Below are 57,671 nucleotides of genomic sequence, written 5' to 3'. Positions count from 1 at the left end.
CTTTTCAATTTCATCAAGTAATATGACGCTGTAGGGTTTGCGGCGAACAGCCTCTGTCAACACCCCCCCTTCGCCATAACCGACATAACCCGGTGGCGAGCCCTTCAAGGAAGAAACCGTGTGAGCTTCCTGGTATTCACTCATATTGATGGTGATAAGGTTTTGCTCCCCACCATAAAGTTGCTCGGCTATAGCTAATGCCGTTTCAGTTTTACCTACGCCCGACGGGCCAACTAACATAAAGACACCAATTGGCTTTTTCGGATCGGCCAGTCCCGCACGAGCAGTCTGAATACTTTCACTCACCTGATTAAGCGCAAATTCTTGGCCAATAACTCGTTCTGTCAGCCTTTGGGGTAATTCAAGCACCGCGCGAATGTCGTCTTTCATCATCTGGCCGACAGGAATACCCGTCCAGTCAGCCACAATACTGGCGATAACATCAGCGTTGACTTCAGCCATGACCATTGGCTTTTCCTGGCGGATATCCAACAAACTGGCCTCTAATAAAGAAAGTTTGCTCTGTAACTCAGAGATAGCATCACGATCAGGTGCATCCTGTGCAATCAAAATCTCCAGCTCCTGCCTGACGGCAATAATCGAAGAAACAATCTCTTTTTCCTGCTGCCAGCGTTTATCAAGTAGCGCAGCTTTTTCTGTTTGTAGCGCTATATGTTCCTGCAGTGATTTAGAACGATCATTTTCGCCTTTACCAAAATGCAGCGCTTTCTCAACCAAGGACAGCTCCGTTTGCGCAGTTTCTGCCTGAAACTTAAGGATCTGTAATTCACCAGGAGGAGCATGCTGGGCAACCGCGACTCTGGCGCAAGCCGTATCCAGCAGGCTTATCGCTTTATCAGGTAACTGGCGGGCAGGTATATAGCGGTGCGATAAGCGAACGGCAGCCTGTATAGCTTCATCCGTAATCCAGACACCGTGATGCTTCTCAAGCATGGGTATCAGGCCACGAAGCATTGAAATTGACATTTTTTCATCAGGTTCATTGATTTGTAATACCTGAAAGCGGCGAGTCAGCGCAGGATCTTTTTCAATATGACGCTTAAATTCTCCCCACGTTGTTGCTCCAATGGTACGCAGCTGCCCCCTTGCCAGGGCAGGCTTGAGCAAGTTAGCTGCATCTCCGGTTCCCGCCGCTCCCCCTGCCCCCACCAATGTGTGAACCTCATCAATAAATAAGATGACGGGTTGTGGTGATGCCACCGCTTCTTCAAGCACCGATTTCAGCCTTGCTTCAAACTCACCTTTCATACTGGCACCAGCAGAAAGCGCGACGACGTCAAGTGTTAAAAGACGCACTTTTGAAAGCACTGGGGGAACTTTCCCTGCGACAATCGATTGAGCCAGTCCTTCAACCACAGCGGTTTTCCCTACGCCCGCCTCACCTGTTAGCAGGGGGTTGTTCTGGCGACGACGCAGCAGTATATCGATCATCGTGTTAATTTCGTGATCACGACCCAGAACAGGATCGATCTTACCCTCACGAGCCAACGCGGTAAGATCCGTTGTGTATTGCGCCAGGCCCGCACCCGTCTTTTGTGCTCCTAACGCATTGCTGGCTTCACCTGGTATCGCCCCCTCTCCTGGCGTGCTGCCATCATTTGCAACTTCACTGACTTCGACAGAAGCCTGAGTGATATAACTAAAATCATTCGTTAAATGCTCAAGTGAAATGCGTTCAAAAGCAGAAGAAATATCAAATAAAGCGCGACGCAACTCCATTGTTGTCAACATCGCAATCAGCAAATGTCCGCTGCGAATACGGCCTTCATAGCATTCAAGACTGGCATATATCCAGGCTCGTTCAATCGCCAGTTCAATGTGGTAGGAGAAATCAGAAATACTACTTGCGCCAGAAGGTAGACGCGTTAATGCCTGCGCGAATCCTCGTTCAAGAAGTTCAATATCGACGTCGAAATGACGCATGATAATGCGAAAATCACTTTCATCCTGTTGCCAGAGTTGATTGAGCCAATGAACCAGCTCTACGTAAGGATTACCACGCAACTTACAAATTGTTGTTGCACTTTCAATACTTCTGAACAATGTTACGTCCAGTTTTCCAAATAAATTTTGCCGGGTAATAGTCATAACTAATAGTCCAATTCCTTTGGGCTTTTGTGTAGATAGTCCGTTTTACTTTTTACTTTTTACTTATCAATTTACCGTCTACTATTATGCCGCGAAGACTACACAAACACAAATCACAGAATCGTCTTTTATTAATTTTTAGGATTAATGACCGGGTTAAATTCTTAATTTAATTATAAATGGAAATAAATTCATTATTATTAATGAGTTAGTTACATAAATAGAACGACAGTCCCCGAAAAACAGAAGTAATACAATAATCTTCCGATTGAGTCGTCGAAATGAATATGATATAAAGTCGAGGCATAGAAAAGAGAAGTGCAATAATCAACTAAGGGCTTGTGTGAAAATTGTATTTTTCTTATCTCTTAAGTATTAATTTCTGTGAGATAGTTCTACACCTACGTATATCAGGATGCTTTCAAGGATTGAACGTTCTGGTAAGGTCATTACCTTCCGATCTATTCCTGCCTTCCAAGTCTCCTGACGTTTACGAATAATGGGTATTACCCTGTTGTTATCAGGCCCACAGCAATAGCTTAAAAAATCCCAAAATAACCGAAAGCAGATTAGTAATATATTAAATTAATAGGGTATTCCTTTGGATTATAAATTTTTAGATTACTATAATCGTGAACTCATTTTTATGAAGGAAATGTCACACGAGTTTGCGATTAAACATCCTAAAATCGCTGCCCGCCTGGGTATGCAAGGCATTGAAGTTGCAGATCCCTATGTTGAGCGTTTAATCGAAGCTTTTTGTTTTTTATCCGCAAGAACACAGATTAAACTGGATGCTGAGTTTCCCAATTTCACTCAGCGCCTCCTGGATATTGTCTATCCAAACTATAATTCGCCAACACCGTCAATGGGTGTTGTCCAGTTAACGCCGAATCTGAAAGAAGGCGACCTGACACGCGGTTATCGGGTTCCTAAAAATAGCGCATTTTATACAAAAATCTTGCCCGGAGAGAATTCACGCTGTGAATTTCGCAATAGTCAGGAAGTTACACTTTGGCCCATTAAAATAACGGAAGCTCGCCTGACCTCAATTCCTCCTGACCTGCCGAACCTGGAGAGATACCGTATATCGAATTCGAAACTTAAGGGGGCATTACGTATCAAATTGCAGCTTCAGAACGATCAAACGTTTTCACAGTTGCAAGGGCTGCAAGAATTACCGCTCTACATTGACGGTGACGAGGTCGTCGTTTCTCATATCTTTGAACTGGTTCATACCAGTAATGTGGCAATGATCATCCGCTCCGGCGGGACAAAAGAGCAGGATGTCATCGTTAACCAAAAACCACTTGCTTTCGAAGGGCTAAAACCCGATCAAACATTACTTCCGATGGCATGGAACATGTTTCACGGTCACAACCTGATTCATGAATATTTCGCCTGCCGCCAACGTTTTTATTTCTTTACCTTGACCCAATTGGAACAGGGATTCAGAAACAATCATTCCAATGAGGCAGAGTTGATCATTTTGCTGGATCGCCTGCCACAGCATCTGATCGGTCACGTCGACCCTTCGAGATTTCTCCTCTTTTGCACTCCGGTCATTAATCTCTTTTCTAAAGTCGTAGACAGAATTGAAATTAACAGGGCATTGAATTCTTTTCATGTCGTTCCAGATCGTAGCAGGCCAATGGATTTCGAAATATTTTCGGTTAATAAGGTACTGGGGCAGCAGGCAGAAAGAAGTGATGAGATTGTCTTCAACCCACTGTATCAGACGCGACATTGTGATTATGGCAATTTTGGTCGGTACTTTTCTATTCAGCGAGAAGCAAGAACAAAAGAAGTCACCAAGAGAAAATATGACACGCGAACGCCTTATCTGGGTACTGAGGTCTTTGTCTCCCTTGTTGATCAGCAGGAAGCGCCCTATTCCGATCACATCCGGTACTTGACGGTTGAGGCAATGGTAACCAACAGAGACCTTCCGCGTTTGATTTCCAGAAACAGTAGCTATGACCTTTCGATGAGCGACGCAGTCCCCATTTCAGGAGCCACTTTTATATGTAAGCCCAGCGCACCACGCGCACCTTTTGCCATTGGCGAGTCGGCCTGGCGCCTTATCCGCCAACTGAGTTTCAACTATTTGCCACTCTCCGATATGGAACACAGTTTGGGCGGAGAATCCCTGCGAAACATGCTGCGTTTGTTTCTTAACAGCTCTGATAATGAATCAATCAGCCAGGTCAACAGCCTGATTGGCTGCAAGAGTGAACCTGTAACGCGCAGGCTGCCAGGTGATGGATTACTGGTTTATGGCCGCGGCGTGCGGTGTACTTTAACGGTAGATGAAGAGGGCTTCTCAGGTATGAGTCCCTACTTATTTGGGCTGATTATGGAAAATTATTTATCCCGTCACGCGGCAATCAATGTATTTACTGAGACTCAACTTCACTCGATGCAAAGGGGGCTGGTCGCCAGCTGGCAAGGGCGTCCGGGTAAAAGAGGGGCATTGTGATGCCTCATAAACCGGTCACCATAACAAAAACGCCCCCTACACTGGACGCCTGGTTTAATAAAGAACGTCCGTGGGATGCTGGATTTATCAGCCTGATGCGGGCTATTGCTGCAAAAAATCACGGCTCGCCACTGCCAGGTTTAGCAACCTTGCCTTCACAGGAAAAATATCGTCTTGGGCAGGCGGCAACGATGATCTTTTCCCCCCGTGAAATAGCGCGTGTTGATACCGATGAGGATAAAACCAGGCTACAGCTATTTGGTCTGGGAATTTGGGGACCTCAAGGGGCTATGCCACTGCATCTCTCGGAACAGATTTATTCACGCACAGAACTGCATGATCGAACGATGGTGGATTTTATCGATATTTTCCACCACCGTGCGCTCTCACTGTTTTACCGTGCATGGTATGTGGCACAGGATACTGCATCGCTCGATCGTACTGATGATGAACGATTTTCCTTCTACGTCGCCAGCCTGGCGGGTATGGACCCGCAGGAGTTAGATAGCAATATTCTGCCAGCACATGCTCGTCTTGCTTCTTCTGCGCATTTGGTGCGTGAAGCGCGAAATCCGGATGGGCTTCTTGGTGCGCTACAATATTATTTTGAAGTGCCCGCCGAGATGGAAGAATATGCCAGCCAGTGGATTTTACTTTCCCCACAAGATCGCTCCATTCTTGGAGAGAATAATTATGGTGCTCTGTTGCTGGGAGACGGCGCAATTCTCGGTGACACAGTAAAAGATCGGCAGCATAAATTTAAACTTGTTCTTGGCCCCTTAACGCTTCAACAGTACATGCGCTTTAGCCCATGGGGACAGGATCTCCCCGTCCTGCGCGAATGGGTGAGAAACTTTATCGGTTATGAATACGCCTGGGATACACAACTGATGCTGGCCGCCAGCGAAGTGCCTCGTGCCACATTGGGAGGCGCACATCAACTCGGGTATGCCACCTGGCTTGAAAGGGCTGAAACCGATGTTCCTGTTTACGGGATGAGTTTTGAACCTGAGCTACATCAATAAAATTGATCCAGACAATGATTTAACAAACTGGCAGGGATGACTTTTTAACAGCCAGCTTTTATTAAAAGGATGGAACCGTGGCTGAAGTAAACATAAAGCAGTTAAGTAATTATTATCAGCACCTGTGTGAAAAAATGGGTGACGAGAATCCCTGTGGTGAGAATCTGGACTACGATGCCAGCTTCATTATGTTGCAATCAAAGTTACAGCCACGCCTGGGTGTCGAGTATGGCAACTTTGTCGAGGCCGCTGAACCGATTAACTGGGCAGAAATTGAGCGCGAATGTTTGTCCATGCTGCAAAAAAGCAAAGATATTCGCCTGTTTATCGCGTTGATTCGCTGTCGTCTTCGCCAAACCGGCCTGGCTGCAATTCATGAAGGACTTGAAGCATTACGTTATTTGCTGGTGACGTTTCCAGAGGATCTTCATCCACAACTTCTCGATGAAGGCGAATTCGATCCACTTCTCAGGGCCAATGCATTTTCTGAATTAGAAGATGTTAACGGTTTGTTGAGCGATATCCGTAACCAGACATTGCCTAAAGCAGCCGGTTTACAGATCGCTGTCAAAGATTTTGAAAAAGCACATGCTTCCCCACGCGAAGAGGGGGCATTGCCTGAATCAGTTATTTCAGCACTGCTGCTTGAATGGGATGAGCAGGAAAATAAGACAATTTATTCGCTGAGTGCCGCGGGATTATGTCTTAAAGAAATTAAAGCGTTGCTGGTTGATTCATTGGGCCATGATGCCCCCGAGTTTTCCCACATCGGGCCATTGCTGGATTTATTTAGTAACGTGTCTTCACAGCCGCTGGCACAGGCTGAACCTGTGCCAGCCGAAAAAGCACCCTCAGAATCTGTCTTTTTAGCGGCTGAATCAATAGATGACACAACTCCCCCTTTGGAAAAGCCAGTCACTCCGCCGTCCCGTGCCGCAGCCTCTAAAGGAATCGAAACCCGTTCCGATGCACTATCAAAACTCCGTGAAATAAGGACATGGTTCACAAAAATGGAACCAAGCAGTCCAGTCATTCCATTATTAGCATTTGCAGAATCAACCGTAGGTAAAAGTTTTTCAGAATTACTGAAAATATTACCTGCAGAGATGATAGAAAAAATGAATCCAGATAAGGAGTAATAAATATGCTACGGAAGGTTATATTTTTATTATCAAGTGCGCTGCTCGCTTCAAATGCGGCGGCACAATGCACCCTCGCCAGGGGAGCCTTTACAACGCTCACGCTACCTGCCGAGACGATTACAATTAGTGCAGATGCCGTTGCCGATACTACAAACCCTATTGCTAACGGTGTCTTTACAACATCAACGTTGTCAAATATCGGATACGATGAGTGTCCGGCTGGCACGCCCATAGGGCGAAGTTTAGTGGGTTTAAGCGAAACCGTGGCAACCAGACTATACAAAACGAATGTTGAGGGTATTGGTGTAAAAGTACATTATCGTTCTGCTACTGCCAAAGGATTTGCCTATTATCCAAATGAATCCACCGTTGCTTTTGAAAATAATGAACCAATAGGAACCTGGGACTGGTCGACAGGGAGTTATTACCGCCTGCAATTTTTCAAAACATCGGATACGTTATCACTATCCGATTCCTCCGACAATGTTGTACTTAATGCTGGCCCGCTTGCCTATGAGTGGATAATGAGTGAGGCAACCCGTCCGGTAACACTAAATATTAATCAAATTAAGATTATCAGCACGCCAGCCTGCACGCTCGATTCAAGTAAAACCATTGATTTTTCGACGGTAACACACGCAATGCTTAAGAGCGGTGGTGTTGAAAAACCGCTTGATTTTGGACTTACCTGCAAAACAGATTACGGTACCTATTCAGCACAGGCCTCTATTTCATCATCGACAAGCTCCACTGACAGTAAATATATTCGGGTCACAGATGCAAGCGGTAACAGTGACAATCAGTTGGGTATTGAAATATATAACAGTAGCGGCAGCCTGATGATCTTAAATGGCACTACACTTGAAAAATCCGACACGGTTGCCAGCGGAGTTGCTGCGCAGTTTAACTGGATAGCAAAACTCGTCAATACTGGCTCAGGTAAAACAAGACCACAGCATGGCAAGTTTACCGCAAGCGCAGAGATTTTATTGCAGCTAAATTAATCTCTCATTATCTAAGGATGATATGCGTCATATGGATTTGAAGCAGAGTATTTTCGTAAGCATCGCAAGCTATCGCGATGCTGAACTTATCCCGACGCTGCATGACATGATAGCGATGTCTTCAGGATTATATACTATCAATATAGTTATTTGCTGGCAGGATAATAATGATATCAATCATTTCCTGGACAACGGGATGACTCTGGTCGAGGAAAATAAACATGAAAACCATAACTTGTACATTTTAGATTATCTGAACACGCAAATATCAGTATTAAGTATTCACTACTTTCTAAGTGAAGGGGCGTGCTGGGCCAGAAAAAATTGCGAGCAGCTTTATCAAGGAGAAGACTATTTTCTACAAATTGACTCCCACTGCCGCTTTATTAAGGACTGGGATGAAAAAATGGTTACCCTACACACACAGCTAAAAGAAAAATGTGAAAGCCCTGTACTGTCAACGTATCCTCCGGGCTACCAGCCAGGTAAGGAAAGTGCAAAAGAGACTTTTACCAGTCGACTGGTTTATCGTAATTTTTCCAGCGAAGGTATATTACAACTCTCTTCTGTTGGTTTTGAATCCAGTACACCGATTAGGGGAAGTTATCTGGCTGGAGGTTTTATTTTTTCCGAGGGTTCTTTTGTTATTGATGTCCCGAACGATCCTCAAATATTTTTCGAGGGTGAAGAAATATCGATGGCTGCTCGTGCATTCACACATGGCTATGATATATGGCATCCGCATGAAATTTTGCTCTGGCATTTTTATGGCAGAGACGACCATCCTAAGATCTGGTCCGATCACAGTGATGATGCTAAAAAAGTCGGTTCAGTTGATAAAGTATGGTGGGACAGGGACCGTAAGTCAAAAGAAAAGATCAAGATATTACTAAAAAATGATGAAGCTGAATCTGACAGTAATGCCCTCTATTCTCTTGGTGAAAAACGCTCATTAGGAGAGTACGAAAAAATCGCGGGAGTAGACTTCAGGCGTTGTTGTGTGAGGCCAGAAGTCGTGAGTAAAGAGCGCTGCTCTTATTTTGACGATGATAAAGAAGACTGGCGAAAAGATCTCATCAACGCGAATAAAAAACTGATCACTGTACCCAAGGACAAAATCAGCGATGTTTTTGAAAAAATTTCAAAACTGCATATTGGTGTTTACTGTAATAGCAATAACCTTCTCGAAAGAAAAGTTTTACAAAAAGAAGAAATAAAAAAAGCATTGAATGAAAAAAACAAGGAAGAGATAAAAATTAAATTAAATTTTATTACATCACCTGAATTGAAACCCAGCGTCGTCAGAATCAGCCCGTATCTTTCCGATCAGGGATGGGGAGAAATCATGGAGATAGCGTGGTGAAAAGCGATATATATTTCAACCGCGTGGTATTTATAGACACACTGCTATCTTTTAATGGCGTTATCCCCTCTCTTTCAGAGTTCCAGCTCAAATTGATTAGCCTGATTGATCAATTCAGCAAAGAGCTGATTTCAGAGGGACAATGTGAGCAATTGAGTGATGAATTATGTCATATTATATGCAGGTATCTTGATGAGCACATTTCCCTGAAACTTAAGGTCAATGATATTTCATGGGAAAGAAATTCATTAGTTTATCACTTCTATGGTTATGATAACAAGGTTATCTCATTAGATGAGAGAATCGAAAATATTCTATCAAAGAGTAAAGGGGAAATTTTCAATTATGCTTGCCGTTTGCTTCTGCTGGTCAAAAACTCTCTGGGAGAAAATGAGAAAATTACTTCACTCCTTTTAAACTATTCACCAGAAATTAAAACTATTCCAGAAAGAGAAGAGGATACACCAGATAAGGATGTTATTCAGATTCCTCCTTTACCTGTAAGACGTTGGAGCGATCCCTTTATTTGGCAAACTGGTATGATATTTTTTCTCTTAATATCTTTATGGGTTTTCTGCGTAAAATATCTGGATGGCCTTTACTAATGTCCACGACCACCATTGTGAATAATGATTCATATTTTACCTGCTCACCTGATGCAAAAAAAAGACCTGTCATCATTTTAATCACAGGCCCTTATGCCCGGAAATGGTTTCTTCATCTTCAATGTGGAATTGAGCATGATCAAGATGAAAAAATGCGTTGGGTTCTGGCTCCGGATGCTGATGATATCAAAAATCAGCTGAAGCGACTTGGACTTCCTCGTTCGGAAATCGCTGTCCTGGCATTTTTCCCCTTTCTTCCAGATGGTCAGGCAAGTAGTGAATTAACGCTCAAGCTTATTGCTGACTGGCAGGCAGCTTTCAATGCATGCCCGTTATCTGAATCGCTTCAGTGTATATTTGGTATATATGCACAATTAAGCCAGCAGAGATTCGTTAACGATCCCGAACGGGCGATATGGCTTGGAACATTTGATATTAATGCAACAAAGAAAATTGAAATCGACCAGGAAATTACCCGACTAAACGCGATGCCTGAACAACATAGCCAGTGGTATGGATATTACGCGCTTCAGCGCTTCGCTATGGTCGATGCCATGCAGCTGTGGATGCGCAATACCAATGTGATGAGATCCTTACAATCACTTTTCAACAAGACGCCGCTAAAGCTGACAGGAGTAATGATTTCTGACTACAGTGAGGGCTTTACCCAGCATGGTGCATGGGCAAACTGGATAGCAAACAGATTTAAAATCTATCCAGGTCTTGCTTCAAAAATGAGTCTTCCACAGCGCCCCGATGTCCTGTGTCAACGTGAAATAACAACCTTTTACGCCACAGTTGAAAAACCGCGATACAGAAGAAAATGGCCAAAGATCTTTATCGTGGTTACTGCGCTTCTGAGTGCATTTTTTTTAACAACAACAACCATTTGGCAAGCAAGACATCTGATTGAGGTGAGAAATAATCTTGAAAAGTTTGTACAGATCGAAAGTTCTCAGATACAGGATAAGCAAAACGCGTTCAATACATTATTGAGGTATCACGATGAGCGGTATGGCTGTGTTGCCGAAAAAATTCTGCGGTTATTGAGACTTTCACAATGTGATAAAATAATGGCAGACCTTGAGAAATTTATTGGTGATTATCAGAGTTCGCTCTTTTCCTTAGCAGGATCGGTGAACTTGTTTTCTTCCGGTAGTACGGAATTCGACAAAGACAGTGACCAGTACTTAAGAAAATTAGTCACTATAATTATTAATAATCCTGAAGTCGATTTTATGATCGTTGGACATTCAGATAATACCGGTACGCATAAGATTAATATGCATCTCTCGGAAAAAAGAGCACTTGTAGTCAGAGACTGGCTGCTCAAAAACACCACTATGCCGATAAGCAAATTTAAAATAAAAGGCGTCGGCGACACTGATCCCATAGCAAATAATGAAACTGAAGAAGGTCGTAGAAAAAACAGGCGAGTGGATCTGATTCCAATCCCATTAAATCAACATATCAATAATGAGTAAGATATTTCTATGAATAAAAACAAATTGAATTACATTCTTTATGAAGGCACACTTTTAACAGAGATGCCCGCATTTGACCAGACAGTTAACGTATTAAGATTCTTCGATCAAGAAGATAATGAATACACTATTCTTATTAATCGTGCCTTCCTCGCCGAGGATCAAACGCTTGAGGAATTTTGTGAAGCACAAATGACTTTTATGACTAATACGATGCCGGCATTCACAGTGGAAGGAAAGCAATTGACCAGTGAAATTGGCCCGGCAAAACTGCCTGTTGTGCAGATAGCAAACAGTTTCTATTTGGACGGCAAGATGATGAAGCAGGTGCAAACCATGGTAGCACTGCCTTATCATCCAGAAATAAATAGTACGCGAAGAAAAGTTATTATCTTTACACTCAACGCTGAAAAGAATTTCACCGAATACCAACGAAAACATTACGTACAGTTAATTAACAGCTTTGACCCGGAAATTTCACCCATGAATATTTCATCATAACCTTCATAAAAAAAGCATGTCAGTTTTTCTGGTACTGAATTGATGAACTGACATGCCACTGGCCTTATAAACATAATATGCCACGTTCTTTGTAATTACAACGTGCGATAAAAGAAGCATATTTGTAAAATTCAATTCGATTAAGCATACCCAATTTTCTAATAGAGTTACGACAGTGGTTACTTATGGTTTTTTCTGAACGATTCAATACGCGGGATATATACCCGATATTATAACCTTTACCCACTAAAAGTAGTATTTTGCATTCTGTTAAAGACAGTTGTTTAAATTTTTTTAAACCTATCATTTCATAGTATTCAGGGCAGGATAAAGAAGAGTAACCCATGCTGGCTATAATCAGTATCTTCTTTAGTTTTGCTATAATTTCTGGTACAGCATTCTGCCGACAAATAAAAGGAATGTGGATGGCTGTCAGGCATTCAGTATTCGTATCGTTTTTCCAGTATCTTTTATTTCTTCTAAGATTAATACTAATCATTGCGTCCCGTACAATAATATTCTCCATATCATTTTTATTCTCTACAACATCATCTGCAATGATACATGGCGAGACGTTATCCATTTCATCATTAAGCTCTTTTATTAAAAACATGAGCCCTGAAGCATAATAGCAGTTCTCACTTTTTATCGATATTTTTAAAACTTTTCGATCTACTGAATTAGATGCATGAAATATAGCCATAAAATAGTCCTTTTACCTGGCAACTTCAAACCGGGCATTATGAAAATGTCCTTTTTCATAATGATCATCATCAAAGATATATATCTATCAGTGAATAATCGTCATTTTTAGTCGTAGGTTAGCTTGATAAAATTGAGATTTCAACTAATTCAACGACTCATAAGGTAAGAATAACACTAAAACACCCGATATTAAGAGAGCGCATAACTCTAATAATTCGAGATGCAGTTAATATTTAGTATTAAAGACTCCCAAAATAAATTTTCTTATAAAAACACCTCCCTCTGTAAAAATAACATTAGAGTTAACATTTATTTATCATGCCCGTCTGTATCATTTCCTTTTTTACTGCGTCAAAATCTGCTCACTCATTAAAGATTGACTATGCAGGGCAATGAATTCGTACTATTTACACTTCGCATTATACTGGTAAGTAAAGCCTCTTCAACAAGCCTGGTGCTCTGGTGCAAAGCTATTTAGCTGCCAGAAAGTTAACTCAACGTTAATAACATTCCAGGTCATTCACGTTGATACCCGTCATTGATGCTGTGCAGGGATACACTTTTGCCTTCCAGTATTTAAAACTATTCGGGTTAAACATTCATCACTTCTTTTGGATACATCAGAGTATAGCAATTCATTACCAGTAGCAGAATCCACAATTTTCCGGGTCTGATTAAATAGCGGCGCGGAATAGTGCTCCACTTTTGGCCTGTCCATGCAGTGCAAGGCATCAGAGCTGTTTTCTTTGTCTGACCGTGCTATATCGGGATTGAGATGTGTTGCCCATACGCAACATACCCCCATCAGTAAACGGCAGGTGTAGCGGTATTAGGCGCAGCTATTTAACAGGGAAAGATGCGCGCAGATCGTATCTTTCAGCTGCCTGAGCTGACGTCATAATACAGCGGTTTCTTCACCAACTTCTTCGGGTACAATAGCGCAATATTGGGTATGGCTTACAGTATCAATTACGCGTTGCAAGGCTACTCGCAAAGATTCAGCCCTGTATCAACAAATGTTCATCCCGCTGGCTTTTTCCTGCGGATTAACTTCAATAACCTTATCGTCAGTGCCAAATTCGGCGGGGATAAAGCTCAATTTCCGCACCATACAGGGAAATTGTCTGCTGTACTTTGGCGCCATATCAGCGGTACCAGACTCACTGTGCGAAGCTTTTGCAATTGCCATCGTTAAAATCGCCAGTAAAAAAACGGATGCAAAATCCGCCTCTGAAAAACAGACATAATTGAAGATAATCTCATATTTATCATACGATAAGCATCGTTCAGACTGCACACAATAACGGAGCAACAGGATAACAATATTAAGAAAAATGGCGGATAAATGGCGATTTTTACTTTTGCAGATACATTTACTCTGTCGATGAAAGTTGTAAGGATAGGATCATGTTAGACAATACGGATTGGCTGGCCTCACTGTTATGGCTTAATTTTTACTATCGTCTTGAACCTGAAGCACCAGCTCATTCCAGCTTTTTTATGAGTGCCTGAAAATGTCGTTTTGCTGGTGACTGCATAACTGATAGCAGAAAAAAGGGCGATGGCTCGCCCGTTTTCAAACAGCATGGTAACCCTGCTCACCTGCCCTGTTATTTCATAGCGAAATCAATCACCATACGACCTTTAATTTTTCCTTCCAGCATCTCATCGAAAATCGTATTAATGTCTTCAATCGGGCGTCGGGTGACTTTCGGTACGACTTTACCTTCAGCGGCAAATTGAAAGGCTTCCGCCAGATCTTCTCTCGTTCCGACCAGAGAGCCAACAACCTGAATACCATCCAGTACCAGCCGTGGAATATTCAGGCTCATGGATTCGGGCGGTAACCCTACCGCAACCACACGCCCCCCCGCACGCATTGCGTCAACAGCAGAATTAAATGCTGTTTTCGCAACCGCCGTTACCACAGAAGCGTGCGCGCCGCCCGTTTTCTCCTGAATCACTTTCGCTGCATCTTCTTTAGCAGGATTTATTAGCAGATCGGCTCCCATTTCATGGGCAAACCGCAACTGAGCGTCATTAACATCAATGGCGATCACTTTGGCATTGAAAACGTTTTTGGCGTACTGCAAAGCCAGATTACCCAGACCACCTAAACCATAAATCGCGATCCATTTGCCGGGCTGGATACCGGAAACTTTGACTGCTTTGTAAGTGGTAACACCAGCACAGGTCACGCTGCTCGCCGCTACGGAGTCAAGACCATCGGGAACTTTAACCGCATAATCCGCCATGACAATACACTCTTCAGCCATCCCACCGTCAACGGTAAATCCGGCGTTTTTCACATCACGGCATAAGGTTTCATTACCGCTGGTGCAATATTCACAATGCCCACATCCCTGGTAAAACCAGGCAACGCTGGCGCGGTCGCCCGCCTTCAGAGAGGTGACACCTGGACCGACCTCTTTGACCACACCAATCCCCTCATGCCCCAGTATAACGCCGGTACGATCGCCGAAATCGCCATTTTTAACGTGCAAATCAGTGTGACAGACACCGCAACACTCCATTTTAAGCAGCGCCTCGCCGTGCGCCAGCGCCCGAAGTTGCTTGTCAATCACGTCGATAGAATGATCTTTATTTACCACCGCAGCTTTCATCTTTCATTCCTCTCAGAAGGTTATATACATTCGAACTATAGGATGATTGTTTTCAGAAACGTTGATTAAGAACACGATAAAAATTTTTAACGACAAAATTATAGCAATGTACAGGGATGAATGATTTGAGAGAGCAATTCAATAAAAATGAAACGTCATTTTTATTGAATTAGTGAAGCCGCCCGCTATTTTCTTTCTTCTGCCGTCATCACTCACCTGCGGTTGGCAAAATCGCAAAGGTTTTCCCTTTGTCATCCTTCTACTTTAGCCACTTATCCCGACATATCGCCGGGCGTGTAGGTAGGTTAATCAGGATGAATACTATGACGACACGTAAACCTGGAATGCTCAACTATCTGGCTTATGGATCGGGAGATTTCCTCGGTGCAGGCACAATGGCACTCACATCCGCATGGCTGCTGTATTTCTATACCACTTTTTGCGGTTTAAGCCCTATTCAGGCAACGTCCATTTTTGCCATGGCGCGTCTCGTGGATGGTGTTGCCAGCCCACTAATGGGCTATCTGACCGATCATTTTGGCGCCACACGCCCCGGAAAACGTTTTGGCCGCCGTAAATTTTTTATCCTTATCGGTATCCCACTGGTATTTAGCTATAGCCTGATGTGGCTGGGTAATATGACCTATGTCTATTACCTGCTGACCTATCTGTTCTTTGAAGTTGTCTACACCTCAATTCTGGTACCTTACGAAACGTTAGTACCGGAGATGACCGATGATTTTAAGGAAAAAACAAAGTTTTCCGGGGCGCGCATTGCACTGGCGCAGCTTTCCGCTATTCTGGCCGCATTTTTACCCGGCATTCTGTTGAGCTATTTCGGCAAGGATAATGCCCAGTCCTTCTTCTACTCCAGCCTGGTGTTTTCATTTATATGTGCTCTGGTCCTGACCCTGGTTTATCTGTTTACCTGGGAACGGCCAGCGGAGAAAAAATCAGCAGCTGCACTGGCTGATGAGCAGCAAAAGATGACGCTGGGTCAGAGCTTACATCGACTTAAGATCGATCTGTTGTCCACATTACGTATTCGTATCTTCCGCCAGCATCTGGGGATGTATCTGGGTGGCTATATTGCCCAGGACGTCTTCAATGCCGTATTTACCTACTACGTCGTATTTGTACTCATGCAAAGTGCCACCGTTGCCTCTAATTTGATGGGGACTATGGCTATCCTACAATTCGTTGCCGTCATCGGCATGATCCCGCTTTGTATTCGTTTCGGTCCCGCACCTTCTTATCGCATTGTTGTCGTACTGTTTGGCCTTAGCGCAGTGTCGTACGGTGTTTTGTATTACGCAGGGCTGAGTGATGTGTTTTCGCTGTTGCTGTTAATTTCAGCCATTGCTGGCCTTGGACGGGGCGGTATTAACTATGTCCCGTGGAATATCTACACCTACATATCAGACGTTGACGAAGTGATTACCGGACAGCGCCGTGAAGGCATATTCGCTGGCGTTATGACACTCACGCGCAAAGCCTCCCAGGCGGGGGCCGTCATGCTGGTAGGGATCGTGATGCAGCTGTCGGGCTTTGTCGCGGGTCAAAGTGAACAGAGCACAACGGTCAGCCATACCATTCTGGCGCTTCTGTGTGGCGGTACGGTGCTGGTTTTACTGGCAGGTTTCCTTATCTCTACACGCTTTAAATTAAACCTTCAAACGCATCAGGTTCTTCGCAAGGAAACAGAAAAAATGCGGGTGGCAGGCAACATTCTCCCAAATGAAATTAACCCTCAGGCACGCGCAACCGTAGAGATGCTTACCGGCATGCCCTATGAGTCGCTATGGGGAAACAACAATATTGGGTTCCTCAACCGCCATAAACCAGCAGCGAAAAAGCTGTGTGCCAGCGTGGACAGGGAAACAGAGATTAACGCCAGCGACGACATTTCTCGTCCAGGCCAACTTTAGTCGATTTAGAGGATAGTGCGTAATGGTGGTATATCCGGTAAAACACAGTCCGCTGCTACGGCAGCCAGAACGGTTTATCGAAAGGGGGGAGCTGCATCAACTTATTCATAAACTGGTGGATAATCTGGTCAACATTACCGATGAAACTGGTGAATTTTTGCTGCGGCTCGACGACGGCAGGGTCATCGATACCAAGGGATGGGCTGGCTGGGAGTGGACCCACGGTATCGGTCTGTATGGTATCTATCAGTATTATCAGCACACTGGCGATGACCGTTTACGGCAAATTATCGATAGCTGGTTTACGGACAGATTCAGAGAAGGCTCAACGACCCGCAACGTCAACACGGTTTGCCCGTTCCTGACGCTGGCCTGTCGCTATGAAGAAACCCGCGATCCTCGTTGGCTACCTTATCTGGAAAGCTGGGCTGACTGGATCATGCACGCCATGCCACGAACGGATCTGGAAGGTTTACAGCACATCACTCTGGCAGAAGAGAATCACCAACAGCTGTGGGATGACACACTGATGATGACCGTGTTGCCGCTGGCAAAAATTGGCAAACTGTTAAACCGCCCGCATTACATCGAAGAAGCAAAATATCAGTTTTTGCTTCACACCCAACATTTAATGGACCGGGAAACCGGGTTATGGTTTCACGGCTGGACTTTCGACGGACATCACAATTTTGCCCGCGCCCGTTGGGCACGCGGCAATAGCTGGCTCACCATTGTCATTCCCGAATTTCTTGAACTGCTCAGTCTGCCGGAAAAAGATGCCACCCGCCGTTTTCTCCAGCAGGTACTGGACTGCCAGCTGGCCGCGCTGGAAAAATGCCAGGATCAAAGCGGTCTTTGGCACACGCTGCTTGACGATCCCAACTCCTATCTTGAAGCCTCAGCCACGGCAGGATTTGCTTTCGGCATGCTGAAAGCTGCACGGTGCCATTATGCCGATCCGCATTATGTCACTGTTGCTGAAAAAGCACTGAAGGGGCTGATTTCACGTATTAATCAGGACGGCGAGCTGACGCAGGTCTCCTTTGGCACAGGAATGGGTAAAGATCTTGAATTCTATCGGCAGATACCTCTTACCTCAATGCCTTACGGTCAGGCGATGGCGATCCTCTGCCTGGTAGAATATCTCCACGCGTATCTGTGAATAAGGGAACCGCATGATCCTGAATGATTTTTCTCTTCACGGAAAGGTGGCTATCGTCACCGGATGCAATACCGGTTTAGGGAAAAGTATGGCAACAGGTCTGGCACAGGCTGGCTGTGACATTGTGGCGCTTAACCGCAGCGATCCTGTAGACACCGCGGCACAAATCACTGCAATGGGACGACAATTTCTGAGTCTTAAAGCCAATCTGCTACAACAGAATGCATTGCCCGCAATGCTGGAACATGCAGTCAAAGAAATGGGACACATTGATATTCTGGTTAACAATGCCGGCCTCATTCGCCGTGAAGATGCTGTGAATTTCAATGAGCAGGACTGGGATGATGTGATGAACGTTAACATCAAGACCGTGTTCTTCTTATCACAGTGGGTTGCACGGCAGTTTATTGCCCAGGGAAAGGGAGGGAAAATCATCAATATCGCCTCCATGCTTTCCTTTCAGGGAGGTATTCGGGTGCCTTCCTACACAGCGTCAAAAAGCGCGCTCATCGGGCTGACGCGGGAACTGGCCAACGAATGGGCCAGATACAATATCAATGTCAACACACTGGCTCCGGGATACTTCAGCACCAATAACACCGAAATGCTGCGTAAAGATGAAACACGACGTGAAGAAATTGTTTCCCGCATTCCTGCCGGACGCTGGGGGCAGCCTGACGATTTGGCTGGCCCGGCGGTATTCCTGGCATCGAAAGCGTCTGACTATATAAACGGCTTTACCCTTGCGGTAGATGGCGGCTGGCTTGCCCGCTGATTCCACTCTGTTAAAAACTCAATGTCCAATGCAGGAGACAACATGAATATTGCTTTAATGATGGAAAACAGCCAGGCAGGGAAAAATGCGCTGGTACTGGAACAGCTAAACGCTGTGGCGAAAGAGAATGGCGATGCCGTATTTAACGTTGGCATGAGCGATGAGCAGGATCATCATCTGACCTACATCCATCTCGGCATTATGGCCAGTATCTTACTCAATGCCAGGGCGATAGATTTTGTTATTACGGGTTGTGGCACGGGCCAGGGAGCATTACTGTCGCTCAATATACATCCGGGGGTAGTCTGCGGATATTGTATTGACCCGGCCGATGCGTTTCTCTTCGCCCAGATTAATAACGGTAATGCCCTTTCACTGCCCTTTGCTAAAGGCTTTGGTTGGGGAGCAGAGCTGAATGTGCGTTACATCTTTGAAAAGGCCTTTACAGGTCGACGAGGTGAAGGTTATCCGGCAGACAGGAAAGAGCCTCAGGTTCGTAATGCGGGTCTGCTGAATCAGGTTAAAAGTGCTGTAATCAAAGAGGATTACCTGGACAGCCTGTCGGCTATTGACCCTGAACTGATTAAAACAGCCGTTGGTGGCGAACGCTTTCAGCAATGTCTGTTTACGCATGGCAAAGAGAGCAGAATAACTGACTGGGTTAAAAAACGACTTGAGGTGTGATCTGAACTCACTCAGTGAAGGCTACTATTAATACGCAGCCCTTTATTACAATATAACGGCAATAAAGGGCTGTTTGCTTATGGGTAAATGATCGCTGTAGCACTCCGCTTTTGGCCAGCACATACCCGGTAAGACGTTGAAGCTACTTTCTTTGCCTGACCGCATACCTCGGGCCTTTGATGTGATGTCCTTACCGCCAGACCACAGAGCAGCAAACAGCAGATGTAGCGGCATCAGACACAGCTATTTAGTCACATTGAGAGCATCCTGCAAAAACGAAAAGTCAGGCGATTTACAGAAAAATTTATTTTCTCATTATAGATAATATAAATTGCAACACATTGACCTCATAATTGAGTTGTAATATTAACTTTAAAATAACAATTTTAAATAATAAAAAACATTATCAACCTCTTTGGATAAAAGATAGAAGATCAAAAATATCATTTAAATAGCTGCGCCTGATACCACTACACTTTTGCCAGACCATGTTTCCCGCCGGGGAAGGGGCTGGCCGTTTCCATAAAGTGTATTAGTCGCGACTTGATCTGACACTGGACCTTGAAAGGTTGAGAGTTACCGGTTTTGATATGGGTGTCTAATCCTTAAACAAAACGCGAGGTAACTCTCATGATTCATACTAACAATCCCATCATCAAACACAAAGCCGGCCTGCTCAATCTCGCCGAAGAACTCGGTAACGTATCAAAAGCCTGCAAGATCATGGGCGTGTCACGCGACACGTTTTACCGTTATCAGGAACTGGCTGCTGAAGGCGGCATCGATGCGCTGATTAACCAGAACCGCCGCGTCCCCAACCTGAAGAACCGCGCCGACGAAGCCACTGAACGCGCTGTTGTTGAATATGCCGTTGAGTTCCCGGCCCACGGGCAACACCGGACCAGTAATGAGCTGCGTAAAAAAGGCGTGTTTATCTCCGGTAGCGGCGTGCGCTCCATCTGGCAACGGCACGACCTGGAGAACTTCCGTAAACGCCTGAAGGCACTTGAGGAAAAGGTCGCCAGAGAAGGCATCGTGCTTACCGACGCTCAAATCGCAGCGCTGGAGAAGAAGGCCCACGATGACGAGGCCAGCGGAGAAATCGAAACTGCTCACCCGGGTTATCTCGGGTCGCAGGACACCTTCTACGTGGGCAATCTGAAAGGTGTGGGTCGTATCTACCAGCAGACGTTCGTGGATACGTACTCGAAAGTGGCACACTGCAAGCTGTATACGAGTAAAACGCCGATCACCGCCGCAGACCTGCTCAATGATCGCGTACTGCCGTTCTACGAGGCTCAGGGACTGCCGATGCTGAGGATCCTGACCGACAGGGGAACGGAGTACTGTGGTAAGGTGGGGCAGCATGATTACCAGCTGTATCTGGCCATCAACGATATCGACCATACAAAAACGAAGGCGATGTCTCCGCAGACGAACGGCATCTGCGAGCGCTTCCATAAAACTATTTTGCAGGATTTTTATCAGGTTACGTTCCGTAAGAAGTTATACGAAGACCTGGAGAGCCTGCAAACGGATCTGGACAACTGGTTGTGGCATTACAATAATGAGCGAACTCATCAGGGAAAAATGTGCTGCGGGCGTACGCCAATGGCCACGTTACTTGATGGTAAACGAGTCTGGGCAGAAAAAAATCTGAACCAGATGTAATCTGACAGACACCTGTATAAATAACCGGTAACTGTCAGATCAGGTCTGAGCTAGTACACTTTATCCGCCGGGTGTTCCCGCCGCTGGACTTACGAACATATCTGCACATTGTTACGTGGACTGATAAAGCACTTTCCCGGTGATTCTGGTTATCAGCGTTCACGCTGGAGCACTGCGCTTATGGCAATAAAAAACAACGAGATAACCGGCTGTCAGTTACATGCCGGGACAGTCCGTCGCTGGCTGCCGACAGGGGGTGTGGTGTGGCGCAGCGCAGGTCCGCACCCGACATTGCGCATCCGCGTCCCACACAAAGAAGAGAAAATGACGGCAATAAGCACGGCGCTGACGAAGTGTAGCCGGGAGCATCCTGTGTTTTACGAAGATGAGGTGGATATCCATCTCAACCCAAAAATCGGTGCAGACTGGCAGGTCCGCGGACAACAAAAACAGGTGGTAACACCCGGTCAGAATAAAAAATACTATCTGGCAGGCGCACGGCATAGTGGCACAGGTAAAGTCAGCTACGTTGGCGGTAATAGCAAAAGTTCGGTGCTGTTTATCAGCCTGCTTAAGCACCTGAAGGCAGGTTACCGGTGTGCAAAAACAATCACACTGATCGTTGATAACGGCATCATCCACAAGAGCCATGAAGTTCAGCGCCAGCTGAAAGCGACCCCGAAGTTCAGCGTGATTTACCCGCTGTGGGTGAACCACGTTGAACGGTTATGGCAGGCGCTTCACGACACGATAACCGGGAATGATCAGTGTCGTTCAATGTGGCCACTGCTGAGAAAAGTTCGCCACTTTATGTGTACTAGCTCAGACCTGATCTGACAGTTACCGGTTATTTATACAGGTGTCTGTCAGATTACATCTGGTTCAGATTTTTTTCTGCCCAGACTCGTTTACCATCAAGTAACGTGGCCATTGGCGTACGCCCGCAGCACATTTTTCCCTGATGAGTTCGCTCATTATTGTAATGCCACAACCAGTTGTCCAGATCCGTTTGCAGGCTCTCCAGGTCTTCGTATAACTTCTTACGGAACGTAACCTGATAAAAATCCTGCAAAATAGTTTTATGGAAGCGCTCGCAGATGCCGTTCGTCTGCGGAGACATCGCCTTCGTTTTTGTATGGTCGATATCGTTGATGGCCAGATACAGCTGGTAATCATGCTGCTCCACCTTACCACAGTACTCCGTTCCCCTGTCGGTCAGGATCCTCAGCATCGGCAGTCCCTGAGCCTCGTAGAACGGCAGTACGCGATCATTGAGCAGGTCTGCGGCGGTGATCGGCGTTTTACTCGTATACAGCTTGCAGTGTGCCACTTTCGAGTACGTATCCACGAACGTCTGCTGGTAGATACGACCCACACCTTTCAGATTGCCCACGTAGAAGGTGTCCTGCGACCCGAGATAACCCGGGTGAGCAGTTTCGATTTCTCCGCTGGCCTCGTCATCGTGGGCCTTCTTCTCCAGCGCTGCGATTTGAGCGTCGGTAAGCACGATGCCTTCTCTGGCGACCTTTTCCTCAAGTGCCTTCAGGCGTTTACGGAAGTTCTCCAGGTCGTGCCGTTGCCAGATGGAGCGCACGCCGCTACCGGAGATAAACACGCCTTTTTTACGCAGCTCATTACTGGTCCGGTGTTGCCCGTGGGCCGGGAACTCAACGGCATATTCAACAACAGCGCGTTCAGTGGCTTCGTCGGCGCGGTTCTTCAGGTTGGGGACGCGGCGGTTCTGGTTAATCAGCGCATCGATGCCGCCTTCAGCAGCCAGTTCCTGATAACGGTAAAACGTGTCGCGTGACACGCCCATGATCTTGCAGGCTTTTGATACGTTACCGAGTTCTTCGGCGAGATTGAGCAGGCCGGCTTTGTGTTTGATGATGGGATTGTTAGTATGAATCATGAGAGTTACCTCGCGTTTTGTTTAAGGATTAGACACCCATATCAAAACCGGTAACTCTCAACCTTTCAAGGTCCAGTGTCAGATCAAGTCGCGACTAATACAGATAAAGATTTCAGACCTTCAACGCCCGACCGGGTAAACCAGTTAATCCGGCGTCCGGCAGATGAACAGGGCAGCAGAGTGTTCTGGTGGCATCGCTGACACGGTCTCCCCGGTGCAACATCAGCATGGCGATCAGTCTGCGGGCATAATTTTTATCGCGGGTTTTATGGATGGTTTTCTGCATCAGGCGTCGTTCACTGCGGGGCAGTGGTGCGATGACCGGCATCGCTCAGTCCGGTTGGTGATTTGTTTTGGTTTGGCGATTGCTCAGATCGCACAATCCGGGCTGAGTTCCTTCAAAGTGATCGACTATTCGGCGTTGCTATTTAATTTCCATTTAGATCATTGTGCTATCTTCTGAATTTAAATCACCAAGGAGATGATAAATGAAAACAGGAATTACAGGACTGATGATTGCCGCTGTACTGACCTCTTCAGCAGCTTTTGCTCAGGAATCTACACCATGCGTTAAAATGACTGAAGCGGAAGTTGCTGCAATGTTCGAGCGCTGGAACGATTCTCTTAAAACCGGTGACGCAAAAACCGTATCAGACCATTACCTTTCCGATGCTGTCCTGCTCCCAACGCTGTCTAATAAAGTTCGTCTGACTGACGAAGAAAGAATCGACTATTTCAAGAAATTCCTGGCTAAAAAACCCGTTGGACATATTGACAGTCGTACCGTCCGCATTGGTTGTAATAAAGCCGTTGATATCGGCACCTACACCTTTACTTTTAGCAACGGTAGCAAAACAGCAGCGCGTTATACCTTTACCTATAGCTGGAACGGCGAAAAGTGGCTGATTTCTTCTCACCATTCCTCAGTAATGCCTGAATAACCCCTGTATCCGCCACGGCCAGCGCGCTGTGGCGCATTTAATTCTCTTTGCTGTAAGGTCCATTGTTGCCAGATTCAGCGATGACGGTTTACCGTCAGCTTTTGATCTGCCCTCTCCCTGCTACTCATTTCCCTTCGATAAAAATCAAAAAATTAGCACAACCACCCGATTTTGCATGAAGTCATCACTTGATTCAGGCAATATCTTCACTGTGTTTGACAAAAGCCGGGCGTTCTCCAGTTGAACGCGACAGGCTGTCTGTACTGATTTAATTCAATTTTTACTGTTCATAAGGAGCAGATATGAAAAAAGTGATATCGCTGCTCGCCGCCGCAACCCTAGCCACTGCAGCCCACGCTGAAGGTGATGCTGACGATCCGGCACAAAGCTATATCGCCAGTCTCTGCAAGGTTGTCACTCAGGAAAAATTTACGGGTTCTGCCGACGAGTATATCGCCAGATTACAAACCCTCTCTCCGCAGTCCACACAGCAGGATAATCAGCCGTTTGATGAAGACGAAGCAAGAACGGTGGTGGCAGCATGGATGAATCTGAGTGAAGAACAAAAGACGGTTGCACGTCAGAGCGCGCAGGCCTGCGAGGATGCAACATCTAACGAATACCAGAGCCAAGATTAACGCTGTGAGATGGCAGGGGCACACTTCCCCTGCCTCACGGGTTACTCCTCAAAAATAGCCTCATTCGGCTGGTGCAGCAACCTGGAAATCTGGTGCCTGAGCTGCTTGTTTTCCTGCGTAAGCCTCTCGACCTGGTCGAGCAGCGTCAGTGCCACAGCAGCGCCGGGCCATTCAAGCTCCAAGTTCAATACGCAGGCGGCAAATCCGCTTCAAAGAGTACAGCGCCGCGAAATCAAAAAGCCATTCAGCTTCCGCAAAGAGTGGGAAAATGCCCCCTAACTCCACCACCTGGCAGATTTCAATTGCGGTAAAGTGTTGCTCTGTCATCGTTTCGACTCCCATTCAGTGCGGGGATAAAATGCAGCCTGATCCACAAGCTCACGCCACAACTCACGGGTTTTATCATTGTTTTTCGGCGGCATAACAATATTAAGAATGGCAATAAGATCGCCCACGGTGGTTTTACCCAATCCTTTACCTTTGATTCGCAGTTTTTGGCCTTTCTGACTGCCAGTAGGTATGTTCAGCGCAATTCTCCCCGTCAGGGTAGGAATCTCAACCGTTGTACCTAAACGCCGCTTCCCACGGGGCCAGAGGCACCAAAATTTGCAGATTCTGCCCTGCTATTTCAAATAACGGATGCGGTGCAACTTTAATGATTAAATAGAGATCGCCACTGTTACCTCCGTTGACTCCCGCCACGCCTTGCCCTTTAAGCCGTATGCGCTCGCCATCGACCACGCCAGCCGGGATTTTAACCTTAAGCGTTTTCGTGGTTTCCCCAATCTGACGACCATGCGCGTCCAATTCAGGTAACGGATAAGAAAGAGTGCGACTTTCGCCGATAAGTGTCTCTTCGAGAAACACGGGCACTGACATTTCAACATCCTGACCACGTCGCGGGGCCGGGCTGTCGGCATGCTGGCGGAAACGACCAGAGGAGTACTGACCAAACAGAGATTCAAAAAAAGCAGAATAATCGCCGTGCCAGCGCTCCTCAGATTGTTCATACTCAGCAGGTCCTTCTGCGAAGCGTGGATCGTGGCGATGTTGACGTAACAGATCATATTCAGCATGCTTTTCGCTGTCCTTAAGAACTTCATAGGCTTCCGCCATTTCCTTAAGCTTGCTTTCGGCCTCTTTCTCCTCGCTGACATCCGGGTGATATTTACGGGCCAGACGCCGGTATGCAGTTTTAATCGCTTTTAAATCTACGGGGGCTCCACCTCAAGCAAAGCATAATAATCTTTAAATTCCATATTTTGACACCCCTAATTCAAAAGGCTTACGGATATAAACGCGCTCAATCCCTCGGAAAAATGCCGACATAGCCAAAGGCTAATGCTCTGTTGCGAGTAAAAGAAATAGCGATCAGGCCATCCCTCCATTGGCACGAATGATCTGGCCATTGATCCAGCGGCTTTCTTCACTGGCAAGGAAGGAAATGACGCTGGCAATATCATCTGGCTGTCCCAGCCGCTGAAAGGGGTTCAGGTTAGCCAGTGACTGAATCTGCTCTTCGCTTTTACCTTGCAGAAACAGCTCTGTTTCCACTGGTCCCGGAGCCACGGCATTCACCGTAATTTTACGACCGCGCAGTTCTTTAGCAAACGTGCGGGTGAATGCTTCCATCGCCGCTTTACTGGCATTATAAATGGCATAGCCGGGAATATTTAACGCGATTGCCGAACTGGATAAATTAATAATTCTGCCGCCTTCCTGCATCCGTTTACCAGCTTCGCGCAGGGTATTAAAGGTTCCCTGCACATTAATAGCGAATGCCCGGTTGAACAATGCGTCGTCATGCTCAATCAGTGGCAACATGGTCAGTACCCCGGCATTGTCAACCAGTAAATCCAGGCGGCCAAAGGTTTGCAGGGTTGTATCAAACAGCGCGGCGACAGCGGCAGCATCAGATACATCGGCCCTGACGGCTAAAGCGCTAACTCCAGCATTAATAATTTGCTACACCACCGCCTGCACTTCCTGCTGTTTGCTTGCGTAGTTCACCACTACGTCGTAGCCCTCTTTAGCAAGGCGCAGGGTAATCTCCGCTCCAATACCGCGAGATGCGCCGGTCACAATGGCGACTTTTCTGCTCATAATGAACTCCTTATAACGATGCGTATGCAAAAAAGCTTAGTCGATCTGCACAAATGAGAGCGTACTCGCCGGGCAGGGCCAATCAAAACGGTGCTGACAGACGATAACGTCGCAAAAGGAAGAGGTGATGAGCGAGCGTCAATGCTACGCGTGGGCTGATAAATAATTGGCGGCGATTTACTGCAAATCAGGGAAGGTTTGGATCAATCCCTGCCCCTCATGCTGGAGGGGCCAAACACGGAAGGACTCAGTACATTGCACCGGGCGGTACTTGTTTGAAAACCTGAACGTAGCAATGAAAAACATAGCGAACAAATTTTTTCATGTTGTCTCCTCTTTAAAATTTTTTATATCGATTAAAAAAATTATACAAGAAGGGACATTGCAAAGCAAAAAAAAATTTGAAGTACGTCACAAAATTACGCTTAAAAGAGTATTAAAGCAGCCAGACCAATCCCTTTAAAACCAGCTGAATCCAATCATGGAGCAGTCAGCACAAATGTTCGATCAAAATGCTGCTGCCAATACCAATCAGGACCACACCGCCAAATATTTCAGCCCATTTGCCCATGACTGGCCCAAGGAAACGCCCCAGCAGAATACCCGCAGAAGCCATCATCATGGTGGATGTGCCAATTGCCAACGCCGTTATGACAATATTCACCTGTAAAAAAGCCAGCCCGACGCCCACCGCCATCGCATCCAGGCTGGTTGCCACCGCAGTCGCGGCAAGCAGCCAAAAACCATGTCGTTGTAGCGCTTGCTCTGGCACATCTTTCTTACGCAGCCCTTCCATAATCATCCGTGCGCCCAACACAAAAAGCAGTGTAAATGCAATCCAGTGGTCCCAGGTCATCACATAATGGCTTGCCGCCAGACCAATCGCCCAGCCGATCAGCGGCGTCAATGCTTCGATCACACCAAAAATCAATCCGGTGCGGAGCGCTTCTTTCAGGCCGGGACGATGCAAACTGGCACCCTTACCAATTGCCGCAGCAAAAGCATCCATCGACATGCCAAACGCCAAAATTAGAGTTGCGTACAGATTCATTGTGCTTATACCAGCTTGATGGCTGAGACCTCGTCCAGACATCAAAAAAACAACGCTCGCGGAAAAACCTGGCGCGAGAGTTTCAAAGAAAAACGCATCCTGCCATGAAATCATTCAAAAAAAAAGACAATAAAATCATGCAGTTAAGTATAGCCATGGCTATACTTTTTAACGATTGCTAAATACTCACCCTAAAAGAGGTTCAAAAAGCCTAAAAGAATTACTACCTTAGGTGGTTAAACCGTATGCCTGTTAAGGCCATTTTTGCTATTAGTCGCTGGAAAAACGGAAGAATATTGCCCGGGCAAAAATGCAAACTGGCTAAAAAAAGAAAAGACGAGATAAAGACTTAACCCACACGAAGATTGCGGGAAAATGACCGATACTTGTAGCGACCTGCGTTCATACATGGTCAAACCTGCATTTATCCGTGCTGATCTGCATTCCATTTCCCCGACCCAGATTAGCTGAAAATGATAGGTTGATAGCCTGATTATTGATGATGCAAAATAGTGTTATTCTCTGGCATTAGCATACCGGTGCGCAGCAAGGTAAGCGCGTAACATCAGTGTCAGTTGTCTTTCTTCCTCTTCGCCAGCACTGGACGGTATACCCCGTATACAGAATGCCGGTACTGTTCCAAAAAGAACTGCTGCCATAATTTGCGCAATGATATGGCATTCTTTGAAATTACCATCACTGGCCGATGTCAGTAACTTCTCAATGACATGAACAGTTTTTTGTATCGATTTATCAAGCAACCTGCCGGCATTCAGCTCTCAGGGCCTTATTTATACTGACCAAGCCAGAAAAGCCGGTATGGACGAACAAATGATTAAGCAGTCTAATGCCCATTTACATACCTTGTTCCCTATGCATCGCAGTGGTACTGCGGATAAAATTGCCAGGACAGCTGTTTTCCTGGTTTTGGGCGATTCTTCATATGTTACTGGCTCAGAACTGTGTGTTGATGGGGGACGGGCCCAAGTTGAGTTTTCCTCCTTCGCACGCTTCGTTGATAAACCTCACCTCAAATCATTTCAAAGGGGCTTCATAAAATGATCGTTTTATGAAGCCTTAAAGCAATGTCAACGATCAATCAGCTGCACGCAGAACAGGATTACACTTTCTCATTCCAGTTTTCATTTTCCATCTATACTCAAATCTGGTGACTTACTGGAAGATATATCATGCTGATTGGGTACGCACGGGTTTCAACTGACGATCAACACCTCGACCTGCAACGTGATGCCCTAACACTGGCAGGGTGTGAACGTATTTTTGAAGATAAGGTCAGTGGTGCGCAGGCGGAACGCGAAGGACTGGCCCGGTTGACCTATGTGTCGGCTCTGGCCAGCAGGGCATGATGTTCTGCAGATTCGATGTCAAACAACAGCTAACCCGCTTTAACCGTTTCACCGTCTCTGAAGCAACGCTTCGCCACCACGCCTTCCGTACGTGAGGCAACATCCACCGCGCGTAAAGGTTCGATTCGCCCCAGATATCGGGTAGGCTGGGCAACATTCTTTTGCGTCAGTGCGACCACTGAAACAGCCGGTGACGGGGCTGCCGGTGACGAAATACTGAGAATTAACATTGCCGCCAGCAGCAGACCGTTCAGAGCGTGAGATTTAGTAGACATCCAGACAAAACCTTCTGAAAGAGAATAGCAGCTGGGCAGATGTCTATTTGTTGTACAACCTGCACTATCTGCTTTCGATCAGGAAAGCGCGTGATGCGGGAAGCCAAATGCCCTTCAGTGAGCATTGATTTAGCCGATAAAAGCCCTGCAGGCCCGGTTAAAATCAGAAAGCGGGTCGCGCGTTGTTCTGAAGCGATTGGTTTAAAATCTGGATTAACGAGCAATAAATACGTAGCTGGCAATATTTGAAACCATACAATGCTTTTTATATGGCTTTTTTAGTGTTTATTACTGATAAAGTTAAAATCTTCACTGCCATTCCCCGGCAATATACTTTTCTCACGCAGGATCTTCTTTTCACCACTGCGAGTTCGCGGCGGTGGGCTTTTCGCCATTGAATGCACCTGAGCGGGTGCGTAAGATTCTGTTTCATGTGTTAACGATAAGAAAGAAATATGCAATCTTATATCGCTCCCCCTCCCGATGCCGGACATGACGCAACGCCCGTAAATTCACGAGGTAAAGTGCTCGTTGCTTCGCTGGTCGGTACGGCTATTGAATTTTTTGATTTCTACATTTACGCCACCGCAGCAGTCATTGTTTTTCCCCATATTTTCTTCCCGCAAGGCGATGCTACCGTTGCAACGCTACAGTCCCTCGTGACGTTCGCCATTGCGTTTATTGCACGCCCCATTGGCTCTGCACTGTTCGGCCACTTTGGCGACCGTGCCAGCCGCAAGGTGACGCTCGTTGCCTCGCTACTGACCATGGGAATTTCCACCGTGGTAATTGGCCTCCTTCCCGGCTATCAGTCAATTGGCGTTTTTGCGCCGCTTCTACTGGCACTGGCACGCTTTGGTCAGGGTTTAGGTCTGGGCGGCGAGTGGGGGGGGGCGGCACTGCTGGCGACCGAAAATGCGCCAGCCAGAAAACGGGCGCTTTACGGCTCTTTCCCTCAGCTGGGCGCACCAATCGGTTTCTTCTTTGCCAACGGCACCTTTCTGCTGCTCTCCTGGCTGTTAAGCGAAAATCAGTTTATGCAGTGGGGCTGGCGCGCGCCGTTTATTCTCTCTGCGGTGCTGGTGCTCATTGGCCTGTATGTCCGCGTCACGCTGAATGAATCACCGGTTTTTGCCAAAGTGCAAAAAGAGAAGAAACAGGTCAAGGTGCCAATGGGTGTCTTGCTCTCCCGGCATCTGAAAGCGACCGTACTCGGCACTTTCATCATGCTGGCGACTTACACGCTTTTCTATATCATGACCGTGTATTCAATGAGTTACGGCACTGCCCCGATCCCAAATGGTCTTGGTTTCCCACGGAACACCATGCTGTGGATGTTGATGATGGCAGTGACAGGTTTTGGCGTGATGGTGCCCATTTCCGGGCTGCTGGCTGATCGCTATGGCCGACGCAAAACGATGATAGTGATTACCCTGATGATTATCGCTTTCGCTTTGATTTTTCCCGTGATGTTGGGTTCCGGCAATCAACCGTTGGTCATGGCGTTCTTGCTGAGTGGTTTAAGTATTATGGGATTGACCTTTGGTCCAATGGGAGCGTTGCTGCCAGAGCTGTTTCCAACCGAAGTGCGTTATACAGGCGCTTCTTTCTCCTACAACCTGTCATCAATTCTCGGAGCCTCGGTGGCGCCTTATATCGCGACCTGGCTCACTCACGCATATGGTCTTTTTTGGGTGGGTATTTATCTGGCGACAATGGCATGCCTGACGCTGTTTGCATTGATTGCCTGTAAAGAAACGCGGCATCAATCGCTTTACGATTGAGTCTGCAGCATCACGCAAGGTGCCTTTATATCAGGTGGTTTGCCGTGCAGGTAAACTAAGGATAAGCTCTCACTGCCGACCAGGATGAAATCACAAGAGGGAATAAGGCAGAAAAGGCGTTGTTACCGAACAGTATGTAAGCCATAAAAAACCGGCCCTGTGGTTAATGCCGATCATTTAAGGATCGGTTGACCGATCCGGTTTATGCGGTAAAAAGGGTTCTATGTTCATCATGGAACCCTTTTTAAATGGAACTTTCCCAGGCCCTCGGCATCATCAATGCCGCCACTCCTGAGCGCGCCCGTAGTCTCGCCGACCTTATTCCTCCCGAGCTTATTCAGCAGGCGCTCACCCTGACCGATACCGTTACTTTGCGTAAACGTAAACTTTCCCTCGAATCCATGATTTGGCTTGTCGTTGGGATGTCCATTTTTTGCGATCGTCCGATGACCGAAATCGTCAATCTGATGGATATTACTGACCGGACCGGAGCTCCTTTTACCGCACGCAGCGCTGTCATTCAGCGCCGTAAGACTCTGGGTGAAAATGCAGTGCGGGAGCTTTTTGATATCACACAGCAGCACTGGAATCAGCAGGCTGCACATCCAAAATGGCACGGTCTGAATCTGTTTGCTGTCGACGGCGTGGTCTGGCGTACCGCCGATACGCCGGAAAACAGAGCCGTCTTCAGTAAACACAGCAGCCAGTACGGCGAAGGCGGCTATCCTCAGGTGCGAATGGTTTGTCTGATGGAGCTGAGCAGCCATCTGATCGCCGCCAGTGCATTCGACAGTGAAAAAGTCAGTGAAATGCGGCTGGCTGAGCACCTGACGGAGAAAACCCCGAATAACAGTATCACCCTGTTCGATAAGGGATTTTATTCGATGGGTCTGCTTCATCACTGGCAGACAGCAGGAGAACACCGTCACTGGTTGTTGCCGTTGAAAAAACACGTACAGTATCAGGTGGTTCGCCGTTTGGGGCGTGGAGATGAACTGATATGCCTGAAAACCAGTCCACGAGCCAGGAAGCAATGGCCAGGGGTCCCGGAAGAAATGGTGGCAAGACTGCTGACCCGCAGGGTAGACGGTAAAGAGAGGCAGGTGCTGACGTCACTGACAGACCCGAATCGCTATCCGGGTAAAGATATCAGCGAGCTATATCGCCACCGCTGGGAAACAGAACTGGGCTACCGGGAAGCAAAGCAGGGTATGCTGGACAGCCGGTGGACATTACGCAGTCGCCTGCCGGAGCTGGTGAGACAGGAGCTATGGGGGGTACTGCTGGCTTATAACCTGGTGCGATATCAGATGGTGCAGATGGCGTTCCATCTGAAAGGAGATTACCTGCCTTACCAGCTGAGCTTCAGTGGAGCGATAAGCGAAATAATCCGGATGCTGATAACCCTGCCCTGGGCTTCGCCGGGAAAAATGCCGGGAGAACTGAGAACCCTGTATGAACAGGCGAAATGGCTTGTGTTACCGGGTAGAAGAGAGCGAAGTTACCCGAGAGAGTTGAGGGTAAAGAGCAGGAAATATCCGGATAAAAAGGTTGCTGGTCACCTTAAGTGACCAGCATTAGCCCTGTGGTCGGTTTTTTATTAGCATAAAACTAGTTCGTCCAGTTGCCGGTGATTTTCTTCGCGTAGATAGCAAGAATAGCAATAAGACTAATTTCGATCGAAACTGACCAGCAAATATGTCCTATCAGTTCACTCCATAACTCATAGCCATTCAGATTCCATAACCATCCTGTTTCACCGTGAGCGTATATCGGATTCCTGAATCTCAGCGCGGGAATCAATACACCATGCATAACAACCGTAATAAGGATGCCGTAAAAAGCGCCATACCAGAGCCTGATTTTTGGCATCCATGCGGACAGAAAAACATAGACAAAGGCAAAGATAAAACTGAATAACCAGTGATAAAGCATGACCGCACCAGGTACGGTGGCTTGCTGATAAACATAATCCAGTGAATGAGAATTAATCCCAAGGCCACCCAGCCAGGCATCGATATTTAGCGCAGGCGGTGACATTTCACCCGCGACGCGTGGGGGCATATTAGGTTCCGATCCAGATTTGACCAAAGAACTAATGACACCGCCAATGAACGTTGCCCACAGCAGTACGCGGATATTAATACTGTTCCAGATTTTCATATTCTTTATTACCCAGAAGATAATGTTCAGAAATTGAATGCAAAGTTTAACGATACAGATGTACAGATAGTGAGCGGCACAGAGGCCATTCAGAAATAAATGTACACAATGCAACGAATTCTCACATCACAGAGTTTACGCGCATAGTCGCGAGAGTTTTTGTGGTCAGCTAACAGAAAAGGTTCCAGAAAATTTTTCAATCTGTTTTAATTTGTATTAGTCGCGACTTGATCTGACAATGGGCCTTGAAAGGTTGAGAGTTACCGGTTTTGATATGGGTGTCGAATCCTTATACAAAACGCGAGGTAACTCTCATGCTTCATACTAACAATCCCATCATCAAACACAAAGCCGGTTTACTCAATCTGGACGAAGAGCTCGGTAACGTATCAAAAGCCTGTAAGATCATGGGCGTGTCGCGAGACACGTTTTACCGTTATCAGGAACTGGCTGAAGAAGGCGGTATTGATGCGCTGGTTAATCAAAGTCGTAGGGTACCCAACCTGAAGAACCGCGCCGATGAGGCCACGGAACGTGCGGTTGTTGAGTACGCCGCTGAGTTCCCGGCTCATGGTCAGCATCGGACTAGCAATGAACTTCGTAAAAAAGGCGTGTTTATCTCCGGCAGCGGCGTGCGCTCCATCTGGCAACGACACGACCTGGAGAACTTCCGTAAACGCCTGAAGGCGCTTGAGGAGAAAGTCGCTAAAGAAGGCATTGTGCTTACCGATGCCCAAATCGCAGCGCTGGAGAAAAAGGCGCATGATGATGAGGCCAGCGGCGAAATCGAGACGGCACATCCGGGTTATCTGGGCTCGCAGGACACCTTCTACGTTGGCAATCTGAAAGGTGTTGGCCGTATCTACCAGCAGACGTTTGTGGATACGTACTCAAAAGTGGCACACTGCAAGCTGTATACAAGTAAAACGCCGATCACCGCCGCCGACCTGCTCAATGATCGCGTATTGCCGTTCTACGAGGCTCAGGGACTGCCGATGCTGAGAATACTGACCGACAGGGGTACGGAGTACTGTGGTAAAGTGGAGCAGCATGATTATCAGCTTTATCTGGCCATCAACGATATCGACCATACGAAAACGAAGGCGATGTCTCCACAGACGAACGGTATCTGCGAGCGCTTCCATAAAACCATTTTGCAGGATTTTTATCAGGTTACGTTCCGCAAGAAGTTATATGGAGACCTGGAAAGCCTGCAGGCAGATCTGGACAACTGGTTGTGGCATTACAATAATGAGCGAACTCATCAGGGTAAAATGTGCTGCGGGCGTACGCCAATGGCAACTTTACTTGATGGTAAACGGGTCTGGGCAGAAAAAAATCTGAACCAGATTTAATCTGACAGACACCTGTATAAATAACCGGTAACTGTCAGATCAGGTCTGAGCTAGTACATTTAATTGATTTTTTATGCTTAATAAATAAGCATTTTGGATGTTTTTGATACAACCCTACAGACATGAAAGCAGGCAGGTATCATTTAATAAAATTCATCAGTTCAGTCCTGTGTCACCAATAAAAAATGGGTTGCCCGTTGATCAGGCAACCCATCATCAGATGTAAATTCGTTTAAAGAACGTGTCCGGCGCATTGACCCGAAAACATTAATCGCTGCGTAAGATGCTCAACGGTTAATGTGCTGGTAATTTCAGATTCATCGATCTTCACGCCATATTCCTCAAGCTTTATCAGTAGATCGATAAGCTCGACGGAGTCCATTTCTAAATCCATTACCAGACTTTCCTGTATGCCAATCTGGTCCGCTGGCCGTCCGTTAACAAGCTGGATCATTTTACACAATGCTAAAAAAGCCCGTTGTTTGTCATGCGTAGTATCCATATATTTCCTGTCATCTTCTCCTGCTGGGTTGCCCACAATAGTTAACGCTTAAGCGCCATCACTGGAGGTTCCGCGCAATAAAGGCGTTCTCCAATTCAGTGCGTTCAGCCTCGAGGGCTTTGTTAGCGTTCTGACCCGTATAGATTTTTGTTAAAACCTTTTCAGGAGCACGGGCTTTGCTGACGAAATTATCTGGCTTCGGCCAGCTGGTGACTAAACCTCTTGCATTTGTAGATTTTTCTGAAGGCAGAACGTTGGTGTCCGTTGAATGTATCTGTGCACCCTGCTGCCGGGGTGAACCTGCGCTTTCTCCGGCACTATCCTGCGAGCTGGTGTCACGGTCATTTTTCTCCTTAACCCGGGCGAAGATCACGTCACGCTGGGCTTTAAGTTTTGTTGCTAACTCGCTCGTTGAATCCGCCGCGTTAACGTTCTTGCTGCCAGCGTTGTTATTACTCTTTCCCGAGCGTAAGCCCGGCACAGCAGCCGACGTGGCAGCCTGCTTATCCTGAGCCGCTCTGTTTGCTGCCCCTGCCTGAACATTACCCTGTCCTGAAAGCCCGCCCGTATTCGCTGAACTTACCTGCCCGCTCTGCTGCCGGGGTAAATTTACCCTTTCTCCGGCACTATCCTGCGAGCTGGTGCTCCGGTTATTTGCCTCCTCAGCCTGGGCAGAGAGGGAGTCACGCCGGGCTTTTAGTGCCGCGTTTAACTCATCCATAAAATTTGGCGTGTTAACCTGCTTGCTGCCAGCGTTGTTATTACTCTTTCCCGAGCGTAAGCCCGGCACAGCAGCCGACGTGGCAGCCTGCTTATCCTGAGCCGCTCTATTTGCTGCCCCTGCCTGAACATTACCCTGTCCTGAAAGCCCGCCCGTATTCGCTGAACTTACCTGCCCGCTCTGCTGCCGGGGTAAATTTGCCCTTTCTCCGGCACTATCCTGCGAGCTGGTGTCACGGTCATTTTTCTCCTTAGCCCGGGCGAAGATCACGTCACGCTGGGCTTTAAGTTTTGTTGCTAACTCGCTCGTTGAATCCGCCGCGTTAACATTACTACCCAAAAGGTCGTTGTCGCCCTTTTGGGACAACGCACCCATACTGGTAGCAGACTGGCCAACTGGCACCACCAGATCCGGCCCACCACCTGCCCGTTCAGGCTGAAGCGCAACATCATTATTCCGAATTGCATTTTCTGACAGCAGCAACTTAGTGTTCAACACGCCGCCCTTAACCTGTTCCGCCGCGCCCGACTCAACACTGTTAACCGACGTTGAAGTGGCACTCTGCACCCCTCTCACCATACGTGCCTGAACCGGCCTGACGATTCCGCCCGCCGTGCCTGGCAGTGTAGAACTAGTGCGATTGTTATCAGGCGTCAGACCGGATACCGATTCCGTGGCTGAGTTCTCATTAGCCAATTCATCAGTAATAAAGTTTTCGAAATCAGTGGGATTAGCAAGAATATAACTTTTCACTTCCTGTCGGAGGGTGCTCATCTCCGAGTGGCTGGGAAGCGCTCCAGTGCCCGCAAAAAGGTAGCTGTTGAAAAAACAGTTTCCATCTTTTGCCACGGGTTGTAGCGCTCCGTTGATAACGGGCAAATAATGTTCATTATGCAATTGAACAACGTTCTTTTGCTTAGATAAATCATAATTGTCAGACTTGAACAGTGTATTATTACTGCCATCAATAATATGTAAACTTACATCTGGATATAACAGTGGTAATATTTGTGGAGCAAAATCACCTGCATTATCAGACCAGTTGCCATCCGTACCAACCCATTCTGCGAGATTTTTGACTCTGTCCGAAACTGGCTTATTCACAGAAATATTCTCTGTTGGAGAATCCGTACGGGCAGTGATGTCACCAGCAGGGCCGCTGCTGCGCCTGTCTCCTGTACGGGCATCTAACAGGTTCGCCGAAAGCGCGGTATCGGAAGAATCAGATAAATAACCATCATCAGCTTCATCATTCCCAGTCTGTCCGGCGGTCTGGAAAGCAGAAGAGTTACCCGTCAGGCTACGCATACGGGCGGCCGCGACGCCATCAACCGCAGGGGCCAACTCACCAGCACTGCTGCTGCGCCTGTCTCCCGCACGGGTATCTAACAGATTCGCCGAAAGCGCGGTATTGGAAGAATCAGACAAATAACCATCATCAGCTTCATCATTCCCAGTCTGTCCGGTGGTCTGGAAAGCAGAAGAATTAGTCACACTTTCAATACTGGATAATAGATTTTCATTACCCTTACCGTTCAGCAGGTGCATTCTCGCTAAATCGATCAACCTGAATACCACTTCCTGCGGTGAATTTGACTTAATGGCTTCGTAAAGAACATCATTAATATTTCGGCCTATAGCAGAATCGTTCAGGGAGTCTGCTTTCAACTCTGTTTTGCTGCTATCAGAATTGTTACCCGCATTATTAGTAATATTGATATTAATTTTGCCATCGTCAGTTTTTAACAAAACAGACTTATCCTGATCCTGTGCATGCGGGGTGCTATCTGCCTGAGGCTTATTTTTATCCGATACCGGATCCTGATCCGGAACATCGCTGGCATCGTTGGGCTTTAATGTTCTAGGAATGGCTTCGATGTCACTTAAAATAAATTCCGCATCTTGATTAAGAACAGAAAAACTTTTTTGACCAAAAATATTATCTATCAGGTTTTGATATTTTTTTTCAATGGCCGTTATCGGCGAGTCCAGACTGGCATTGTGACGATTATTAACATCATCTAAAATACTATTATCAAGTGTTGCATGATGCTGCTTCCAGGTTTCCTTGCAAGCAAGTAATATATGATCTGTGTAAAAGTCCAAGCCAACTTTAGCATAAGTTTCAACCAATTGCTTAAGAGCTTTTAATTCTTTTAAATTTTTACCCCTATTTCGACAATCATCAAGTTCTGATAAGTTATTTCCAAGCACTAACTTGCAAATACGTTTATAATTTTTATTATCTTCATAAGAATCTACATTGCGTCCTGTTATCTCCTGACCTATACCGACTAAACTCATTAGAAATTTAAGGCCACCATTCGGGCTTGCAATATATAATTCTTGATATTCCTTCGGAACACTCAATGAAAAAGTTTTTTCAAGTAAAGATGACGTATTTTTCAGATCAGGATTATCTTTAAATTTCTTAAAGCAGTTCGAAGTCTCTTCAGTTTTTTTGATTGAACTCGATAACTTTGACGTGTAAGAATGGTCTTCCATTCTTGTTTTATGCGATGTTAAAACATCATTAAGATTGTAGCCGCACTTAGACTGGACATTTACCATAAATAATCCCCTTGAGAAATTTTCTGACCGCAAAGCAGCCTGAAAACCTGCGTCAGTCAGATAACTTTAAAATGGTGTCAATATGAAAATATATTTTATCAGGATGCGCTATAAATAATTACTTATGTGCAATACTTTTGATATCCACTTGATTAAAGTAAGAATCCACAGGACTGTTAAAAATGAAATTACAAAGAATCAAGACAAATTCCTCAAAAATTCCTTGATACTATCAGCTAAAGTACTAACATTATTAACCATTAAGCCAGACAGATTATTAAATGTGCTAACAGCCTGACTGTAGCGCTGTGAAAAAGCCTGCATATTACTTTGTAGGGCCGTACCAACAGAATTAAAAGCAGCCAGCCAGGCCTGATAGGAAGTCGTGGGTATATTTTTACTCGATGCACTTGCAGGCCATAAGGTTGAGAAGGCTGGAGTAAAGGTTATTCCATTTGGATACTTTGGCGAACTATCGTATTGACCGAGATTAAAAGTTATTTTCCCCGCATCATCGACGTTAAAGGCGGGTGCCAATAACGTTTTCGCATTTTCTCTTGCGGCCGCATCCATTGTATCCCAACCATTGACGTGACCCAGATCTCGTTCCAGCGCTTCAATTTTTTTTTGGAATTTTTCATAAGCCGCTAGCATTACTGGGCCATTGAACCGGACTTCGTTGCCATCACTTCCTCCGCTAACTGCCTGAGCAGAAGCAGCAAGAATTATCTCGTTATAGGCCTGATAAAGATCGGTGTCAAGCTTCATCAAGTAGGTATACTGATCGAGGTAGTTTTCTTTAATACTGTCTATTATATTGGAAATACCGTCAGCTAATTCTGCATGGCTATTATTGCTACGTGCCTGCAGAAGTTCTGACTTTATGTGTGAAAAATCTTTTTCAACTGTTAAAGATTGATCGCGAACGGTATTTTTTAGCTCATCAATTGAATCGACAAAGGAGCTAAAAATGTTTTCCTGGTTCGTTATCAGCTCTGAAGCATCCACACCTGAAGATGTGGCACACTGATAGGCCCTGGCAATATTTTCTAACTTTTCGTCAATTTTTTTTTCTGGGATGCTGTCATTTTTTATATCAATTTCAGACAGGAGAAAATCCAATTTTTGCATCTTTTCATGAGTATCTGAAAAAGTATAGTTTCCTTTTTTTTCAGCAGGTGCCATCGCCAGAAAAAACTTCACCACCCAGGATGGGTTTAGATCAGGTTTCACAGTGTCATAATTATTATCAGTTTGTGTTCTTTTTGCTGCGTGGGCTTGCTCTGTGGAACTGGATAGCATTGTTTTATCCTCACCCGTTTGCATTGCAAAAATATTCGGCATTTTAATCTTTACACTATTATTTAACTCGGTCATCTGTTGTCCTCCAAAAGGCCGGCAGAGAAATTTTCTCTGCCGAGAAATCATCTTATATTCATCTGACTCATTAAGCGGAGGCAGCAGTGGATACCGCGCGGTTATTGGTTTGCATAATTTGATCAATAACCTGATTTAATGCATTAACCGTATCACTCGCTTTCTTAGATGCCTGCTGCTGTGCGTTAGAAATTTCACTATTTACCGACTGGTCAGCACGAGCCATATCAGCTTGTTTATTTTTCTGGGTAGCCTCAGTTTCAAAAGTACTGTTAGCCATATTCTGAGTTAGGTTGGTAACCTGGTGACCATATTCTGACTGTTGACGAACAGTCTGAGTTTTATTTTGTATGATACTATGATTATCACGAAGTTGGGCAACATTGGCCATAGCTTTACTATCATGCCTGGACATAACGTTAGTGACTTCACTTTTAACGCTTTTCCCCTTCTGCATCAAATCAAAATTAGTCTGTTTAATTAAATTTTGGTTTTGATGCAGGTTGGATTCGAGTTTATTTGCTACACCCAAATTATTTTTTATCGAGTTAGACTCAGACTTAAGTGCCTTATTGTTGCGTGCTGTACTAATACCATTGCCTGCCAGGCTTATCGCACCCGAGGTAATGGCACCTGCCATACGTGCCTGCGCTGCACCTACATTGTGATTGCCTGCACGTTCAGCAGCTGAAGCCATGCGCTGTCCGGCGTTTGCAACCATAGTATTCATAAGCTTGTCGGCCAGTGCTGCAGAAGTGGCCATATCGTTGGACATATGAACAAGGGTCATATCGCTGAATAATTTTGGTGTGCTGCCTTTTGTTTTCTGAACGTCGGCGGCTGCAACTGAACCAACATATGCAGCAGCATCGTTTATAGCCTGCTGATCTTTTACATTTACTGCGGTGGTATTAATCTGCGTTGCAATCAGTGAGGAGGCAGAAGCAGCAATTCGCTCCAGCTGATCTACATCAGGAGTGGACAGCGCCGTTGTGGTCATGGCGACCACCTGCTTACTTTGATCGGCTGAAAATTTTATCTTGCTATCAGCATATTCATTCAATACTGGCTTTGTTCCATCGTTACCAATCATCACACTTTGCCCATTCAGCAAGTTAGCGATAATACCGGGTTGAAAAGCCAATGTTGCGAAGCTTTTTGCTTCTTCACCTTGCCCAACCAGGTGCTCATTTTTGGCGGCTGTGTCGTTAATGGTTGCGGATTGTGACTGATAAATACGCTGTAATGACAAGTGATTAATTGCCAGATCTGCCATAATATTAATACTCCTGTTAATTAGTTGATAAAGTTTAAACCGCTACTATACCTATTCTATTGGCAATAAACTTCCCTGTTTTCGCCTGTTGTTTAAGCGTATCAGTTAAGTTTTCAAAGGTTTTATTTAATAACTCTATTTTCTTAGAAAATGTATCAATAATATTCTCTAGAAATTTGTCCAGAATTTCCTGCATGGTCATGAGTTTGATTAAAGCCGCCTTAATTTTTTCGGCATCGACCATCATAATGCTGGTGCTTATATTCAATCCAACAGAAATTCCCTCATTAGCAAATGACATAACGTTTATTGCTCTGTTCACCCTGTTTAGAGACTGTGCAAATTTGGTTGAACTATTATTTAACGATGACATCAATTTCTTACTGATATTTTGCATCATGCGTTTTACTGTCTGACCCACAATATTGTTCATCATTTTTCTTCCCACTACAGCCGCCACTTTACCGACAACGGCTCCAGCAACAACCATTGCTGCGATCATGGCGGCGGCGGCATAAATGGCACCCATTATCTGCCCCACGCGATCGGCTATTTCCTTATCTACACCGACCTTAACAAGCACCAGACTGATTTGTTGCGCGATAAAATTCATTAAGGGCAAAACAACTTTTTCTAATATTGGCTGCATAGCCTGCTGCATAAATGACACTCCCGTCACCGCCTGGTGAATTTCATCAGCCAGAGCAAGGGCCAGCCCAACTGCTGCAATTGCCAGCGATGCCCCGCCGGTAAATATCGCTGCGGCAAAGCTCACGGTGGTAATAATCCAACCCAAAATTTTGCCCACACAGGACATCGTTTTTTGCATTTCTTCCGCTTTGCGTACCTGCTCTTTATATTCAATATCTTTCTTTTCAGCACTTCTTACTGAGGCTTCAGCCAGATCCTGCTTAAGTTTTGCTGCCGCACTCAATTCTTTATTTGTCGTTTGTGCAATGAGTTGATGCATTAATGCCATAAGAAACTCCAGTGTAAGATTATTTTCACTTTGTTCCTGACGATGCGCCTCAACCGTATTTACCATCTGAGCTGGCAGCCCCTGAAGTAAAGCCCGTGAGCGACTGATAGCCTCATTGAGTGCTATTTTGGCCTGGTTCATGGCGGCTTCAGCATGGTTTAATGGACCTGTCACATAATTAGTATATTTTTTCTCTGCATCAGTGACCGCCGCCGCCGCCACGGTAACCGCATTTTTAGCTTCAGAAATTTGCTGTTGTAGCGACGCAGGGACCGGATTATATTTGGTCGCTTGTGCTTCCAGCTTTTTTAACACATTCTGCTTTTCTTTAAGTTTGTTTTGCGCATTGGTTAACTCATTTTTTAATGCTGTTGATTTTTCCGATGAAGCGTCGTAGGTGTCCTGCAAATTAGCATATGCCTGCCCCAAACTAGTGAGTTCTTCAGCTAATTCATTGAATTGCGTTACGGTTCCTGAAAATATGGCATTAAACATGTTAAGCTTCGCGATCTGATTTTGCACAGATCCCTGCTGGTTAAGCTCAATCACTCGGCCTATCAGTTCAATAAACTGCGCGTTCGCAGTTAATGAAGATTTGCTGGTGCCTGTATCCGTGCCGATATTTCTTGCGGTAGCCAATGCAGGCTGTGGCTTTTGCAGCTGGGGAGCGTCCTGCTGCTCAAAACTAACACTGCCTCCCATTCCCACTAACGCAGATTGCGTGTTTTTCAAAATATACAGCAGCTCCTGGGGTTGCAATACATTCAACGCATCCTTAACAGCTTCAGCATGAGTGTGATTTTTAAACGCAGTATTAGCAATTCGCTTTGCCTGATTGGACTGCTTTTTTAACTCATCATTGCTCACTTCCTCTGAGGCCACTGTAAGCTGTTCAAGCCAGTTCAATTCTTTGCTTTTAATTTCCATAATGATTCCTGAATTTAATCGTCCCCTGGAGTATCCTCATCACCCTTTATATTTATTTCCTGAAGCTCTGAGAGATAAACTTCCGCTTTTTTCTTTAAAAAGGCATCGTCACATCTATTGGCAACAATCTCGAAACATCTCTTAGCCTGTACTCCACGGCGTAGCATCAAATTACATTGGCCTGCATAAAACATGGGTCGATAGTCATCTTTTGCCTGAGAATAGGCGAGCGCATAAAAATCAATCGCCTTATGATAATTCTTTTTTAACTGATAAACTGCCGCCAGCCCCATTGCATATTCAGGGTTGTGAAAATCATAAACACACAGAAAACGGAAAAGAGATTCAGCATCATTTAGTTTACCATGGCTATAAAAATCATATGCCAGGCTATAAACACCCTGCATAGTCTGGTCAGTGATGCCTTGCACATCTTTTAAGGAGGCACCATTTTGAATGGCATCAAGCAATGCGTCCGAATATTCCTCACTTAACTTCTGCGATATTTCTTCATCTTCCTCATGGGTACTTTTATCTCTTTCTTTTACCATTTTTTACCTCGAACATTACCAGTTAAATACGCTAATTAACGTACCTTAATTGCAATGCAGTCAGTAAAGTCAACTGCATAATATCGTGTCTTCACCAGGGGTAATACAAAAAAACCGTAGTGGTCTGATAAGCATCATGGTTGTGAGTCGGAACCTTTCTCCGGCTCTTCCCCCCTGTCCTGTACTGAAGGCACGCCTGACATTTCGACCTGACGCAGCCAGATAAGCACATCCATCACCTCCATAAGCACATCATCATCAATTGAAATAAAACTGTACTGTCGATATGTTCGGTAAAGTTTGCGGGCCAGTGGGACATAGCGGACAACCGGTACGCCAATTTTCTCCGCATAAGCAATTGCCGCCTGTGCCTTCATATTACTGACGCGAAGGGCAATGAAAGGCAGAGAGGCCATTTCAGGGTTGAAATAGATAGCAACCGCAATATGTGTGGGATTCGCCATGACAACCGCTGAATTTCTGATTGCCGCCATATTTTCGCCGGAAAGAATTTCTTGATGAAATTGCCTCCTGGCACCTTTTATCTCAGGATTGCCATCGCTTTCTTTATACTCTTGTTTAACTTCATGTTTATCCATTTTAAGATCTTTAAAATGGAGGAAGTACTCCACAATAAAATCAATAACAAGAACAATAATCGAACATACAATAAATAATATTACGGCTTTAATTATCAATCCGGTCCAGATGCCGATCATTTGAGGCAAGGTTGCATTATAGGCTGAGAGTGCCAGCCGCAAGTCACCCCTAATCAGTAAATAGCTGGTGCATAAAAAAACAACCAGATACAGAATAGATTTGATAAACTCTTTTACCGTCCGCATGCTGAAAATTTTTTTAAATCCCTTCACAGGATTTAAAGCTTGAAAATTAAGTTTTATTGCCTCAGTAGCAATGACAAAACGCGTTTGCAGTAACGTTGTTATGTAGCCAGCAAGGCAGCATACCACAATAAAAGGTAAAGCCATGGCAATAAATATACGGAACAATAAAAACATGTAAGAATTTACATTCATATCTTTATCATATAAAGATATGAATGTATAAAGCTCAATAAAACGACGAAAATCAATCAGTTCTGGTAGAAAATAAATTCCAGTGATTAACGTAACCGTCGTGATAAGATCTTTACTCTTAAAAGTTTGACCTTTTTTTGCCGATGTTCTTTTTTTCTTCTCTGTTGGTTTTTCTGTTTTCTCTGCCATAGTGTCTTATTAAAAAAAGAAATGTTGGAATGAGCTCAGAGAGAACATTTTCAAAGATTTATCTGATAAAGCCTGAAACCCATAAAAGAGAAAAATGATAAAAGCGACACAGCTTTTCACCGCTAGTGATAATGAAAATGGATTTAGCTGAGGGCAATAGCGGGCAAAAATGCCTAACATGACCTCCGATATCATAAGAACAATAAGCACCGGTGCGGCTAACAAAATACTGGTTTGCATCAAAATATCCAGTAAACGACCCGCTTCCTGCCAGTTGAAACCGATTAAATCATCGCCTCTGGGGAAAACAACATAACTCTGCGATAGTGCTTCCATAAGTAAATACATACCATTATTGGCAAAGAAGATGGCACTAAATGCAAAACTAAAGAACCCGGACAATATCGAAGACTGAGTACCGTTGACCGGGTCGATACTGTCACTGATCGTCGCCGCTCGCTGGTTATCCAGAATTTCCCCAACAACCGTGGCTATCCAGAAGGGCACCGACAGAGTCATAGCCAGTATCAGGCCCACAACACTCTCTTTCACCATAATAACAAGCCATCCCTGTTCAGACATAGTTTCAGGCTCCAGGTAGGGCCAGAGACCCATAATAACCAGAGAAACAACAACGTTTTTTATAATCAGGTTAGAAAGGATGCGCTCTCCCAGTGCAGGTAATAAATAAAAAACCACGGCCAGCCGCGCATAGCCCATGACAAAGATCAGGATGTTATTTTGAAAATGCAGATAAAGAGCAACAAACAGCATAGTCGATCACTCTTATTTGAATGCCATCTGAAAAGCCTGGATAGAAAAAATCATCATCTCGGCAGAAAACCATTCAATTAGCATAAAAATGCTTGCAAAAACTGCCAGCATTTTCAATCCAAATGGTAGCGTTTGTTCCTGTATCTGCATGACCGTCTGAAACAACCCTACAAGAATGCCTACTATTGTGGCAAAGAGGATAGGAACCGCAGATAGTTTCAACACGATAATCAGGGCAGAATTGCTAATAAATAAAATATTATTCATATTGTCATCAGATCGGTATATTGCGATATCATTCCTTTCGTGATTAGAGTCCATCCATTCATCGCCACAAAAAGAATTAACTTTATCGGTATCGAGATAGTTATCGGACTCATCATCATCATGCCCAATGCCAGCAAAATACTCGATACAACCAAATCAATAACTACGAAGGGTACATAGAGATAAAATGCTATCTTAAATGCGCTTTGGATCTCACTTAAAGCGTACGCTGGCATAAGTGTCATTAAGGATAAATTAACGAGTTCATGATCTTCAGTCTGTATAATCTCTTCATTATTTTGCCTCTTTTTTACTTTATCGAAAAAGTGAATCAGTTCATGGTCTGAATACCGAACAAGATATTCCCGATAGCTATCAAAACCGTTTTCTAAAAAATTATTAACCGAATTGCTATTATTAAAGTCGACATTATTTTTCTGAACATAAAGTGAAATGTTTTGACAAACTGGCATCATAACGAAAGCTGTCATAATGAGCGCCACACCGTTCAATGTTAAGTTTGACGGAACCTGCTGTATTCCAAGTGCATTACGTACCATTATCAGTACAATGGAAAATTTTATAAAGCATGTACCACCAGCGATAATAAATGGAAGCAGCGTAAAGAATGAAAGCAGAGCAATGAGTGAAATATCATTACTTAGCATCAGAAAAACCTGCTGTGTTATCGGCCGGGTTGTTAATTTTATTTATCTCAACAGCCAGTTTTCCGTCATCCAGTGCAACAAGTTCACCACGGGCAAAAAGCTTTTTGTTCAGATAAACTTTAACCCTCTTTTCGGCTGATGGACTTAGTGGTAAGACAACACCGGGTACAATGTTCTCCAGGTCTTCTAAAGTCACCGTGTTATCATCAAGCACGAATTCAATATCAACAGGTAACTGGGTCCATTGGAATGAAATTTCCTCTTCAGCGCGGCGTTCCTGATCGTTTTCATAACATTCTTGTTCCACAATGACCTCCTGATATTGATGATAAATAAAAGTGAATAAGCGTCTTTTACCAATAGCTAAAAATGGTGAATAGTGCGTGATAAGTATTAAGTCACCTACCCCAACGTCAACCAGCATTGATAACGGTAACTGGCTGCGTCCTAATATATATTGCAACACGAATGCCATTTGGCCGTATAACTGCCGACGACTCTTTGCATTGTTCTCCAAATTACCGGGCCATTGAGAACACAACAAAGCACAGGGCTGCGCAGGCAACATTAATAATTGTTCAGGGAGCGCTTCATCGGGTACAGCAATACTTTGTACTTGCCATACTTTTTCTTCTACCAGAAAACTAATTTGCCGGGCGGTAAACCACCTGACCAGATAGCTTAACGGCACCTGTCGCCAGGGAATGCCAGGCAATTGCATTTCCATTTTGTCTAACCAGCAATCAACATCGATATATGCCTTTTTCTCACCAAACTGCTGCTCTAGCAGAGACAGCAATAAATAGCGGGATTCATTATGCACACTGACGATTTTGCTATCGGCATGCTGGTGCATTTGACGCTCTAAAGGTGTCTGGTTGGCATCATATCGGCGCAGGCGGCCCCACAAACTCATTCTTGTTCCTCATCACTTGTATCTTGCTGCGGTTGTCTCTGTCGCTGTTCTTCACCATCACGCAACGGCTCAAGCAGTTTCGCATTAGGGATGGAAAGATGGCTGAACTGGTTGGATAGCGCGTCAGCTACCCGTGATCCCGAAGGCAGCAGCGTGACATTCCCATCCCGGGCGAGATCAACAGGCACCGTGACTTTGACGGAGTGCCCACCAGGCCACTGTTGAAACTTGTAGTCCACATCGATTGAACTGCTGGCTACAGACGCTTCCGTCGCCTGTAATCTCATGTGGTTTTGCATCACGGCCGCAGTCGCCGGGCGAGTGCTTCCCGTAAAGTTTGTACTCTGACCATCGGAGAGTGCGCCGTCGCTTTTTATCGACAACTGGTGCTGCGGCGCGGACATCTCTGAACTCAGGTTTCTTTTATTCTGCCATTCCATTGCAGCCGTGGTGGATACATGCTCACCTTGTTCATCTGCTTTCGACACACCATTGATATGAACTTTTTTATATAAAGTCTGATTACCCATATTATTGCTTGCCGACTTAAGCCCGCCCACCTCGTTAATCTGTGAGCCATTATTAAAGACAAGCAAGCTGCCTTTATCTGTCTTTTTCTCAGATAGCAGCGCTCTCTTATCAATTAATGAAAATGCCAGCTCTGCTGGTTGTCCATCCGGGCTTGAATGATATTTTTGAACTTCACGGGAATATCCACCTCCTGAGATTGGCATATTTTTATCCGTTTGCAATAATAATTGGCCTATCAAACCGCTGACTGACTCAGGCAGTGGCGGAGTTTTTTCTTTCAATTTTTCTTTTATTTTCTCCGGCAGCTCACTATCTTCTGAAGATGGAGCGGTAAGAAGCGCGTTATTGTGCCCTTCAGTAATCTTTATTGACATAAACAGCCATCTCCTGAATGTCATTTTCTATTCTATTAGCACGTTGCTTCAAATATAGCCTGTAAGCCTTCTGTAAATAATCGCTCATTTTGTGGTGTCGTTTATCTAACAGATTCATTTCTACACGATACTGCTGCATCTTTTTCTCCTGAACGCGCTGATCTTGTTTCAATTGAGTTATCTTTTGAATAATGACCTGCTGATGCGTGAGTAAGGCTCCCTGCCGCCTTATTCCTTGATAAAGGTCGTGACGATTAACGACACCTGAAGGCGTTAGCCTTTTTATTTCCTGATTTATGCCAGCAAATTCTTCATATTGTTGTGTGATAATGCTTCCTATATGATCAATTTTTCTTTTCGTTTTATGAATATTATTTTGGAGTAGTCTTTGCTTACGCTCCAGCGTTGAAATAAATCTACCTACATCACGCCAGGCATTCATACATTATGTCCATACAGGCCAACATATCCGTTTTTTCGGCCATCCTTTGTTGCAGAAAATCCTCCATTAATTTTTTTTTATCAAATGCAAAATCATTATCCTGATTTTCACCCCGCTGGTATTCTCCGAGGTCAATATAAAGTTGCATATCCCGCTGCCGAACCAACAATTCACGAAACAGTGACGCCATCTGCTGGTGACGATCGTCGGTAACTTGATTAAAAACCCGGCTGATGCTTTGTAGCACATCAATCGCCGGATAATGTCCCTTTGCAGCAAGTTTGCGGCTTAAATAGATGTGACCATCTAAAATTGAGCGAACTTCATCACCAATAACATCCTGCTCCTCTTCATTTTCAATTAGCACCGTATAAAAGGCCGTTACCGATCCCGTATGAAAACATCCTGGCTGCTCCAGTAATTTTGGCAGTGCCTCAAATACCGATGCAGGATACCCTTGCCGAGCAGGAAGTTCACCCATAGTAAGAGCAACATCTCGCAATGCCCGTGCATAACGGGTAATAGAGTCGACAAACAATAAAACATTTTTGCCTCGATCGCTAAAATAGGTGGCGATGGATGACGCTATCTGTGCCGCATTACAGCGCTCTGTACAGGAACGATCGGAAGTGGCGTAAACCAGAATCACCTGTGAACATTTCGAAGAATTTCTCACCTCTTCAACAAACTCCGTCACTTCACGGCCACGTTCACCAATCAACCCGATGACATAAATTTCAGCATCGGAATGCTCAATGATCATATTCATTAAAGAGGTTTTGCCACATCCCGCAGCGGCAAAAATGCCAATACGCTGACCCCGTCCACAGGTCAGAAGACCGTCGATCGCTCTGACCCCCGTTGTGACAGGTAAATCAATCGGCTTGCGCTGAGTGAAATCACGAGCAACACCGAGGGCCGGAATGTATTCCCCACTGGTGATAATGGGGATAGCGTTGCTATCAAGACGCCCGCGAACAGTACCGGTTGCATCAATGATACTGCCAGGCATCTCTTCATCAATCCGAAGACGAAACGGCTTGCCCGTCGGCAATATAACATTACTTCGGGAGAAGCCATGGTTATCACCCAGTAAACTCAGCAATGTATATTCTTTATTGAAACCAATAACCTGAGCATAGCCGATAACCTCAGGTTCAAGAATTGACTTCTGAATTTCACATATTTCACCAATATTCGTTTCGGGTAAATGTGCCTCAACAATATTACCCTGAATACGTATTGGGTGAGCGAGATGAACAAAACATTTCGCAACCATGTTATCAAACCTTCTGTGTTATTTTAAAACAACGCAATATTCCTGCAACACATTGAGAAAATGCTCAAGAACCTCACCGAATAAATCCGATGATTCAAGAAACGACTCTTTAACCAATGCGCGTAATTCAAGATGTCCATCAACAGGATAGAGGCATGGCTGCCCCAAATGAAAAAAATCTTCATTAAAATTGAACATCACCGAAAAAACACCTTCACTGCAATAGGCCAGCGTGGACGGGGTGTACTCCCCAACTCTGGCCCAAACCCAGACCTCATCGCCCTCTGTCTTTATATTTATTGTTGGAATATCATCTTTCATATTCAACGAAATAGTAGAATGATTACTCAAATCACTATCGATAATATCATCAAGGCCAGCATCATTAAGCATCTCACGTAGTAAAGTTACAATATCCTGCTTCATTTTAACCTCTTATTCATTTTCAATTGAACCAATAACATCAACCTCAACCGCACTCGAAATATCCGAGAAGGAAAGAACTTCCATTTCAGGATAGGTGCCTTCTATAATTTTTTTAACAAAGCGGCGAATATCAGTGGAGACCATTAATATAATATCTCTGGAATGAATATCATTATCGTTTATACAGACCTCAAGCCGGCGCAAAATGTTCTCGGTTTCTGGAGGAGGCAGATTAATAAATGTTCCCGAAGCAGTCTGCCTGATACCAGAACGAATTTGAGCCTCAATATCATGGGACATAACTATTGCGCGAATACGTCCGTTCGACGTAAAGCGGTTAGAGATATAGCGAGATAAAACGCCCCGCACATGTTCAACAAGCATGATTGGGTCTTTTTCTTTTGGCGCCCACTGAACCAATGCTTCAAGAATTAGACGCATATTCCGGATGGAAATACGTTCCTGCAGGAGACGCTGAAATACTTCAGTAATACGCTGTACTGTATTATTTCGGTAGCACTCCTTGAGTAACTCCGGGTACTTTTTCTCCAGATCGTCAAGCAGCATTTTAGTTTCCTGAATACCAAAAAATTCAGTAATATTGTGCACCAGCAGCACAGAGACACAGGCATAAAATTCCTCCGTAGCAGTACGAGTAAAGAATCCCAGGTCGTGCGCTTTTTCTCTTCTTTCCTGCGGAAGCCAGTAGGCTTTACCTTGATCCGTCTCAATCAAAATAACCTGTGAGTCAAAAACCTGAAGTTCTTCACCACGTAGCAGAATCTTACACATTCCCGGCAGAGTGTGATAACTCGCAACCAGAATTTCATTAATAGCTACCTTTAATATTCCCCGTTCAGCATTATCTTCATAGTTAATGATAATTTCAGGAAGACGGACACCATATTCAATAAAGAAGTTACGTTTTAAGAGTGAGATAAGACTATTTTCCTGGAAATATTTTTCATAACCTTTCCATGCTGTAATAATTAATGGAATAGTCTCAGGTATGTATTCACCATCGATTATCACAGGCTTACTGGTAACTTCAGGTACTTCGTCTTCATGCGATCCCGCCTCGGCAGTAAGTCCCTTCTTTTTGGCATCAATTTTATGTTTAATAAAAATTACTACAAACAGCGTAGCCAGAAGTAGAAATATGAACAATGGGAAACCGGGTAATAAGCCAAGTGCAACACAAAGAACTGCGGTAATGATTAAAATAAACTTGTTTGAGAACAAATCCTGAAGAATTTTAGAACCCAGATTATTATTCTTGCTATTATTTACTCGGGTGACAATCAGACCTGCACTGATCGACGTCAACAAAGCAGGTATCTGACCCACCAGAGCATCACCTATTGTCAGCATGGTATAAGTAGATAACGCGGTGGAAAAGTCCATTCCACGCTGGGCTAAACCAACAGAAATACCACCAATCAGGTTGACAAAGATAATGATGATACCAGCGATAGCATCGCCTTTGATAAACTTCATCGCACCATCTAAAGCACCATAAAGCTGGCTTTCCCCTTCCAGATCGCTGCGGCGGTTCTTGACCTCTTTCTCGTCAATAACCCCGGCTTTCAAATCGGCATCGATACTCATCTGCTTACCTGGCATGGCATCAAGAGAGAATCTCGCCGCCACTTCAGCGATACGTTCAGAGCCTTTAGTAATGACAATAAACTGCACAATTGTAACAATAAAGAAAATAACGAAACCAACAATCAGATTATCGGCGATGACAAAATCGCCAAAGCTGGCAATAATCTCACCAGCATCCGCATCGGCAAGAATTAATCTGGTAGTGCTAATTGATATAGCTAAACGAAATATTGTGCTTATCAATAATATTGATGGAAAAGTTGAAAAATCCAGAATTCTTTGAATGTAAAATGAACCTAAAAATATCAAAAGTGATATTGTCAGGTTGAGTCCAATAAGGAAATCAACCAGAAAGGTTGGCAATGGTATAATCAACATCACCACAACCATAACCATTATAACTAGTATAATAAGCTCTGGTCTTTTACGGATTTCCGTTACGAAATTTTTCAACATTCTCAATAAACCAAAATTGTAAAATAATTATTATTTATAGTATTCTGACCAAATCCCGGTTTTTTTCTCCCTCTTATAGATATCATCTGATAGTAATAAAATCATGTTAAGAATTTCATCTTTAAAAATCTCCTGTGGAAAGATAAAGGCTGGCGTCATTTTGTAAATTTTGTGTAAAGATTGAATAACCTCTGCACGCTGCTTGATAAAGAGTGATGACATGAATTGATCATTAAATTTCTTCAGTTGTGGTTTAAATCCAGTACAATTAACAATTCCCTTCATGTAAAGGCCAACAACATCATCCTCAGATATCGGCTGATTTTCATTTTTCAACTGGTCATAAAATGTCAGCGCACGAAAGTTATCGTTGAGTAACAGATCAAGCGTATGAAGCACCCGCGCATCAGATAATTTAGCGTTGAGTGGCCCAAACTCGGCAAAATGAATACCGGGCTCGTTTGCTTTCATATCAGCTATAAGTGCTGATAAGGTGAAGACCAATAAACGCTTACGGTTCTCGAAACCAAACTCATCTATCCAGTCCTGATAGATAAAACCTGCTGGAATATTCAGGCCAAGAAAGCGTAAGTAGCTGTTCCTGAGATCTTTGGCGGTCAACGGTCTGGTATCTCCCTGTGTGCTAAACCGTTTAGCCAGGGAAGCAACATTAATGCCTGAACGCATTTTTTGTTGTTCTCCGAACTTTTCCAGATCTTTTATCGCTTCTTTAATTTTCTTTTTAGCTAACTCAGATACCCAGCGACTTAATAACAACTGTCGCAACGCCATCATCAAATCACTGTCGTCGGGAAAGAGTCCTCGTGCAAAATTGAGAATGTTATTTTGCGTCTGCAAACGAGGCACCTGCTTAATAAGTGTATCAAGTTTTTCTTCCGCGTGATCTTCCAGTATTGAAGAATAGTAGTCATTTTCTTCACTAATATTTTTTCTGTTCGTCCGATTAAATCGACCAAACATACTCAGCATACCGGACAACTCTTCACTGGCGTTAAATAACTCACTCTGTAGGTCTACGACAGGTTCATATACTGTATTTTCGGCTACAACTTTGTTATTTTTTGCAGTATTTGCTGCAGAACGATCATCGATATTTTTAATATCTACCGAGCCAGGTATGCGTATACTCATATTAATTTACTCATTCCCGTCCGAATTTTTCATATTATCACGAAGCATTGAAACGGTTGATTTTAACGTAAGAGCTTCCTGAGCAGAGCCGTACCCTAGAACAGGGTTGTCATTAGACCTGCCCTGCCAGGTTTCTCCACTTGTTAATAAACGAGGCTGAATGAGAAACATGCGCACCATTTTTTTTCGGGTAACATAATTATAATCAAATGCTCTTCCCAGTAGAGGAATATCACGCAACAGTGGAACCCCGACGTTGTGCCGGGTATCTTCATCACGGCTGTACCCTCCAACCAACAGACCATATCCAGCAGGAACGCGTGCCTCGGTACTGATTTGCGTATTATTCACGATCGGTAAATTATCAACAAAAGCGGTTTGCCCATTGGAGCCCAGCGGTGTACCACCATCCTGAATGTTGAGGATCATTTCAATTTCGCGCCGATCTTGTGTCAGCCGTGGCAGGACACTGATCATCGTTCCATAAGTGACCTTTTCAAGCGAGGCTGTCCGTTCTCCAACCAACTTAGTATAAAAACTGGTATTATTATCAAATAGCGCGGGTACATTTTCTTGGGTAAGTATTTCAGGGCGAGAAACAATTTGCGCGTTGCCCCTTTGAACCTGTGCGTTCACATCAGCGAGAAAATGAGCGCTGTTTGAAGGGGTAAGCGTGCTGCTGTTCACTGTGACACCTGTGTTGCCCAATGTAAGCGCACCCTCCCATCTGACCCCTAATTTATCCACCTGGTCTTTTGATATATCTATAATCCATAGCGAGAGTTGAATTTGTTGTTTAGCAATATCCATTGCCTGCACCAGGTCTTCAACAAAACTCACCTGGCGTGGAGAACCCTGGATCAGCAGGCTGTTGGTATCCGAGTAAGCAACAATATTCACCGTATCTTCTCGCGAGCTACTGGCGTCGCTGTACGCTGATTGAGAAGGTGCAGAGTTAAATAATGGTAACTGCGGGTAAAGCCCTGTCTGGTCTGCTGTAGCAGCCTGCATTGCGCGCTGAGTATCATTATCTACGGTAATCTTAGCGGCACCGATCGGCACTCCACCACGCAGATTATTAAGCAGCTTATTTAAAACCGTGGCCACGCCCGCTATCGTCACCGGTGTATCACGCTGTATATAGGTTCGATCATTAACAAATGTATTTTTCAATTTAATGACGCGTATAGAGACTTCACCCGTTTCCGTTCTGGAATACGTAGTATCAATATACTTTGCTGCAGCCGAAATTAACTCTACATATACTGGCGGCCCGGAAACATAAAACGAACCCGACTGGCCATCAGAACGCAGAGGGAATCGATTATCGTACAGTCCTGAAGAGCGCAAAAAGGCCACCAGTCTGTCATAAGGGGCAAACGATAGTTTGACAACACTGCTTTGAACTTCATTACTGTCATAAACATAAATAGAGCTACCATCATCGTACCAAATGAGTCCTGTACGGATGGCGACAGTTTTCAGTAATTCATCAGGGTGACTCAGATCAAAATTACCGGAAATACGTTTTTTCGCCGCTTCATTACTGACAATCACCGGTTTGTTCAGGGCTGAACCCAAAACATAAAAAAACTGTTTTACATTATTATCGCTGGCGACATAAATATCTTCCGATCTATTCGGATGATCTGAACTGCGATACTGGTTAGTCTCATTATCAGGTGTATTAAGTAATCTTGCAGCCGCATAATTACAATTTAAGACAGCTAATAATAAAACTATTAAATGAAATAGTTTCTTGAAGAAATTTCTATTCATGGAGAAGGATGCCTATTTTTTTAAACTCCCTTGGAGTGATGCCGAAAAGTAACTTTATTTCACTGGAAAAATGCGATGACGATGCATAACCATTATTTCCAGCTACCACAGCAATGGAGCTATCTTCTTCGATAAGTTGTAATGCACTGTGCGCAGCACGCCACATACGCAATTGTTTCTTTGGCGCACAGGTAAAAGCATTGTGGCAAAGTTTTCTGAACTGAGATTCCGAGACACCATAAGCCTTACTTGCGTTATAAAGCTTACAGGTATCAGCCTCACCATTTTCATTCATAATGAGCGACAGCAAAAAGTGTGCTATCCAGTAGTTTTCCATTCCTCGTATATATGAAAAAAGACTGTTTATATGATTTATACCACCCTGCAGCACATTTTTTACCAGAAGTTTTATCAATGTTTCATCATCGCTTTCCACAAGAGAAACAAAGTGACTACTGGTATTGAATAAGACGGGGTAGGCTACGTTTCTTTTTCCACTATCTTTTTTCATATGCGACGACAGATTACCAGAACTTAAATGGTAATCGAAAAACGCAATCAACGTAGAGAGTTGTGCTATGGAAATGGATTCCACAACCCAGCTTCCATCAAAGCGTACTTTAAAACAACCTTTAGCCAGCACTAAATTTGGTCCGTTTAAATATCGTTTACCACTATCCATATCTTCCTGAATTAATGGAATAAAAAGCCGGGACTCCCTTTCCATCGGCCTGGAGAAGATCATCATACTATTAAATACAAAGTTATTATTATTTATCGTAGTAAAGGTTGATATTAATCCTGTTTTTCTTATATTTTTACTTTTGGCAACTAAATAATCACCTTTCTCATCTGCCAGTAGTGCAGGCATAAAACTCAACCTCCCAGATAACAGGTATGATGTGGAATGGAAAGAATACTGCGATTAGTCTCAACCCTCGTAAAAAGACATGTCAACACTAAACGTATAAAGTGAGATACCTCTTGTAATAACAAGCCACCTAAGATCTAAATAAGACGAAATTTCTTGATCCGATCTACACCTTTGAGATATCATTTTAATTTATTGCTTTACTGATCTGATATTTTACCAACAGGCTATATACACACTTGGCTTAATTAACATTGTATTAACCCTGTTAAACGTGGCTTATTTAAATATGAATAGCGATCAAATAAAGAACGTATCAGCTGACTATTCTGAAGAGCCAGCACAGATATATTGTCTGAAAGTTCTTTTTGGCCCAATGCTTGGCTGTGAGCTTCACCTTCCGGAAGGGGATTATTTTTTAATAATCGAACCTGGACTGGCACTTCAGGATAAAACAAATAATATTACATCCGAGCAACAGCATGCAGCACACTATACACTTAATACGCTTTACATACCCTGCGACAAACCTTCTCCGAACATCATATTAAGGCTATCAAATTCGTTAGAAGAAGGTGGATTCAGGCTTGAACTGCAAGATAGCGCTGGTTTTTCTACCGATATCATTGAAGAAAATAAAATTTTCTCACACGAACACATCCATCTTGCCTTAAAACGACATGATGCCGACTGGGAAGAAGCGATTACTCACTTCAATCTTCTTCCTGCCAAAAGTAAGGCAGAACACGAGGATAATCTCCAACATAGAATTAAGAAAAGAAAAGAGCTTATTTTTTTAATCGCTTTTTTACTTTTAGCAGTACTATTTATCGGCACAGGTATTCTTTGGTATAAAAAAACTGAATATAACCAACAGGTCTTAACACTGACTGAAGTGCTGTCTGGCGCTCCGACTCCACTTCAGGTAGTAAAAGGCCGTGATGGCAAAAAAATCTATGTCCTCGCTCACAATTTGCCGGAAATGGAATGGTCTACGCAGGCGATACGTAAAATGAATGAGAGTCACCGAGTAATACCAATATGGTTGCGGCAACATGGTCAGGATACCATCAGACGACTTTTCCAGGCTGGCTATCCGGTATTGCAACTTGATTTTAATTCTCCATCACATCCGGTTATCTCTCTTT

49 protein-coding genes and 5 pseudogenes (2 of these 54 only partly in view) are annotated in these 57,671 nt (G+C 44.7%); 24 read left to right on the top strand and 30 right to left on the bottom strand.

The features are described 5' to 3' along the window. Window positions 1-2,109 carry the 5' portion of a type VI secretion system ATPase TssH gene (tssH, locus tag LU633_RS01155; protein ID WP_016191460.1) on the bottom strand. It extends 582 nt beyond the left edge of the window, so 2,109 of the gene's 2,691 nt are visible here — the first part of the coding sequence; its start codon is at window positions 2,107-2,109; the stop codon falls past the left edge of the window. A 601-nt stretch (window positions 2,110-2,710) separates the two neighbouring features. Between tssH and tssF the strand changes: the two genes are divergently transcribed. The 8 genes from tssF (at window position 2,711) to LU633_RS01115 (ending at window position 11,712) form a co-directional block, all read left to right on the top strand. Next, the gene (tssF, locus tag LU633_RS01150) at window positions 2,711-4,588 is read left to right on the top strand and encodes a type VI secretion system baseplate subunit TssF (RefSeq protein ID WP_016191461.1); all 1,878 of its coding nucleotides are present in this window, start codon (window positions 2,711-2,713) and stop codon (window positions 4,586-4,588) included. Then, a complete protein-coding gene (gene tssG / locus LU633_RS01145) occupies window positions 4,585-5,613 on the top strand; it encodes a type VI secretion system baseplate subunit TssG (RefSeq protein WP_040465601.1) in 1,029 nt (342 codons plus the stop codon). Before tssF ends, tssG begins: the two co-directional genes overlap by 4 nt. A 77-nt stretch (window positions 5,614-5,690) precedes the next feature. Further along, window positions 5,691-6,752, top strand: coding sequence for a type VI secretion system protein TssA (locus tag LU633_RS01140; protein WP_016191463.1), 1,062 nt, complete (start codon window positions 5,691-5,693; stop codon window positions 6,750-6,752). 5 nt (window positions 6,753-6,757) lie between these two features. Then, entirely contained in the window at window positions 6,758-7,759 is a 1,002-nt protein-coding gene (locus LU633_RS01135) for a fimbrial protein (protein WP_040465602.1), read from the top strand. A gap of 22 nt (window positions 7,760-7,781) precedes the next feature. Then, window positions 7,782-9,122, top strand: a complete 1,341-nt coding sequence (locus LU633_RS01130) for a GlcNAc-transferase family protein (protein WP_152664227.1) — start codon at window positions 7,782-7,784, stop codon at window positions 9,120-9,122. Next, a complete protein-coding gene (locus LU633_RS01125; protein ID WP_040465603.1) occupies window positions 9,116-9,727 on the top strand; it encodes a DotU family type IV/VI secretion system protein in 612 nt (203 codons plus the stop codon). Before LU633_RS01130 ends, LU633_RS01125 begins: the two co-directional genes overlap by 7 nt. Beyond that, the gene (locus tag LU633_RS01120) at window positions 9,727-11,211 is read left to right on the top strand and encodes an OmpA family protein (RefSeq protein ID WP_016191467.1); all 1,485 of its coding nucleotides are present in this window, start codon (window positions 9,727-9,729) and stop codon (window positions 11,209-11,211) included. The genes LU633_RS01125 and LU633_RS01120 overlap by 1 nt, the downstream gene beginning before the upstream one ends. A gap of 9 nt (window positions 11,212-11,220) precedes the next feature. Next, window positions 11,221-11,712, top strand: a complete 492-nt coding sequence (locus LU633_RS01115; RefSeq protein ID WP_016191468.1) for a DcrB-related protein — start codon at window positions 11,221-11,223, stop codon at window positions 11,710-11,712. A 64-nt stretch (window positions 11,713-11,776) separates the two neighbouring features. Here the strand turns inward: LU633_RS01115 and LU633_RS01110 are convergent, their stop codons facing one another. Next, a complete protein-coding gene (locus LU633_RS01110; protein ID WP_016191469.1) occupies window positions 11,777-12,415 on the bottom strand; it encodes a helix-turn-helix transcriptional regulator in 639 nt (212 codons plus the stop codon). A 1,018-nt stretch (window positions 12,416-13,433) separates the two neighbouring features. On the opposite strand from LU633_RS01110, the gene LU633_RS01105 reads away from it, so the two are divergent. Then, a complete protein-coding gene (locus LU633_RS01105; protein WP_233481972.1) occupies window positions 13,434-13,664 on the top strand; it encodes a hypothetical protein in 231 nt (76 codons plus the stop codon). A gap of 363 nt (window positions 13,665-14,027) precedes the next feature. Here the strand turns inward: LU633_RS01105 and adhP are convergent, their stop codons facing one another. Next, on the bottom strand, window positions 14,028-15,041 hold the full coding sequence (gene adhP, locus LU633_RS01100) for an alcohol dehydrogenase AdhP (protein WP_016191471.1): 1,014 nt from the start codon (window positions 15,039-15,041) through the stop codon (window positions 14,028-14,030). 323 nt (window positions 15,042-15,364) lie between these two features. Between adhP and LU633_RS01095 the strand changes: the two genes are divergently transcribed. The 6 genes and pseudogenes from LU633_RS01095 to LU633_RS01070 form a co-directional block, all read left to right on the top strand. Beyond that, a complete protein-coding gene (locus LU633_RS01095; RefSeq protein ID WP_046372126.1) occupies window positions 15,365-16,969 on the top strand; it encodes an MFS transporter in 1,605 nt (534 codons plus the stop codon). 22 nt (window positions 16,970-16,991) lie between these two features. Next, complete coding sequence (gene bglB, locus LU633_RS01090) at window positions 16,992-18,131, top strand: beta-galactosidase BglB (RefSeq protein ID WP_016191472.1); 1,140 nt, start codon at window positions 16,992-16,994, stop codon at window positions 18,129-18,131. Between the two features lie 13 nt (window positions 18,132-18,144). Beyond that, window positions 18,145-18,906 carry a 2-dehydro-3-deoxy-D-gluconate 5-dehydrogenase KduD gene (gene kduD / locus LU633_RS01085; RefSeq protein WP_016191473.1) on the top strand — a complete coding sequence of 254 codons (762 nt, stop codon included), beginning with the start codon at window positions 18,145-18,147 and terminating at the stop codon, window positions 18,904-18,906. Window positions 18,907-18,948: 42 nt separating this feature from the next. Further along, window positions 18,949-19,590, top strand: coding sequence for an RpiB/LacA/LacB family sugar-phosphate isomerase (locus LU633_RS01080; protein ID WP_016191474.1), 642 nt, complete (start codon window positions 18,949-18,951; stop codon window positions 19,588-19,590). A gap of 630 nt (window positions 19,591-20,220) precedes the next feature. Then, the gene (locus LU633_RS01075; RefSeq protein WP_046372125.1) at window positions 20,221-21,261 is read left to right on the top strand and encodes an IS481 family transposase; all 1,041 of its coding nucleotides are present in this window, start codon (window positions 20,221-20,223) and stop codon (window positions 21,259-21,261) included. A 69-nt stretch (window positions 21,262-21,330) separates the two neighbouring features. Further along, a pseudogene (locus tag LU633_RS01070) lies at window positions 21,331-22,098 on the top strand (IS630 family transposase); the annotation flags it as partial. A gap of 34 nt (window positions 22,099-22,132) precedes the next feature. On the opposite strand, the gene LU633_RS01065 reads toward LU633_RS01070, so the two are convergent. Beyond that, window positions 22,133-23,173, bottom strand: coding sequence for an IS481 family transposase (locus LU633_RS01065; RefSeq protein WP_046371813.1), 1,041 nt, complete (start codon window positions 23,171-23,173; stop codon window positions 22,133-22,135). Window positions 23,174-23,277: 104 nt separating this feature from the next. Further along, window positions 23,278-23,501 (bottom strand): annotated as a pseudogene (locus LU633_RS01060) (helix-turn-helix domain-containing protein); the annotation flags it as partial. Window positions 23,502-23,661: 160 nt separating this feature from the next. Here LU633_RS01060 and LU633_RS01055 point away from each other — a divergent pair. Next, entirely contained in the window at window positions 23,662-24,114 is a 453-nt protein-coding gene (locus LU633_RS01055) for an SgcJ/EcaC family oxidoreductase (RefSeq protein ID WP_016191477.1), read from the top strand. A 302-nt stretch (window positions 24,115-24,416) separates the two neighbouring features. Next, on the top strand, window positions 24,417-24,752 hold the full coding sequence (locus tag LU633_RS01050) for a hypothetical protein (protein WP_016191478.1): 336 nt from the start codon (window positions 24,417-24,419) through the stop codon (window positions 24,750-24,752). A gap of 171 nt (window positions 24,753-24,923) precedes the next feature. On the opposite strand, the gene LU633_RS01045 is transcribed toward LU633_RS01050, so the two are convergent. The 4 genes and pseudogenes from LU633_RS01045 to mntP all read right to left on the bottom strand — a co-directional run bounded on the left by LU633_RS01045 (window position 24,924) and on the right by mntP (window position 27,906). After that, entirely contained in the window at window positions 24,924-25,079 is a 156-nt protein-coding gene (locus LU633_RS01045) for a hypothetical protein (protein WP_016191480.1), read from the bottom strand. Continuing rightward, window positions 25,076-26,011 (bottom strand): annotated as a pseudogene (gene cbpA, locus LU633_RS01040) (curved DNA-binding protein). The gene LU633_RS01045 and the pseudogene cbpA overlap by 4 nt, the downstream one beginning before the upstream one ends. 112 nt (window positions 26,012-26,123) lie before the next feature. Then, window positions 26,124-26,855: pseudogene (locus LU633_RS01035) on the bottom strand (glucose 1-dehydrogenase). A 490-nt stretch (window positions 26,856-27,345) separates the two neighbouring features. Then, a complete protein-coding gene (mntP, locus tag LU633_RS01030) occupies window positions 27,346-27,906 on the bottom strand; it encodes a manganese efflux pump MntP (protein WP_016191485.1) in 561 nt (186 codons plus the stop codon). Between the two features lie 819 nt (window positions 27,907-28,725). Here mntP and LU633_RS01025 point away from each other — a divergent pair. Together LU633_RS01025 and LU633_RS01020 are read left to right on the top strand one after the other, a co-directional pair. After that, window positions 28,726-28,968, top strand: coding sequence for an SDR family oxidoreductase (locus LU633_RS01025; RefSeq protein ID WP_016191487.1), 243 nt, complete (start codon window positions 28,726-28,728; stop codon window positions 28,966-28,968). A gap of 128 nt (window positions 28,969-29,096) precedes the next feature. Further along, a pseudogene (locus LU633_RS01020) lies at window positions 29,097-29,237 on the top strand (recombinase family protein); the annotation flags it as partial. A 65-nt stretch (window positions 29,238-29,302) separates the two neighbouring features. On the opposite strand, the gene LU633_RS01015 reads toward LU633_RS01020, so the two are convergent. Then, complete coding sequence (locus LU633_RS01015) at window positions 29,303-29,548, bottom strand: efflux RND transporter periplasmic adaptor subunit (protein ID WP_016191489.1); 246 nt, start codon at window positions 29,546-29,548, stop codon at window positions 29,303-29,305. A 90-nt stretch (window positions 29,549-29,638) separates the two neighbouring features. On the opposite strand from LU633_RS01015, the gene LU633_RS01010 reads away from it, so the two are divergent. The 3 genes from LU633_RS01010 to LU633_RS01000 all read left to right on the top strand — a co-directional run bounded on the left by LU633_RS01010 (window position 29,639) and on the right by LU633_RS01000 (window position 32,903). After that, window positions 29,639-29,797, top strand: coding sequence for a hypothetical protein (locus LU633_RS01010; protein ID WP_161796990.1), 159 nt, complete (start codon window positions 29,639-29,641; stop codon window positions 29,795-29,797). Window positions 29,798-30,003: 206 nt separating this feature from the next. Beyond that, entirely contained in the window at window positions 30,004-31,332 is a 1,329-nt protein-coding gene (locus LU633_RS01005; protein ID WP_016191490.1) for an MFS transporter, read from the top strand. 248 nt (window positions 31,333-31,580) lie between these two features. After that, window positions 31,581-32,903 (top strand): IS4 family transposase, encoded by a 1,323-nt coding sequence (locus LU633_RS01000; protein ID WP_046371900.1) that lies wholly within the window; start codon window positions 31,581-31,583, stop codon window positions 32,901-32,903. 40 nt (window positions 32,904-32,943) lie between these two features. Here LU633_RS01000 and LU633_RS00995 read toward each other — a convergent pair whose 3' ends face one another. After that, window positions 32,944-33,495, bottom strand: coding sequence for a YagU family protein (locus tag LU633_RS00995; RefSeq protein ID WP_016191491.1), 552 nt, complete (start codon window positions 33,493-33,495; stop codon window positions 32,944-32,946). Between the two features lie 314 nt (window positions 33,496-33,809). Between LU633_RS00995 and LU633_RS00990 the strand changes: the two genes are divergently transcribed. Continuing rightward, entirely contained in the window at window positions 33,810-34,850 is a 1,041-nt protein-coding gene (locus LU633_RS00990; RefSeq protein WP_046372123.1) for an IS481 family transposase, read from the top strand. A gap of 232 nt (window positions 34,851-35,082) precedes the next feature. On the opposite strand, the gene LU633_RS00985 is transcribed toward LU633_RS00990, so the two are convergent. From LU633_RS00985 to LU633_RS00895, 19 genes are all read right to left on the bottom strand, one after another. Further along, the gene (locus LU633_RS00985; RefSeq protein WP_016191492.1) at window positions 35,083-35,352 is read right to left on the bottom strand and encodes an acyl carrier protein; all 270 of its coding nucleotides are present in this window, start codon (window positions 35,350-35,352) and stop codon (window positions 35,083-35,085) included. Window positions 35,353-35,410: 58 nt separating this feature from the next. Further along, window positions 35,411-38,644 (bottom strand): hypothetical protein, encoded by a 3,234-nt coding sequence (locus LU633_RS00980; protein ID WP_016191493.1) that lies wholly within the window; start codon window positions 38,642-38,644, stop codon window positions 35,411-35,413. A 198-nt stretch (window positions 38,645-38,842) separates the two neighbouring features. Then, a complete protein-coding gene (locus LU633_RS00975) occupies window positions 38,843-40,021 on the bottom strand; it encodes an IpaD/SipD/SspD family type III secretion system needle tip protein (RefSeq protein WP_016191494.1) in 1,179 nt (392 codons plus the stop codon). Window positions 40,022-40,091: 70 nt separating this feature from the next. Then, window positions 40,092-41,297: a hypothetical protein gene (locus tag LU633_RS00970; RefSeq protein WP_016191495.1), complete on the bottom strand. Its 1,206-nt coding sequence runs from the start codon at window positions 41,295-41,297 to the stop codon at window positions 40,092-40,094. Window positions 41,298-41,331: 34 nt separating this feature from the next. Continuing rightward, window positions 41,332-43,203, bottom strand: coding sequence for a type III secretion system translocon subunit SctE (gene sctE / locus LU633_RS00965; protein WP_016191496.1), 1,872 nt, complete (start codon window positions 43,201-43,203; stop codon window positions 41,332-41,334). Between the two features lie 14 nt (window positions 43,204-43,217). Beyond that, window positions 43,218-43,754, bottom strand: a complete 537-nt coding sequence (sicA, locus tag LU633_RS00960) for a type III secretion system translocator chaperone SicA (RefSeq protein WP_016191497.1) — start codon at window positions 43,752-43,754, stop codon at window positions 43,218-43,220. Between the two features lie 134 nt (window positions 43,755-43,888). Next, window positions 43,889-44,980, bottom strand: coding sequence for an EscU/YscU/HrcU family type III secretion system export apparatus switch protein (locus LU633_RS00955; protein ID WP_016191498.1), 1,092 nt, complete (start codon window positions 44,978-44,980; stop codon window positions 43,889-43,891). A gap of 9 nt (window positions 44,981-44,989) precedes the next feature. Beyond that, the gene (sctT, locus tag LU633_RS00950) at window positions 44,990-45,754 is read right to left on the bottom strand and encodes a type III secretion system export apparatus subunit SctT (protein WP_016191499.1); all 765 of its coding nucleotides are present in this window, start codon (window positions 45,752-45,754) and stop codon (window positions 44,990-44,992) included. A 12-nt stretch (window positions 45,755-45,766) separates the two neighbouring features. After that, window positions 45,767-46,021, bottom strand: coding sequence for a type III secretion system export apparatus subunit SctS (sctS, locus tag LU633_RS00945; RefSeq protein WP_016191500.1), 255 nt, complete (start codon window positions 46,019-46,021; stop codon window positions 45,767-45,769). Further along, window positions 46,018-46,689 (bottom strand): EscR/YscR/HrcR family type III secretion system export apparatus protein, encoded by a 672-nt coding sequence (locus tag LU633_RS00940; protein WP_016191501.1) that lies wholly within the window; start codon window positions 46,687-46,689, stop codon window positions 46,018-46,020. The genes sctS and LU633_RS00940 overlap by 4 nt, the downstream gene beginning before the upstream one ends. Continuing rightward, window positions 46,679-47,605: a FliM/FliN family flagellar motor switch protein gene (locus tag LU633_RS00935; RefSeq protein WP_016191502.1), complete on the bottom strand. Its 927-nt coding sequence runs from the start codon at window positions 47,603-47,605 to the stop codon at window positions 46,679-46,681. The genes LU633_RS00940 and LU633_RS00935 overlap by 11 nt, the downstream gene beginning before the upstream one ends. Then, window positions 47,602-48,510, bottom strand: coding sequence for a SpaN/EivJ family type III secretion system needle length determinant (locus LU633_RS00930; protein WP_016191503.1), 909 nt, complete (start codon window positions 48,508-48,510; stop codon window positions 47,602-47,604). Before LU633_RS00930 ends, LU633_RS00935 begins: the two co-directional genes overlap by 4 nt. Beyond that, window positions 48,491-48,952 (bottom strand): hypothetical protein, encoded by a 462-nt coding sequence (locus LU633_RS00925; protein WP_016191504.1) that lies wholly within the window; start codon window positions 48,950-48,952, stop codon window positions 48,491-48,493. The genes LU633_RS00930 and LU633_RS00925 overlap by 20 nt, the downstream gene beginning before the upstream one ends. After that, window positions 48,936-50,231 carry a type III secretion system ATPase SctN gene (gene sctN / locus LU633_RS00920; protein WP_046372122.1) on the bottom strand — a complete coding sequence of 432 codons (1,296 nt, stop codon included), beginning with the start codon at window positions 50,229-50,231 and terminating at the stop codon, window positions 48,936-48,938. The genes LU633_RS00925 and sctN overlap by 17 nt, the downstream gene beginning before the upstream one ends. 18 nt (window positions 50,232-50,249) lie before the next feature. Further along, window positions 50,250-50,657, bottom strand: coding sequence for an InvB/SpaK family type III secretion system chaperone (locus LU633_RS00915; RefSeq protein ID WP_016191506.1), 408 nt, complete (start codon window positions 50,655-50,657; stop codon window positions 50,250-50,252). A gap of 9 nt (window positions 50,658-50,666) precedes the next feature. Beyond that, window positions 50,667-52,721, bottom strand: coding sequence for an EscV/YscV/HrcV family type III secretion system export apparatus protein (locus LU633_RS00910; RefSeq protein WP_016191507.1), 2,055 nt, complete (start codon window positions 52,719-52,721; stop codon window positions 50,667-50,669). Window positions 52,722-52,751: 30 nt separating this feature from the next. After that, window positions 52,752-53,873 carry a type III secretion system gatekeeper subunit SctW gene (sctW, locus tag LU633_RS00905; protein ID WP_016191508.1) on the bottom strand — a complete coding sequence of 374 codons (1,122 nt, stop codon included), beginning with the start codon at window positions 53,871-53,873 and terminating at the stop codon, window positions 52,752-52,754. A 6-nt stretch (window positions 53,874-53,879) separates the two neighbouring features. Further along, entirely contained in the window at window positions 53,880-55,652 is a 1,773-nt protein-coding gene (gene sctC / locus LU633_RS00900) for a type III secretion system outer membrane ring subunit SctC (protein ID WP_016191509.1), read from the bottom strand. Continuing rightward, entirely contained in the window at window positions 55,645-56,523 is an 879-nt protein-coding gene (locus LU633_RS00895) for a helix-turn-helix domain-containing protein (RefSeq protein ID WP_016191510.1), read from the bottom strand. Before LU633_RS00895 ends, sctC begins: the two co-directional genes overlap by 8 nt. A gap of 289 nt (window positions 56,524-56,812) precedes the next feature. Here LU633_RS00895 and LU633_RS00890 point away from each other — a divergent pair, with 289 nt between their 5' ends. Beyond that, window positions 56,813-57,671: the 5' portion of a PrgH/EprH family type III secretion apparatus protein gene (locus LU633_RS00890; RefSeq protein WP_016191511.1), read on the top strand. The gene runs 395 nt beyond the window's last position; only the first 859 of its 1,254 coding nucleotides appear in the window; the start codon lies at window positions 56,813-56,815; the stop codon falls past the right edge of the window.

The organism is Erwinia tracheiphila, assembly GCF_021365465.1.
GTDB lineage: Bacteria > Pseudomonadota > Gammaproteobacteria > Enterobacterales > Enterobacteriaceae > Erwinia > Erwinia tracheiphila.
This window is presented reverse-complemented; position numbering and strand designations above follow the sequence as displayed.

Coding starts and splice junctions, on each gene's coding strand:
- LU633_RS01135 (WP_040465602.1), top strand. CDS start 6,758: ATGCTACGGAAGGTTATATTTTTATTATCAAGTGCGCTGCTCGCTTCA.
- LU633_RS01130 (WP_152664227.1), top strand. CDS start 7,782: ATGCGTCATATGGATTTGAAGCAGAGTATTTTCGTAAGCATCGCAAGC.
- LU633_RS01120 (WP_016191467.1), top strand. CDS start 9,727: ATGTCCACGACCACCATTGTGAATAATGATTCATATTTTACCTGCTCA.
- LU633_RS01115 (WP_016191468.1), top strand. CDS start 11,221: ATGAATAAAAACAAATTGAATTACATTCTTTATGAAGGCACACTTTTA.
- LU633_RS01110 (WP_016191469.1), bottom strand. CDS start 12,415: ATGGCTATATTTCATGCATCTAATTCAGTAGATCGAAAAGTTTTAAAA.
- LU633_RS01105 (WP_233481972.1), top strand. CDS start 13,434: ATGTTCATCCCGCTGGCTTTTTCCTGCGGATTAACTTCAATAACCTTA.
- adhP (WP_016191471.1), bottom strand. CDS start 15,041: ATGAAAGCTGCGGTGGTAAATAAAGATCATTCTATCGACGTGATTGAC.
- LU633_RS01095 (WP_046372126.1), top strand. CDS start 15,365: ATGACGACACGTAAACCTGGAATGCTCAACTATCTGGCTTATGGATCG.
- bglB (WP_016191472.1), top strand. CDS start 16,992: ATGGTGGTATATCCGGTAAAACACAGTCCGCTGCTACGGCAGCCAGAA.
- kduD (WP_016191473.1), top strand. CDS start 18,145: ATGATCCTGAATGATTTTTCTCTTCACGGAAAGGTGGCTATCGTCACC.
- LU633_RS01080 (WP_016191474.1), top strand. CDS start 18,949: ATGAATATTGCTTTAATGATGGAAAACAGCCAGGCAGGGAAAAATGCG.
- LU633_RS01075 (WP_046372125.1), top strand. CDS start 20,221: ATGATTCATACTAACAATCCCATCATCAAACACAAAGCCGGCCTGCTC.
- LU633_RS01065 (WP_046371813.1), bottom strand. CDS start 23,173: ATGATTCATACTAACAATCCCATCATCAAACACAAAGCCGGCCTGCTC.
- LU633_RS01055 (WP_016191477.1), top strand. CDS start 23,662: ATGAAAACAGGAATTACAGGACTGATGATTGCCGCTGTACTGACCTCT.
- LU633_RS01050 (WP_016191478.1), top strand. CDS start 24,417: ATGAAAAAAGTGATATCGCTGCTCGCCGCCGCAACCCTAGCCACTGCA.
- LU633_RS01045 (WP_016191480.1), bottom strand. CDS start 25,079: ATGACAGAGCAACACTTTACCGCAATTGAAATCTGCCAGGTGGTGGAG.
- mntP (WP_016191485.1), bottom strand. CDS start 27,906: ATGAATCTGTACGCAACTCTAATTTTGGCGTTTGGCATGTCGATGGAT.
- LU633_RS01025 (WP_016191487.1), top strand. CDS start 28,726: ATGGACGAACAAATGATTAAGCAGTCTAATGCCCATTTACATACCTTG.
- LU633_RS01015 (WP_016191489.1), bottom strand. CDS start 29,548: ATGTCTACTAAATCTCACGCTCTGAACGGTCTGCTGCTGGCGGCAATG.
- LU633_RS01005 (WP_016191490.1), top strand. CDS start 30,004: ATGCAATCTTATATCGCTCCCCCTCCCGATGCCGGACATGACGCAACG.
- LU633_RS01000 (WP_046371900.1), top strand. CDS start 31,581: ATGGAACTTTCCCAGGCCCTCGGCATCATCAATGCCGCCACTCCTGAG.
- LU633_RS00995 (WP_016191491.1), bottom strand. CDS start 33,495: ATGAAAATCTGGAACAGTATTAATATCCGCGTACTGCTGTGGGCAACG.
- LU633_RS00990 (WP_046372123.1), top strand. CDS start 33,810: ATGCTTCATACTAACAATCCCATCATCAAACACAAAGCCGGTTTACTC.
- LU633_RS00985 (WP_016191492.1), bottom strand. CDS start 35,352: ATGGATACTACGCATGACAAACAACGGGCTTTTTTAGCATTGTGTAAA.
- LU633_RS00980 (WP_016191493.1), bottom strand. CDS start 38,644: ATGGTAAATGTCCAGTCTAAGTGCGGCTACAATCTTAATGATGTTTTA.
- LU633_RS00975 (WP_016191494.1), bottom strand. CDS start 40,021: ATGACCGAGTTAAATAATAGTGTAAAGATTAAAATGCCGAATATTTTT.
- LU633_RS00970 (WP_016191495.1), bottom strand. CDS start 41,297: ATGGCAGATCTGGCAATTAATCACTTGTCATTACAGCGTATTTATCAG.
- sctE (WP_016191496.1), bottom strand. CDS start 43,203: ATGGAAATTAAAAGCAAAGAATTGAACTGGCTTGAACAGCTTACAGTG.
- sicA (WP_016191497.1), bottom strand. CDS start 43,754: ATGGTAAAAGAAAGAGATAAAAGTACCCATGAGGAAGATGAAGAAATA.
- LU633_RS00955 (WP_016191498.1), bottom strand. CDS start 44,980: ATGGCAGAGAAAACAGAAAAACCAACAGAGAAGAAAAAAAGAACATCG.
- sctT (WP_016191499.1), bottom strand. CDS start 45,754: ATGCTGTTTGTTGCTCTTTATCTGCATTTTCAAAATAACATCCTGATC.
- sctS (WP_016191500.1), bottom strand. CDS start 46,021: ATGAATAATATTTTATTTATTAGCAATTCTGCCCTGATTATCGTGTTG.
- LU633_RS00940 (WP_016191501.1), bottom strand. CDS start 46,689: ATGCTAAGTAATGATATTTCACTCATTGCTCTGCTTTCATTCTTTACG.
- LU633_RS00935 (WP_016191502.1), bottom strand. CDS start 47,605: ATGAGTTTGTGGGGCCGCCTGCGCCGATATGATGCCAACCAGACACCT.
- LU633_RS00930 (WP_016191503.1), bottom strand. CDS start 48,510: ATGTCAATAAAGATTACTGAAGGGCACAATAACGCGCTTCTTACCGCT.
- LU633_RS00925 (WP_016191504.1), bottom strand. CDS start 48,952: ATGAATGCCTGGCGTGATGTAGGTAGATTTATTTCAACGCTGGAGCGT.
- sctN (WP_046372122.1), bottom strand. CDS start 50,231: ATGGTTGCGAAATGTTTTGTTCATCTCGCTCACCCAATACGTATTCAG.
- LU633_RS00915 (WP_016191506.1), bottom strand. CDS start 50,657: ATGAAGCAGGATATTGTAACTTTACTACGTGAGATGCTTAATGATGCT.
- LU633_RS00910 (WP_016191507.1), bottom strand. CDS start 52,721: ATGTTGAAAAATTTCGTAACGGAAATCCGTAAAAGACCAGAGCTTATT.
- sctW (WP_016191508.1), bottom strand. CDS start 53,873: ATGAGTATACGCATACCTGGCTCGGTAGATATTAAAAATATCGATGAT.
- sctC (WP_016191509.1), bottom strand. CDS start 55,652: ATGAATAGAAATTTCTTCAAGAAACTATTTCATTTAATAGTTTTATTA.
- LU633_RS00895 (WP_016191510.1), bottom strand. CDS start 56,523: ATGCCTGCACTACTGGCAGATGAGAAAGGTGATTATTTAGTTGCCAAA.